A 53552-nucleotide genomic window follows, 5' to 3' on the forward strand; every position below is an offset into this window, starting at 1 on the left:
CGAGGTCGGCCACCGGCCCGCCGCCCGAGCCGCGGACCATCTCGGCGAACCCCGCCAGCATCGCCCGACCCAGCGGATCGATCTGGTCAGGGCCATAGCGCGGGGCAAACGTGTCGGCGACGGTGTCGTAGGACGTACGTACGGCGGCCAGGAAGGCGAGCTCGGACATGGCGGCGACGGTAGCGCCCGGCACCGACAGTGATCTTGTGGTCTCGCGCCCGTGCCGCTGTCGGACATGATCAAGGCGGGATTCGTGCTGTTCCAGCGACACGAATGCCGCCTTGATCAAGGAAAGGCCGGCCTGGCCCCGGGTGAGGCCGGCCGGCGATGCCGCGATGGCGGAGGATAGGGGATTCGAACCCCTGAGGGATTGCTCCCAACACGCTTTCCAAGCCCGTGACCAGGCATTTGTCTGTATCCAGAACCGTCCGACCTGCAGACGATGCGTAGCACCTGCCTGTGTTATGGACAGGGCTGAACGGCCCCGAATGAGACGAGAACTGAGACGGGAGCGGACGGCTCGTGGTCCACCTGGAGGCGGGATCGGCCTCATCAGTTAGACGCCCCCGGCCGGTGCTGGAACACCGGACCGGGGACTTGATCCCAACCTGACCTAACCAGGGAGAGACCCATGGTCACCGTATCGAAGCCGAAGAAGCGGGAGATCATCACCCGCGCTCCGTTCGTGCATCACGACATCGGAGAGATCGTCGCCTACCACGATGAGGAAGGCCCCACCATCGATGTGACGATCCGCCCGGAGGACAGCGATCAGTACGCACAGTTCGCCCTCACTGCGGCCGACGCGCACCAGCTGGCCGACGAGCTGCACCGCATCGCCGATGAGGCCCAGCGAGCCGGCTGGACCCCGACCATCCTGTCCGACGCACGGGCGTACCTGCCGGGCATGACGGATGAGCAGATCATCGATCGGCTGGACCGGCTGTACCGCCGGTGGGGCGGGCTCGTGATCGGGTTCCGCGGCCGGCTGGATCGTGCCGCCGGGCGTGCGCTCGCGGTCGAGGTGCACATCGAGACGCTGGAACGCTCGGTCAGCCTGGTCGAGGAGCACGCTGGGCGGCTGTCCGGGATCCCGGAGCTGGCGGACCGGCTGAACGAGCTGCGCTCGTCGCTGGAGGACGTGAGGCAGCTCTACATCGCGGAGCAGGAGCGCCAGCCGTGACCGGGGCGGTCGACCGTAACGCGGCGTGCTCGGTGAAGTGGTGCGACGAGACCGGAACGCACGCCGTTCACCGCAAGTACGTGGCATCGGTCCCTGGCGGGATTCGTGGCGGCGGCCTGGTCGGCGTGAACCTCGCGCAGCGTGTCCAACCGCGGGCGTCGGTGTGTGTCGAGCTGACCGTGACCACGCCGTGGGCGTCAACGGCCGGCTACCTGTTCGCGGCATCGTGCGCGCCGGAGATCGCGGCGGCGCTGACCGAGGCCGCCGAACGAGCGACCGAGCTGGGTGGAACGAAGCCTTGACCGGCGCGACTGAGGGCTAGCGGCTCCGCCGTGAGGTCCATTTGACGGTGGCTTGGCGATGACCGTGGGGCTGACGCGGAATACCGCCTGCCTACTAGAAGTTGTGAGGTATATTGATGGGTGCCTGGGTGATTCACGAACACCCTGACGTCGCCAAGTGGTTGGAGGGCCTGACTGGTACGACCGCGGTGACCGTCGCCGCGGCCCTTGACCGACTGGCCGAGGACGGGCCGGCGCTGGGACGACCGACGGTGGACAGCATCAAGGGCAGTCGGCATCACAACATGAAGGAGCTGCGTGCGCGCACGGTACGGATCTTGTTCGTGTTCGATCCACGGCGCGCCGCCATCCTCCTGGTGGCCGGCGACAAGCGAGGCGAGTGGGAACGCTGGTACAAGACGTCCATCCCGCTCGCGGACGACCGATACGACGAGTGGCTGACGTTGCTCGACGAGGGCAAGGCATAGGGGGCGAGATGACTCAGGAGATCGAGACCACGACCGACACCGCGCGCTGGCCGACGTGGGCGGAGACCCGCGCGAAGCTGAACGTCGACGAGGCCGCCGTAGCCCAGGCTCGTGCGGAGCTGGAGGCGGAGGAAGCCGCGTATCGGCTGACCGAGATCCGGCGCGAGCAGCACCGCACCCAGACCGAGGTCGCCCGCGACATGGGTGTCAGTCAAAAGCGGGTGAGCGAGATCGAACGCGGCGACCTGACCCGCACCGAGGTCGACACCATCAGCCGCTACGTCGCCGCGCTCGGCGGTCGGATCCGGATCGTCGCGGACTTCCCCGGCCACAGCATCACCGTGCGCTGATCTTCGCTCGTAGATCTGGCGATTGTCGGACATGTTTGCCTGGGGACGCCGCCCTGGGCGAAAATGGCACTGACCTGCAAGAACCTTCTCTGTGGCTCTCATCGGATCGTGGCCGTTCCGACCTTCGACGGCCCAGTGACCGCCTGATCTTGGCCGCGCGGCGCTGGGCTCGGGGCCCGTCGTGACGTGCTCCGCGGCATCCGCACCTATGCGCACGCTGGTGCGCTCGTCGACGGGCTGGTCCGTTGGCCGCTGTCGGTCGCTCAGTCCGACCGCTGCTGCGCGATGCCTGGACGATGCGCAACAACATCACCATCCACGACGGGAGCCATCGAACGGTGACCAGGCGGGGCCGCCGAGTGTCCGGCCACCAGGCTAGTCTCGCAGCGCGGCCAATGACTGGCCGGTCCTTGCAGTGGCGCATGTTGACGCTTGGGGGTTCAACAGATGGTCAAGTTGTTGGGTGACGATCCGGTGGACGGCACACCCGAGTTTCCCGACCTGCTTAGCCGGGAGCGTTATGCGAAGGAAATTGCAAATCTCTTGTGGCGCGTGCGGAAAGACAGCAATTCCAGCGTACTCGCATTGGTTGGCCCATGGGGGTCCGGAAAGACCAGCGTACTGGAAATGGTCGAACGGGAGCTGAGATCGTCTGCGAACGAAGGTAGATGGCTAACCGCTAACTTCAATCCGTGGATGTACAACAGCGTCGCGGCTCTTCAGATCGCGTTCTTCGGGGAGTTGCATGCTGCTCTACCAAAGGACGAGCAGTGGAAGACTGCAAAGGACCGACTGGGTGAGCTAGGTAAGAAGCTAGCGCCCCTTGCCTCGCTGATTCCCGGCATTGATGCATCTAGGGCTATAGACTTCGTCGCCGACACGTTGGCGGGCGATACAGGAATCGCTGAGACCAAGAGGCGAGCGGAAGAAGCACTCAGGTGTGCTAAGAGTCCGATGCTCGTAGTAGTAGATGATCTTGACCGTCTCACGCCAGATGAGCTCCTGTTCGTTTTTAAGCTGATTAGGCTCGTAGGACGCCTTCCGAACATCTACTATCTGCTCTCCTTTGACGAGCGTACGATGCTGGACGTCTTGAGCCGAACGGAGCTGGTTGGTGGTACCGGGACTAATTCCACGCCAAACAGAGCTCGAGACTATCTTGAAAAGATTGTTCAGATTCGCTTGGACTTACCCATATTTGGTGAGTACCAAGTGCTTGAAATGGTAAATCGGGCATTAGGATTTGTCATCGAGAGCAGCGGGGTTGCGCTTGATGAATCGGACTTGGAGCGCTTCCAGACAGCGTTCAGTAGGCATCTGCAAGAGCGCTTGAACACGCCCCGAGCGATCAACCGATACTTCGGCCAGGTCGACGCATTGTATGGATTAATAGGAAAGGAGGTCGACTTCGTCGACTTCATGTTGGTCACATGGCTGCGGACCACTGAGCCATTAGCCTACCAAATGTTGTCACGTCACAAGGATGAATTAACTGGCACAAGCGGCAAGCTGTACGTTAACAGTAAGCAGCAGACCCATGCTCAGGTGGTCGAGATTTGGAAAACGCGACTACGAGAATCTGACGTGGCTGAAAACCATGTGGACGGAGTGTTAGCAGTTCTGGCCGTGCTATTCGTTCCCGTCAAATCTGCCACAGACGGTATGGATTACGGCGAAAAATGGGCCAAGGAGATCGGGGAGCGGCGGGGCGTCGGAAGCGCTGACTATTTTGATCGATACTTCAGCTTTGGGGTGCCGGAAGGCGATGTGGCAGATTTGCAAGTCGAGGCGGCGTTGGCTGCGCTGTCGGTGGGCGAGATGGACGCGCCAGAAGTGTTATTTCTACGGAGTGCGCTGACGAATGAGACTGGGTTGGTATGTCGCAAGATTGCAAGCCTTGTTCAGGGCAATCCTGTTGCGCCAGCCGAGGCTATACTGACCTTGATGGCGGAATGCTACTCGAAGATCCCAATAGGCGGAGGTCAAGCCCAACTTTCGTCACGTCGGACCATTGATCTGTTTGCTGCCGATCTGCTTCCGCGCCTCGCTGCTGCGACGGTCCCCGTACTGCTTCCGCGGCTTGCGCATGTTCCGGAGGGGATCTACCTCGTCGCGAATATAGTTGCTCGTGCGTCAGTCGATGCGCGGTCTCGACCAGACCATGCGCCGATTCTCACCTGGATAAGCGAAGCACAGTATATTGTTAGTGGTTTAATTCAAGAGCGCCTCAATGTTGTGCATCGCGTTCGATTGGAATTAATTTCGGCCGAGGACTGGCAACTGGTTTGGACATGGCATCACATAGATCATGCGCGTTGGACAGTGTGGTACCGAAATCAACTTGCAGACGGCTGGTCTCTGATTGACCTAGTTGCCAAGCTCGTTCAGGAAGAGTGGCACTCTGGGAACCCGTCGCGCCACCTACTGGATATGGCGACCGTTGATTCGCTGCTTGGACTGGAATACGTTTTAGAGGTGTTGGGCGAAGAGCTCCTGCCCGCACAGGGTCCGTTTACGCTGCCTGCGTCGATCGAATCGTGGCAGGATCGACAGATCGTGGCCAAGGAGCTTTTGAGGCAACAGGTGGTTGCGCAGCGGCGACCGGCCTCGGGCGCATAGGGTGCGGCTCCCACACTTCGGCGTCGTCCTCGTGGCTGCCGCTCGTTGGCTCGAGCGGAGCGGGTCAAGGGTCGGCGCAGCCGATCACGTAGTGACGCCGCAGGCGCCCTTGACGCGTGAAGTGGAGGCCAAAGGATGGCCGCGATGAGGACGACGCCGACCTACGCTGACTGTGCGGACCTGGACGAACTGATGTGGGCCGCCCGCGTGGCCGCCGGCCGACAGGCCCGGAACGGCCGCCAGGCCGCACGCCCGGCCCTGAGGCCGGGCGGGCACGGCGCGCGAAGCGCGCCGCTTGATACCCAAGAGGTCTGTCCGGCAGTCCCGGGGAGACTCGGTGCGCTCCGTCGGCTGATGTGTGACACGCGTCCGCCACAGTGCGTACTTGTACGAAAGGCGCCCACTGGTTAGACGCGATGCGAGCTACGTGGCTTCCGCCAAAATCTGATCGAGATCAGCAAGGTCACTGCGGTCGACCATTATTCCTTCGAGAGGCAGCACCTTATATTCAGGATGCCAGTGGGAACCGTGAACTGGCGAGGAAGTGGCGCCCATCATCACCATGGTCACTGGTTCCGTCAAGTCGACCAGCGGAATACCGGCCCTCCAATTCTCAAAGCTTGCTTCCTGCTCTTCCGGCAGCTCGGGTCGGAGACACTGGCGCACGCAACGCGCCGTTCGATCGTGCAGCCACCAGCTCACGCGGCCGTCAGGCTGGATAAGTGCGAATACGACCGACCTAGCCTCGTCGGGCGCGTCAAATAACTCGGCTGCATCGCTTCTGGCGTGGGCGACAGCAATTTGGTAGCGGAGGAATGTTGCAGCCCAGTTTGGCTCGTTCGGGTCGGTCAGCAAATCACGAGTTCGCCGCGTGAGAAGACCGAGTTCTTCTAGTCGCGCAGTGCCCAATAGGCCAATCGCCGTTCTCGGCCATCGGCGGATGTTCTGTGGGGTGGCGAGCCGGTCGCTCACGAATGAAAAGACATCCTCCATTGCCCGAGCAGCGGCATTGGCCTCCTCGTGGCGCACGGTGTAGGCAGCATGAACTACTCGATGGCGCAACGCTGCGAGGTCCCTTCGCCATGTCGCCAGGGCGCCCGGGCGGTCCAGATTCCAGACACCGCCGAGCCGATTGTGATACTGACTTCTGATCCTCCATTCTAATCCGGAATCGAAAAGTGTGCCCACGTCGACTGGCGGCATGCGTTCCTCCCAGGCGAGGGAGATAAGAAGGTCATCAAGAAGCGTCTCTGTTGCCGTGCCTGCAAGGATGACGGCGGTCTCATATTCACCTTGCCGCCTTGCGAGTTGCCAAACCTGCTGCCGGAGATCGGCGAACCGCGAGAATACCCGATGGCTATCAATGGCTTGAAGGACGTGCTGGAACCGTTGCAGGTCCGCGGTCGACAAGTCGGGGTAGCGTGCTAACCGATAGATGTTGTCGTGTGGAACGAATATCTCCAGACCGTCCGGCCAAGCTGGATTCTCGGCTGTCACACCGCTGCGGTGTGCGAACGGTAGCATGACGGGCATCCTTTCGCGCGTCGCCAGCGCTGCTGGAAGTCCCGTTGTGGCACGATAGGCGCGCTGAACGAGCCGGATAGAATTAAGGCATTCGTCGAACGCTTCCGAGATAGCAGCTTCGTCGTCAATATCGGTTCTAAGCGGAGCGACGCACTCCACGACAGTTATCGGCACCGCTGGCCGCTCTCCATAGCTACCGTCATTTGTAGGGGCAAGAGTCGGAATTGCCCTTCGGGCCACATCGTTAATTGCCCGAAGGATGTCGATGGAAGCATCGGTCTCTTGGTGCCAAAATTTCAAGGAGACCCAATGGACCGTATCGCCGATATCAAGGTCTTGCCCACTGGCCGAGGCCGCGATCAGATCATCTATCATGGCGGCCTCTTCCAATCGTTGGACGAATCCGTCCGGAAAAGCGAGCGCATCCTCCAGCGGGATTAGAAAGTGGACGAGGTCGACGCGAGCATCCTGGGATGGCAACTCCTGCATGGGCCTGCTCCTCCACTCGTCCTAGCCCATGGGCGATTAGGCGGCCGATAAGCGAACGATCGGTCAGGTTGTGTCCGACGATGATGGCAGGATGAATGGGGTCCGGCAAGGGGCGATCATGGAAGGAACCTTAGTGAGCAGTCAACACATTCGAGTGCTAACGCCACCAGCCGTTGTGCACTTCTTCCTTCTGATGCCCGAGCGACTTGCGTTGCCTGACGGATGGGAGGAGACCATGGTGTCGTTCCTGCCGCCGGATCAGGCTGAGCACGTACCGCCGCCAGACGATGCTCCGCCAGCTGCACCGGGCCAGGTGATTGACCATACTGGAGATCGCGTATTTCAGTGCAGGCTCAGACACTATATCGGGGCTCATGTCTCACAGAGCGTGCGTGATCTGAAGGCAACCGCGCGAGTTGCCGAGCGTATCGGATTCCCCGGAGGCGCCGAGCGGATTCCAGAACATAGCAGGCCCAGAATCGACCCTCCCGAGACCGACGCGTCGGTAGTGCAGGTTTCGGTACCCTGTTCGCCAGGCGCCAACAGAGAAGAACTGTTAGCGGCACTCCAGATCGCGGTCCAATATGTACAGGATCTACAACGAAGCTACTATCACGCCGTCCAGGATCCAGTGTCTCTGGTGACCTTAGAGCGCTTGCCAGCGTTCGTGAGGTATGTGATCACCGAAACAAGTAGCTATCAGGCGCCGTCGGTTGATTCGCTTCATGGGAATGTCGTCGCTAACGGTGCTCTCGCTGTCAATCTTCATAGCCTTGTTGGACAGCCTGGGCGAGACTTCGAGGCGACTAGCGCTTCGATTGCCTCAGATTTTCGCATGCTCGACGAGGGCGATCAGTTCTTTTCGTTCTTGGAGTTTCGCCGTGAGGCGACCACTTCGCTGGAGATCCTAGGTGACTACCGTGGCGCGGTCGTCTGGTCAGCATGTGCAGCCGAGTCGTTGCTTGACGAGATCTTGCAGGCGATGCTCTGGGAAGAAAGTGTGAGACCGGAGGATGCAGTAGGCGAGTTCCTAGATCAGGCTGGAGGTATAACGGCCAGAGTAAAATCCAAATATGGCGCTAGGTTGGGTGGCGCATGGAACATCGGGGATAATGCTAGTGGCCCTATAGCGGACTGGTTCGCAAAGGTTGCCAATGTTAGAAATCGCGTGGTGCATGGGCGGTACGGCCCTTCGCGTGTAGACGCTGCGGACGCGCTCAGCGCACTCAACGGGCTCGTTACCTTCCTCTGCGACCGGTTCGCCGATCGGACGAGAGATTATCCACGGACGGCGTGGATGCTCCTCGGGGGCCGTGGGGGATTCGAACGACGCGGCCGGCGAGTGCCTAGGAGGATCGTGGAGTTGCTTGAGGATACTAGCGAGGTCCGATGGAGTGAAACGTTGTTTAGGTGGCGAGAGTCCAATGCTCGCTGCCGACGCGACGCCGAGGCTCGTAGGGTTCCGGATCTGACGCGGGCGCACCGTTATGTGGTGATGTGCCCAGGTGGCGGCGAGTATCTCTGCTTCCACGATCGTGTGACGGCCCAGGCCTCAAAGGCCGCGTTCTCGTTTGATCAAATGATTGACGGGCACCGTGAGTCATTTATGCAAGCGCTACCACTTATACGGTCAAGGATGCGCGACACACATCTCTCAACCGGCTTTCCGTCTAGTGTGTTTCCGAGCGCCGTGCCGACGACTGACTGGGTAGAGGAATATCGCCTAGTTCCTATGGCGGGCGTGATGGTAGACGGTAGCGATCTAGATGATGCTTGCTAATGTTCGATGTCTGTTTTGCTAGCTCGCGGGGAGGCTAGACGAGGCGCCTATCGAAACCGCGTTGGGCCAGACGGGTGAATCCGTCGCGAACGTCTTGAGGCATGTCTTGTGAAATGGCGAAGCCGCGCTCAGCGTAGAGGCTGATGCGCTGGGTGTCGCCAACAAGCATGTTGATGACGCGGTCATCGTCGGCGACAGTGGCGAGGTAGTCGCGGAGGCTCTGTGGCTGGGATGAGCAGATGACGTCGACGTCGGGCCATTGTTTGCGGCACGTGGCGTAGGCCCGGCGCTGTTGGTACGGCCGGCTGACGATAGTGACGGATCGTGGTCTGACGCCGTGCTCGGCGAGGAGCTGCCGGGTGAAGGTGATGTTCTCGGCGGTGTTGGTTGCGCGGGGCTCGATCAGGATCGCGCCGGCAGGCACGCCGAGTTCGGCGGCTCTGCGCGCGTAGTGGTTGGCTTCGCCGTCGGGGAAGAGGTCGACGGTCGTGGGCGCGTTAGCGCCAGTGAACACGATCAGCGGGAACATACCGCGGTGGTAGAGGTCGGCGGTGTGGTCGGCGACGCCGAGGTCGTGGCTGCCGAGGCCGATGCCGACGTCAGTGCGCCGCAGCTCGTGGTGGAGCTGGTGGTAGTCCCACAGGATCTGCGCGTCCTCCAGGACGTCATCAGGCAGTCTCGATCGATCAGCACCCATAGCTGCCAGCTACCCAACTAGTCGGGGATCTTGAATTTGTAGCTCCAGGAGAACCGTGACGCCGAGTGCACGCCGCGCGCGAACTCGACCACCTTGCCACTCTCGGTGGTGGTGATCCGCTGGAGGATCATGACCGGCTCGCCGGCCGGCAGCTCCAGCGTCTCGCGCTCGTCGGGCGTGGGCATGCGCGCGTAGAACGTCTCCGCGATCTCGTGCGGCTCCAGGCCCTGCATCGTCAGCACGGCGTACCCGCCCCCGCTACCGGCGGGTCCTGGCGTCGGATCGACGATAGGCGTCCCTTTGACGTCCTCGGGCCTGTAGTAGCTGGTGAGGGTATGCGTGGGGGTGCCGTCGTCCTTCACGAGTCGTGCTCGCTCGTAGACGGTCGACCCAACTGGCACGGATAGAGCGGTCGCGATCTCCTGGTCGGCTGGGACCTGCCGGACCGTCTGTGTCTGGTCGGTCCACTTCCACGGCCGGCCCGAGGCCTCGCGGTCGGCGGCGAACGCGACGAGGTCACCGAACTTCCACTTGCTCTTCGCGTACCGCTCGGCGCCGAGCCGTTGCATCGGTGGCCGGATACGAACCACCGTGCCCCGCCGGCGGACGGGCGTCACGAGCCCTTCGGCCGCTAGCAGCGAGACGGCGTTGCGGACCGTCTTCACGTTCACGCCGTGCTCGGTCGCAAGCTCGTCCTGTTTGGGCAGCGTAGAGCCCTCGGGGTACTCACCCCGCAAGATCGCCGCTCGGAGCACATCCGCCAGCTCGCGGTAGCCGGTGGCCATCGCATCACCTCCCGAGCCGATAACGGTACCTCTACTCATCGTCTGCGCGACACCGGGGCTATAGAGCTACCTCTATTGACATGTGCTGCGCCGGACTGTTCCATAGAGGTACCTCTATCGGTCAAGGGCGGTCCTGACCGCCCGAGCAAGCAAGGAGCAGGGCATGGCACTACAGCGAGGTCACCGGTTCCCGGTGGAGTTCGCCGAGGCGTTTCCGCGAGGTCTGGTTTTGATCGGTGAGATCGAACCGGACCTGGAGTACGTGTCGCAGGAGGATCGGGCGCGTGGCCGTGAGGCTCGGCAGCTGGTGGACGAGGTCACGAAGCTGCGGCAGTGGCGCGGGACCGTGACAGATCCGGACGAGCAGAAGGCGAAGCGGGCGTCGTTCGACGTCATCTTCACCGCCGAGGTGCAGCCGGCGCCGTTGCCGGACGAGGTGTTGCCGGGTATGCGCCCGATCGAGCTGGTCGGGCTGACGGCGTCGCCGAAGGTGATGGGGCAGGGCGAGTTCAAGTACCTCGGATACGAGTACCGCGCCACCGGTGTGAAGGCGCCCGGCACCGCTGAGACGGCGCGCCCGGCTGGACGGCCCGACGGCACGGCGCACGACGCGGTTAAGGCCAGCGAGAAGAAGGCCGGCTGAGCCATGGCTGACACGACAGTGAAGGCGCCGTCGGACGTCTATAGGGCGGCGGACTGGCTCGCGGCCCGGCATCCATAGGTTCGGCAGCTGGTCGAGCGGATCGCCGGCCGCATCGACGACCAGCCCGACTGGTTGGACGTCATCACCGCCACCGTCAACGAGCACCTGGCGCACTCAGCGGCCTGTGCAGAGTACGAAGACCGCTACCCGGCCCCGGACGACGACGCGGCGTTCTGGGAGTGGCAGGAACGCGGCCCGCAGGCCTCGCGTGAGGTGCAGGCGTTCGGTGTCATGTCCAGCGGTGAGAAGAACCTCGTCCGGCTGGTCGCCACGCTCGGCGGGCGGGTGGCCTGGTCGCCGCTGGATGTGTCGTTCGACCAACGCGGCGCCGCTGTGCTCGCGGACTGGCTCGCGATCGTGCACGCCCAGCTGCCCGCGTGGGTGTATCCGGTCGGCAGTGATGACGCGCTCGTCGAGCGGCTGGCCGCGGTGAGTCACGAGATCAACGGCGAAGGACTGACTGTCGTCTCGCGATGAGTCCCCACCGGGGACGGGTGACAGGCCTAGGAAACCAACCCCGTCCCCGGTGGCCCCAATCAACACCCCCGAACGGAGGGGATTGGTGTGTCCCAACCTACCTCGTGGCGACTCCCGCTCGCCGTATACGCGCTCGTCGCCGTCGTGTTGCTGGTCGCCGTGCCGTGGATGATCGCGTCCGTCGATGCCGAGCTGGACCGCACCTTCGAGCACGAAACGCCAGCGGTCGATCGGTGCGGTGAGCGGGCATGAACGGCGATCCGGTCCTGTTCGGCCTGCTGCCGCACGACGTCACCGCGGCGGCGTACCTGTTCCGCTGCCTGGTCTGCGGCCGCGCCCGCGCCCACGAGCCTGAGACGCCGTGCGACGGCTGCGCCAAACCCGCCCGCCGGCCCACGGGCACACCACGGCGACGAGCGAGGGCCGCGACGTGATCCCGGTGCTGGTGCGCTGCTCGCGCTGCCCGCGCCTGGTCAAGGTGGCTGAAGCGTGGTTCTACCCCGTCACCGGCGAACGGCTGTGCCCCAGCTGCCACGCGACCGCGCACGCCCGCCACGTGGCCATGACGACTTCCGCACCTCCGAGGTGATCTCCGATGCAACGAACCAACCTGACGACGCCTGAGCCAGGCGTCCTGAGCCCGGCCGGGTGGTGTGCGCGATGACCTGGCTGCTGAAGCTCGTGACCGGCGTGTGGCTGCTCCAGCTGGCGTGGCGGTTCAAGGGCATTCTGACCGTCGGGGTACTGGCGGTGTTCATGGTCGCCGCCTACGGGTGGGCCGGCCTGCTGCTTGTGCTGGCGGGTCCGCCGCTGCTCGCCGTCGTGTGGCGGTGGGTGCACCCGTGGTCGTACTGGCGGTTCGTCGGCTGGCTGATGGCCCGGCACCGCCTCCGGACGACCTATGAGCTGCGCTGGGCCGAGGTCATGCAGTCCTGCGGCCTGCACCGCCCGATCCCGGCCGTCCCCGCGAGTACGCGACACCTCGGCTCGTGCGGGTGAGCGAAAGCGCGGTCGGTGACGTCCTGCGGGTGCGGCTGCTCACCGGGCAGCAGCCGGGCGACTTCGAACGCCAGGCGCCCGAACTCGCCCACGCCCTCGGCTCGCCTCTGGTGCGGGTGACCTCGGCCGGTCCCGGCCTGGTCGAACTCACGCTGGTTGAACGCGACGTTCTGGCCGAACCGGTCGAGCTGGATGACGTCGAGCCGGTGACCGATCTCCGGGCGGTGCGGTTCGCGGTCGGTGAGGACGGGCAGTGGCGGACCCGCGACTACGCCAACATCGCCGCCGAAGTTGGCGGTGGCGTCCCGGGCTCCGGGAAGACAGCCGGCGAAACGAGCCTGGCGTGCGGGCTGATCCAGAACCCGGCCGTCCAATACGTCGTGATCGACGGCAAGGGCGGCGAGGACTGGTCCTGGATCGCCCCACGCGCCGCCGCCTACACCAACGAGGACGAAGACCTGAGCGCCGTCCTCGAGCTGGTCGAGTCCGTGCACCAGCTCATGCGCGCGAGGTTGAAGACGCAGAAGACCGTCCGTGGGCAGGCGAACTTCTGGAACCTCCCACTCGACCCGGCACACCCGGTGATCTTCCTCGTGGTCGACGAGGTCCAGACGTTCACCGACCAGAAGGCCATGGACAAGGACACCAAGACGGTCGCAGCCACGATCACGGCCCGGCTGTCGGCGCTGGTGAAGAAGGGCCGCTCGGCCGGGATCATCACGCGGCTACTGACGCAGAAGCCCACCTCGGATGCGATCCCGACCGCGATCCGCGACAACGCCTCCGTGCGCACCGCCTGGCGGGTGCTGTCCGACGACGCCGCCGAAGCCATCCTCGGACCCGTCGTCCGCGGCTCCGCCGTGACTCCGGTCGACATCCCCGTCGGCATGCCCGGTGTCGCCGTGGTCGCCACCGCCGGCGGACAGCTCGAACGCGTCCGGTTCCCCTACGTCGACGAGCACACCGCCGAACAAATCGCCAACCGCACCGCACACCTGCGCCGCGACCTGGCCGACCTCACCGGCCCCACAGCCGACGACGAGGCGCCTGCGGACGAGGCCGCGAGTGAGCAGGAGGCGACGGCATGACGGCCCTGCCCGACGACGCGACGATGCGCGAGCTCGCGGCCAGTGAGCGGGTCTGCGTGCGGCCGATCCTGCAACGGGTCACCGACACCCTCACCGGCACCGTGCGGACCGTCGTCCTGCCCTGTGGCGCCACCCGCGCGAAGGTGTGCCCCTCGTGCGCGGACGCTGCCCGCCGGCTGCGGATCCAGCAGTGCCGCGAAGGTTGGCACCTCGCCGACGACCCACCCAAGCCAGTACCGGAACCCGGCGAGGGTGCAGAGAACGACGCCGTCGACCAGGCCGACGAGGACGACGACGAGACCGGTCGTCGCGTGCGGTCGACCAGGCGGCGGCAAGACGCCCCCGATCTTCCGCGGCTGGCGGTGTCGGACACGACGGTCGGGCGCGTGTTCGAGGCACCGGACGGGAAGACGTATCGGCCGTCGATGTTCGTCACGCTGACCCTGCCGTCGTACGGGCGCGTCACTAGCGAGGGTGTGCCGGTTGACCCGGCCCGATATGACTACCGGCGGGCGGCGCTGGATGCGATGCACTTCCCGAAGCTGGTGGACCGGTTCTGGCAGAACCTCCGCCGCGCCACCGGCTACTCAGTGCAGTACTTCGCCACCGTCGAACCCCAACGCCGCCTCGCCCCGCACCTGCACGCCGCCATCCGCGGCGCCATCCCGCGCAAGCTCCTGCGTCAGGTGGTCGCGGCGACCTACCACCAGGTGTGGTGGCCACAGCTCGACGAACCCGTCTACACCGACGTGCTGCCGGTGTGGGACGAGCTGGCGCAGGCCTACGCCGACCCGACCACCGGTGCCGTCCTGCCGACATGGGACGAAGCGCTGGACGCCATCGACGACGACCCGTCCGCCGTGCCGGCACACGTGATCCGCGCCGGGTCGCAGGTCGACATCCAGGGCGTCATCGCGGGCACGCCGCTTGCGGACCGCGTCATCGGCTACCTGACGAAGTACCTCACGAAGTCGATCAGCGACCCACTCCACGACGACGCCGACGGCGAGGCACCCGTCTCGATGGCACGCAGAGCGCATATAGATCGGCTCGCCGAAGAGGTCCGTTGGCTGCCGTGCTCGCCGACGTGTGCGAACTGGCTCCGTTACGGCGTGCAGCCCAAGGACGCGAGAGGTGGCATGGAGCCTGGCCGCTGCGGGTCCAAGGCGCACGACCGGGACCACCTCGGCCTCGGCGGCCGGCGCGTCCTCGTGTCCCGCCGCTGGACCGGCAAGACCCTCGACGAGCACCGGGCCGACCGTGCCGCCGTCGTGAAAGCGGTCCTCGCCGAAGCGGGCGTGGAAATGGACGACCACGACGAGCTTTCGGCAACCGCCACCCGGCCCGACGGGCTGCCTCGGTTCGTGTGGACCACGACCAAGCCCGGCGACCTCGACGCACCGACCTACGCCCGGCTCATCGCACACGCCATCGCGCAGAAACACCGCTGGCGAACCCAGTACGAGGACGCGAAGACCCGCGCCGGACCTGCGGCGCTCGGTCTTTCGGCAACTGCAAGGCCTGCCGCTGCCCCGGCGGCGTGACATGGAAGGAACAGTCCGCATGAACGACGACGAGACGCTGATCGCCCTCCGATCAGCCGGTGACGTCCTGACCATCGAGGAAGCCGCACGCTATCTGCGTATCGGCCGGACCACGATGTATGCGCTGGTCATGAGTGGAGAGATCCGCTCCATCAAGATCGGGTACCTCCGTCGCGTGCCGGTCGAGTGCCTGCGCGAGTACGTCGCCGACCAGCTGCGCCAGGCTCAGGCCGCGGGACAGGTGGCGTGATGGCTACCCGCAGACCCAACGGCGCGTCGAGCATCTACCTGGGTAAGGACGGCGACTGGCATGGCCGGGTCACCGTCGGCATCAAGGACGACGGCTCGCCGGACCGTCGGCACGTGCAACGCAAGACCGAAGCCGAGGTCATCGCCGCGGTGCGCAAGCTCGAACGCGACCGCGACGCCGGAGCCGTCCGCAGGGCCGGCCAGCGATGGACGGTGGAGAGCTGGCTCATGCACTGGATCGAGAACATCGCCGTCCCGCCCGCGATCAGCGACTACACGCACGACGGATATCGCCGGGACATCAAGGTCCACCTCGTGCCCTGCGTCGGAAAGCACCGCCTCGAACGCTTGCAACCCGAGCACCTGGAGAAGCTGTACGCGGCCATGCAGAAGGAGAAGGGCCGTAGCGCGGGCACGGCTCACCACGTGCATCGGACGATCCGGGCAGCGTTGAACGAAGCCGTGCGGCGCAAGTACCTGACATCGAACCCGGCCACCCAGGCGAAGGCTCCGAACGTCCAAGAGATCGAGGTCGAGCCGTACGACGTCGACGAGGTCAAGCGGCTGCTGAAGGTGGCCGGCGAGCGGCGGAACAGTGCCCGATGGGCGATCGCGCTGGCGCTCGGCCTGCGTCAAGGCGAGGCGCTGGGGTTGAAATGGTCGCATCTCGACCTGGAGACCGGGACGCTTCGGGTCCGCCGTAGCCGGCTGCGGCCGAAGTTCGCCCACGGCTGCGACGGAACATGCGGACGGCAGAAGGCTGGCGACTGCCCGCAACGCATCCAGGTGAACCCCGACACCAAGGACACTAAATCCCGTGCCGGGCGCCGCGTCGTCGGACTACCGCCGCAGCTCGTCGCCCTGCTCGAAAAGCACCGTGAGGAACAGAACGCCGAGCGGGTGGCCGCAGGTGAGGCGTGGAAGGACGAGGGCTGGGTGTTCGCGAAGCCCAACGGGACCGCGCTCGCCCCGGCGACCGACTATCACGAGTGGAAGCGGCTCCTGAAGGCCGCCGGCGTCCGTGACGGTCGCCTGCACGATGCCCGGCATACGGCGTCGACCGTCCTGCTGATCCTCGGCGTGCCTGAGCGCACGGTCATGTCCATCATGGGATGGTCGTCGACAGCGATGGCGGCCCGATACCAGCACGTCACCGACCCGATCCGCCGCGCGGTCGCGCAGCAGGTCGACGGGCTGTTGTGGGCCGACCAGGACGACGACAAGAAGGCCGACGGCGAAGGCAAATGAGACGAGAACTGAGACGAGCGGCCCCACCGACCCGACCTCGCTTGAGGCCGGTCGGTGCGTCTGCCCTGGTGAGCGTGGCGGAGGATAGGGGATTCGAACCCCTGAGGGATTGCTCCCAACACGCTTTCCAAGCGTGCGCCCTAGGCCACTAGGCGAATCCTCCGCCGGAGAGGTTATCCGACGACGGGGTCCGCGTCGAAATCGGCCGGTCGTGGCCGGGTGTGGTTCGTCGCCTCGAAGCACGTACACTGGCAGCCGACCCCTCGCGTGGCGGTATCCCGCCCAACTCCCCCAGGGCCGGAAGGCAGCAAGGGTAAGCGGGCTCTGCCGGGTGCGCGAGGGGTCCTTTTGTGCCTCGTCGCGGGCCCGGTGCACGAGGTCCGGTGCTGAATGGGAATCTGTCGGTCCGGGCGGCTAGGGTTCGCAAGGTGTCGTCGTTAGCTCTTTACCGCACCTACCGCCCGGGCACCTTCGCCGACGTGGTGGGGCAGGAGCATGTCACGGTCCCGCTGATGCGGGCCTTGTCTAACGACCGCGTTCACCATGCCTATCTCTTCTCCGGTCCGCGCGGCTGTGGCAAGACGTCGTCGGCGCGCATCCTGGCCCGATCCCTCAACTGCGAGCAGGGGCCGACGGCTGAGCCGTGCGGCAGTTGCCAGTCCTGTCTGGACCTCGCGCCCAACGGCCCCGGCAACATCGACGTGGTCGAGCTCGACGCGGCCACCCACGGCCTGGTCGACGACGCCCGCGACCTGCGCGAGAAGGCGCATTTCGCGCCGGTGTCGTCGCGGTTCAAGATCTACATCATCGACGAGGCACACCAGCTCGGTCCGGGCGCGGCCAACGCGCTGCTCAAGCTGATCGAGGAGCCGCCGGCGCACCTGAAGTTCATCTTCGCCACCACCGCGCCGGACAAGATCATCGGGACCATCCGGTCCCGCACGCACCACTATCCGTTCCGGCTCATTCCCACCAAGACGCTGCAGCAGAACCTCGGCTGGATCTGCGAACAGGAGGGCGTGGCCATCGAGCCGGCGGCGCTCGCACTGGTGGCTCGGGCGGGCGCCGGGTCGGCCCGTGATTCCCAGTCCATCCTCGGCCAGCTCATCGCCGGCGCCGGCGATGACGGCGTCACCTACGAGCTCGCGGTCGCGCTGCTCGGGTTCACCGACGCGGCCATGCTCGACCAGGTGGTCGAGGCCGTCGCGGCGGGTGACGGCCGATCGGTGTTCGGTGCGCTCGACCGGGTCATGGACGCCGGTCACGATCCGCGCCGTTTCCTGACCGACCTGCTCGAGCGGTTCCGCGACCTCATCGTGCTGCGGGCCGCGCCCGACGCCGTCGCCGCGGGGCTGCTGGACATCCCGCCCGACCAAGCCGAGCGGATGGCCGCGCAGGCCACCCGGTTCGGCCCGAACGACCTCATCCGCCTGGCCGCCGTGGTCGACGAAGGCATCACGGCCATGAAAGGCGCCACCCCCACCCGGCTGCAGCTGGAACTGGTGTGCGCGCGGCTGCTGCTGCCCGGCGCGGACCATTCGGTCGACGGTGTCCAAGCTCGGCTGGATCGAGTCGAGCGCCGGCTCACCGGCGGCGAGCCGATCGCGACGGCCCAGCCCAGCGAGGTCGCGACACCTCCGGTCGCAGCGACGCCGCCGGCTGCAGCAGCGCCTCCGGTCGCCGCGCCGACGCCCGAGCCGGTCGCCCCGCCCACGCCCGAGCCGGTCGCCCGGCCGACGCCCGAGCCGGTCGCTCCGGCCGAGCCGCAGCCCTCAACCGGGGGCGGGCAGGAGGCGCCGTCCAGGCCGGCCGCGCCGGCGACCGTCCAACCGCCAGCCGCACCCGCTGCGTCCGCGCCGCCAGCTACGCCGGCACCGGCCGCGCCGCCGCAGCCCATCTCGGCCGCGGGCGCCTCCGGTGGGGTGGCAGACGTCCGGCGCATGTGGCCGGAGGTGCTGGTCCGCCTCAAGGAGATCAAGCGCACGCCGTGGAGCCTCATCTCGCAGGAGTCCATGGTGGCCGACGTCGCGGACGGCGTGCTGACTCTGGCGTTCCGGCAGCCGACGCTGCGCGACACGTTCGCCCGCCGCGAGGACTTCCAGGCGTGCCTGCAGCAGGCCATCAAGGACGTGTTGCTGCTCGACCTGCGCATCGAGGCCATCGTCGATCCCTCGGCCGACCCGTCGTCCAACACGCGTCAGCCGGGGGCGCCGGCGGCCAGCCCGGCCGGGCCGCCGCCCACGGCCGTCGCCGCGCCGCCGGCCGGCGACCAGCCCGCTCCCGGTCAGCCGGGGCAGCCCGCCGGTCCGAGCCAGCCTGGGCCGACTCCGCCGGCGGCTCCCGGTCCGTCCGCGAACAGCGATTCCCCGGCCGGCCCGGGCACGCCGGGTGAGCCCCCCGGTGGTCCTGGCACGCCAGGTGGCGCCGCGTCGTCCGGCCCGGTTGCCCACGGTTCCGAACCGCCGGTCAGCCGAGCCGCCGCGGCCAAGGAAGCCGCCCGGCGCAGTCAGGCCCGCGCTACCGAAGCCGCGGCCACCGCGCCGGGTCACGTCGCCGACGACGCCGACGCGGACCCGAACGACGATGATCTCCCCGACGACGGCGTCTCCCAGCGCGAGCTGCTCGAACGCACCCTCGGGGCGACCGTCATCGCCGAGATCGAAAACGAGTAGCCGCCGCAGCCGCCCACTGCTGCCGTCGGCACGCGCAGACCTGGGAATCTCCGTCGGTGCAGTGACGTAGGCTCGCTGGTGACATCAGCCGAGTGTCCGCGACACCACCCCTGCCACGCCGAGGAGGCACCGTGTTTCCGCCTGGATCCGAAGGCTTCGACATGGGCCAGCTGCTGCAACAGGCTCAGCGCATGCAGGAGCAGCTCATGTCCGCCCAACAGGACCTCACCGAGGCCGAGGCCACCGGCACGGCCGGTGGTGGCCTGGTCCGCGCGACTGTCACCGGCGCCGGTGAGCTGACCGACCTGCAGCTGGACCCGTCCGTCGTCGATCCCGAGGACGTCGAGACGCTCTCCGACCTCATCATCGCTGCCGTCCGCGACGCGCACGCGGAGATCCAGCGCACGGCGCAGGAGCAGCTCGGCTCCATCAACGCCGACGTCGCCGGTCTCCTCGGTGACGCCGGCGGCCAGGGCAACCCGCTGGCCGGCCTGTTCGGCGGTGCCGCCGGTGGGCCCGGTGGCTCCGGCGCTGCTGACGAGGCCGGCGCCATCCAGGGCTCCGTCGTCGACGATGACGACGACCGGCCCGGCAGCTCCGCGCCGTCCGGCCAGGGCACCTGAGCCAGAGGCGAATCCCATGTACGAAGGCGTCGTCCAGGACCTCATCGACGAGCTCGGGCGGTTACCGGGCGTCGGTCCGAAGAGCGCCCAGCGCATCGCGTTCCACCTGCTGGCCGCCGACGCCGACGACGTGCGCCGGTTGGTGTCGGCGCTCACCGAGGTCAAGGAGAAGGTCCGGTTCTGCACCGTCTGCGGCAACGTCGCGCAGCAGGAGCAGTGCCGCATCTGCCTCGACCAGCGGCGCGACCCGTCCATTCTGTGTGTGGTCGAGGAGCCGAAGGACGTGGTGGCCATCGAGCGGACGCGTGAGTTCCGCGGCCGCTACCACGTGCTCGGTGGCGCCATCAGCCCCATCGAGGGCGTTGGTCCGGACGACCTGCGGGTACGGGAGTTGATGACAAGGCTCGCCGACGACGCGGTCAAGGAGATCATCCTCGCCACCGACCCGAATCTCGAGGGCGAGGCGACGGCCACCTACCTGGCCCGGATGATCAAGCCGATGGGGTTGCGCGTGACGCGTCTAGCCAGTGGACTTCCGGTAGGTGGTGATCTCGAGTATGCCGATGAGGTCACCCTGGGTCGTGCGTTCGAGGGACGGAGACTTCTCGATGTCTAGTGCTGCTGCAACCCGGTCGGCCGCGGACCAGGCCGAGGAGTACGCCGATTTCGCTGCCGAGATCGCGGACCAGGTCGAGAGCTTCCTGCTCGCAGTCCGCGAGATCGCCCGCGGCAGCGACCCGGGCAGCACGCTTTCGCTCCTGCTCCTCGAGGTCAGCCAGCTGTGCCTGGCCGGCGGGCGGCTCGGCGCCATCAGCGACGTCGTCCCCGACGAGCGGTTCGAGCCCGACGCCGGCCCGGACGCCGACGTCGATGAGCTGCGGGAGCGCATCGCGGCGCTTCTCGACCCGGTCGACGGCTACGTCGAGGTGGTCGACCCCATCGACCCGGAGCGCGGCGCCACCGGCTTCCGGATCTCCGACGACCTCGCCAGCATCGCGCAGGACCTGCTGCACGGGATGTCGCACTACCGTGACGGCCGCGTCATCGAGGCGCTGTGGTGGTGGCAGTTCTCGTACCTGTCGTCGTGGGGTTCCACGGCGGGGGCCGCGCTGCGGGCGTTGCACTCGCTGATCGCGCACACCCGGCTCGACCACCACGACGAAGACATCGATATCACCCAGGAGACCCTGATCCCGGTCGAGGCCGAACTCTGAACATCCTGTCCCGCGATCCGGACGTCTCGGGGCACTGCGGTCCCGTCGCCTAGACTGCCATGGGCACGTTTCGGACCTGGGAGGAGTGTGCCGTGGGACTGGTCGTCCAGAAGTACGGCGGATCCTCCGTCGCCGACGCCGCCGCCATCAAGCGGGTAGCGCAGCGGATCGTGGCCACCACCAAGGAGGGGCACGAGGTCGTCGTGGTCGTGTCCGCCATGGGTGACACCACGGACGAGCTGCTCGATCTCGCCGAGCAGGTCTCGCCGCTGCCGGGCGGCCGCGAGCTCGACATGCTGCTGACGGCCGGCGAGCGCATGTCCATGGCGCTGCTGGCCATGGCCATCGGCGACCTCGGGCACGAGGCGCGCTCGTTCACCGGCAGCCAGGCCGGTGTCATCACCGACTCCGTGCACGGGCGGGCCCGCATCATCGACGTCACGCCCGGGCGTATCCGCCAGGCCCTCGACGGCGGTGCCATCGCCATCGTCGCCGGCTTCCAGGGCGTCAGCCAGGACAGCAAGGACATCACCACCCTGGGCCGCGGCGGCTCGGACACCACGGCGGTCGCGCTCGCCGCGGCGCTCGACGCCGACGTCTGCGAGATCTACACCGACGTCGACGGCATCTTCACCGCCGACCCCCGCATCGTCCCCACGGCGCGCCGCGTTCCGCACATCACGTACGAAGAGATGCTCGAGATGGCCGCGTGCGGTGCCAAGGTCCTGCACCTGCGCTGTGTCGAGTACGCCCGCCGGTACCGCATCCCGATTCATGTGCGTTCGAGTTTCTCGACGTTGACCGGCACCTGGGTGTCCCACCCGACCGAGGAAAGTGAGCAGGGCGACATGGAGCAGCCGATCATCTCCGGCGTCGCGCACGACCGCAGCGAGGCGAAGATCACCGTCGTGGGGGTCCCGGACAAGGTGGGCGAGGCCGCCACGATCTTCAGTTCCGTCGCCTCCGCGGACGTGAACATCGACATGATCGTGCAGAACGTCTCGGCGGTCGACACGAACCGCACCGACATCTCCTTCACGCTGCCGGCGTCCGACGGCCGCAAGGGCATGGAGGCGCTGACGGCCATCCAGGACACCGTCGGGTTCGAGTCGCTGCGCTACGACGACGGCATCGGCAAGGTGTCGCTCATCGGCGCCGGTATGCGCAGCCACCCTGGCGTGAGCGCGAAGTTCTTCAGCTCGCTCGCCGACGCGGGAGTCAACATCGAGATGATCTCCACGTCCGAGATCCGCATCTCCGTGGTGGTGCGCAGCGACGACATCGACACCGCGGTCGGCGCGATCCACCGGGCCTTCGACCTCGACGCCAGTCAGGTCGAGGCGGTCGTGTACGGGGGTACCGGGCGATGACCGACACCAGCCGCCCCACTCTCGCCGTCGTCGGCGCCACCGGTGCCGTCGGCACGGTCATGCGCGACATCCTCTCCACCCGGCAGGACGTCTGGGGCGAGATCCGGCTCATCGCGTCCGCGCGCTCGGCCGGTCGCCGGCTCACCGTTCGCGGTGAAGAGGTCGAGGTCCAGGCGCTGACCGCCGACGTCTTCGACGGCGTCGACGTCGCCATGTTCGACGTCCCCGACGAGGTGTCCGCCGAGTGGGCGCCGGTCGCCGTCGAGCGCGGCGCCGTCGTGGTCGACAACTCCGGCGCGTTCCGCATGGATCCGGATGTCCCGCTCGTGGTTCCCGAGGTCAACGCGCGGGCGGCACGGCAGCGGCCGCGCGGCATCATCGCCAACCCCAACTGCACCACCCTGACCATGATCGTGGTGCTGGGGGCACTGCACGCCGAGTTGGGGCTGACTGCCGTGCATGCCTCGTCGTACCAGGCCGCGTCCGGTGCCGGTCAGGCCGGCATCGACACGCTGCACGACCAGCTGAACAAGGTCGCCGGCAACCGCGAGCTCGGCACCCACCCGGGTGACGTGCGCCGCGTCGTCGGTTCCGAACTGGGTCCCTTCCCGGCGCCGCTCGCCCTGAACGTCGTCCCGTGGGCGGGGTCGCTGAAGAGCGACGGCTGGAGCTCGGAGGAGCTGAAGATCCGCAACGAGTCGCGGAAGATCCTCGACCTCCCCGACCTCAAGGTATCGGCCACCTGTGTGCGCGTCCCCGTGGTCACCACCCACTCGGTCACCATGCACGCGACGTTCGAGCGTGAGGTCAGCACCGAGCGGGCGTGCGAGATCCTGCGCGACGCTCCTGGCGTGGTTCTCTACGACGACCCGTCCCGCGGCGAGTTCCCCACGCCGGCCGACGTGGTCGGCACCGACCCGACGTGGGTCGGGCGCGTGCGCCGGGCACTCGACGACCCGCAGTCGCTGGAGCTGTTCGTGTGCGGCGACAACCTGCGCAAGGGCGCGGCGCTCAACACCGCGCAGATCGCCGAGCTGCTGGCCCCGGAGTTCACCACCGCCTGACCACGGTGATCACGAGCGAGTTCGAGAGAACTCCTCGGCGGTCTCCACCAGGTGCTTCGCTTGCGGAAGCGCTGCGGTCACTCGTTGCTGTCCGACGTGCAGGACGCCGTAGTGAGCGTCGTCCTTGACGGACAACAGCCGGCTGAGGTCCCGAGCCATCGTCTCGCCGATGCCGGTGACCTGCCGGAGCAAGTCGCTGGCTTGCCTGTGATCCTGACCACGTGAGCGCTGGCCCAGCGCGATGCAGCAAACGGCGTCGGAAGCGCCTCTTCCGGCCAGGACGGCGAGCGACGCGGCCACGTTCGGGGTGGCCAAGTCATCGTCCTGATCGCCCACGAGTTCAGCGACGTCGAGGAAAGCGCGTGCGTGTTCCAACCGGGCGGCGGCCTGTGCAGGGTCGCATCGTGCTGTCCGTCCACCCGGACGAGCGTTCATGTGCGCCTCCTCTTGACGTCGCGGAGCAGGTCTCGAAGCCCGCCGCCGGCGAGCGTGATGGAGTCGCGGATCCACTCGTCGACGAGTGGATCCGCGGCCGCCACATGCTCGGACAGCCGATCGATGTCGAGGTGGAAAGGCTGGCAACGGTTGCCGGTCCAGCTCTCGGTGCGGCGTTGGAGTTCGTCGATCTGCTCCAGCCAGGTTCGATCGTCATCAGCGACGTGGGCCGGCCGGACCACGAGGATGTCGATATCGGAGTCGGCGTCGCCATCGCCACGCGCGGTTGAACCGAAGAGCGAAGCATGCGTGGGCGGCGTGTGCCACGATTCGAACTCGGCCCGCAGCCGCTCTATGAAGGTCCGCCGGACCGACGCCAGGATTTCGACTGCCGGCCATGCGAGATGGTCACGGTTCGCCTCATAGAAGACCGCTGAACTACGCTCATCGGCCCGAACCACTCCTTGCCCGACGAGGCGTGCCAGGGCTAGGCGTATCCCATTGGGGGAGCCGATACCGGCCAGCTGCTGGACCTCACGCCCGGTGAGCGGACGAGTCGTGCGCGCCAGCACCATGAGCACGGGGCCGTCAAGGGTAGGGACGATCGAACGAATCGGAAGAGCAACGTCCATGGTGGCACCATTCTGCGCACGTGCTCAGTTTCATGACTACGTGTGCAGAATAGTGGCCATCGAAACGCCGCGCCACCCTCCCAGCAGCACGAGCTAGGAAAGCCGTGCTTTGACGGCGGCGGCGACCTTGCTGCCCTCGACGCGACCCAGGACCTTCGGCTGCACGATCTTCATGACCTTGCCCATGTCGCGCGGCGACTCCGCGCCGGCCTCGGCGATGGCAGCCGTCACGATCTCGTCCAGCTCGGCGTCGGTGAGTGGCTGAGGCAGGTAGTCGGCGATGACGGCGGCCTCGGCCTCCTCCTGCTCGGCGCTGTCGGGCCGGCCGCCGCTGCGGAACGCCTCGGCGGCTTCGCGGCGACGCTTCGTCTCGCGGGTGAGAACGGCGGTGACTTCGTCGTCGGTCAGCTCGCGTGCCTCGGAGCCGGCCACCTCCTCGGTGCCGATGGCGGCCAGCACCATCCGGAGGGTGGACTTGCGCACGTCGTCTTTGGCGCGCATGGCCGTGGTCAGGTCGGCTCGGAGTCGGTCCTTGAGTGCTGCCATGCGCCTAGTCTGCCGTGTTCGGTGGGCCGGCGGCACCGAGGCTGTCAGTGTCCGTGCGTTGTCGGCAGGCCCGGTGCTGGGGGACAGGGCGCGGACGGGGCGCTTGCCTCGCCCGCCGTCTCGGCCTCGCCGGCGGGCACCGGTGCGCCGGCCGGCTCCGTCGCCGGCGGTTCGGTCAGCGCCTGCGGGCGAATAGCCGCCGCCGCCACCACGCCGAGCACCAGCAGGCCCGCGCACACGAGCATCGCGATCCGGTAGGCGTCGGTGAGCTGGACAGGGTCGGCATACGCTTCGCCGGACAGCCCGGCGACGGCTGGCAGAGCGGCCACCGCGATCAGCCCGGCAGCGCGCGAGACGCCGTTGTTGACTCCGCTGGCGATTCCGGCCAGGTGTTGCGGTGCCGACGCCATCACTGTCGCCGTCAGCGTCGGCACCAGTATCGTCAGGCCGATGCCGAGCAGCGTCACGCCCGGCAGGACACCGGCCACGTACCCGTCGCCGGCGTCGACGGCGGACAGCAGCGCGATGCCGACGGCGCCGCATGCCGTGCCGACCACCAGCGGCGGCCGGACCCCGAACCGGGCGGCCAGGTCCGCGGAGCGGCCGGAGAACAGCAGCATCAGGATGGTGATGGGCAGTGTCGCGATGCCGGCTTCGAGTGGACTCCACTCCAACGACACCTGCAGCTGCATGATCAGGAAGAACATGACGCCGGACAGTCCCGCGTAGACGGCGAACGTCATGATGTTGATGCCGCTGAAGGTACGGTCGGCGAACAGCGACAGCGGCACCATCGGATGCGCCGCCACCCGCTCCCGGTACAGGAAGGCCGCCGCGGCCAGCACGGACGCCACCGCCATGGTGACGTTCGCTGCCGACGCGCCGGTTTCGGGCCAGCTGATCAGGGCGTACGTGCTGGCGCCGAGTGCCACCGCGCCCAGCACCGCGCCGGGGACGTCGAACCGTCCGCCGGCCTCCTCGTCCCGGCTCTCCGGTGCGCTGACGGTGATCAGCCACACCGTCACCACGGCCAGTGGCACGTTGATGCCGAACACCCAACGCCAGTCGAACTCCAGCAGCCAGCCGCCCAGCAGCGGCCCGATGACGCCGGACACCCCGGTCAGGCCGGCCCAGGCGCCGATGGCCCGGGGACGGTCGTCCGGGTGCATGGTGGTCTGCAGGATCGCGAGTGCGCCGGGGGTCAGCAGCGCCCCGCCGATGCCCTGCAGCGCCCGGGCGCCGATCAGTACCTCCGCGTTGGGCGCCAGCGCGCACAGCACCGACGCGACCGTGAACCACACGACGCCGACGGTGAAGATGCGCCGGCGGCCGAGCCGGTCGCCGAGCGCACCCCCGAGGAGGATCAGCGCGGCCAGCGTCAGCGTGTAGGCGTTGACGGTCCACTGCAGCGCGGCCAGGTTCGCGTCGAGCTCGCGGCCGATGGTCGGCAGGGCGACGTTGACCACGGTGCCGTCGAGGAAGGCCATCCCGGAGCCCAGAGCGGTCGCGGTCAGGAGCGCCCGGCCGCGCGGAGTGCTGAGGCGTAGGCCGTCGTCCATGAAGAAGGAGCGTAGCCGCCGAATCGGTCGACAAGGCAATGTCGGACTATGGGAGTCTGGAGGCATGGTCGTGAAACAGGTGGCGCTCGGAGCGGCCGTGGCAGCCGCCGCCGGGCTGGCCTACGCGGCCGGCTATGAAGTCAGGTCGTATCGGCTGCGGCGGTTCGACGTGCCGGTGCTGGCACCAGGCAGCCGGCCGCTACGGGTACTGCACGTGTCCGACCTGCACCTGATCCCTGGGCAACGCTCGAAGGCGGCGTGGGTACGGCGGCTGGCGGCACTCGAGCCGGACCTCGTCGTGAACACCGGCGACAACCTCGCCCACCCGGACGCGGTGCCGGCCGTGCTGGACGCGCTCGGTCCGCTGCTGGCCCTTCCGGGCGTCTTCGTGTTCGGGTCCAACGACTATTACCGGCCGCAGCCGAAGAACCCGGCCCGGTACCTGCGTTCCCTGGACGACATCCTCGACGAGAACGCCCGCGACCAAGCCGGCGCCGTCGACCTGCCGTGGAAGGAGCTGCGCGACGAGTTGCGCTCCGGCGGCTGGCTGGACCTCAACAACGCCCACGGGTCCCTGACGGTGGACGGCCGCCGGATCGCCTTCGCCGGCGTCGACGACCCGCACCTCGGCCGCGACCGGCTCGAGGACATCGCCGGACCGGCCGACTCCTCCGCCGATCTGACCGTCGGCGTCTCGCATGCGCCGTACCTGCGGGTGCTCGACCACTTCCGCGCCTACGGTTACCGGCTGCTGCTGGCTGGGCACACCCACGGTGGCCAGCTCTGCGTCCCCGGCTTCGGCGCACTGGTCACCAACTGCGACCTCGACCGCAAGCGCGTCAAGGGCGTGTCGCGGCACCCGGCGGTGGGCGGCGCCGACGCGGCGTGGCTGCACGTGTCCGCCGGATTGGGCACGTCACCGTACGCGCCCGTACGATTCGCCTGCCCGCCGGAGGCGACGTTGCTCACCCTCACCGGCTCCCGGTGACCGACCACTGAACCGGATTTCGATCCTGGGCCGGGCTCGGATATGCTGGCCCGGCAGATCGGGGTGTGGCGCAGCTTGGTAGCGCGCTTCGTTCGGGACGAAGAGGTCGCAGGTTCAAATCCTGTCACCCCGACCATTCATCATCGCCGTGCGCGAGCCCTCTCCGGAGGGCTCTTCTGCGTCTGAGGGGTCGTACCCGCCGGACCGGGTCGGCGGACCGCCAGCGCACCCGGCGTCTGGGCGCTGACCCCATACATCGGGTCCGGGTATCCCCACCTTCACGATGCCGGTGAGCACCCGTGTCATCGGGGCGGTTGATCGGCAGGGTGGAAGCATGCCCACGAACGTCGCGCCCTCGGCGTCCTCGACTCTCCCACCAGCCACGAGTCCGGTGGCTCGGCCTACCCGCGACCCGATCCTGGACGTGTTGCGCGTCTTCGGGATCGCGCTCGTGGTGCTCCAGCACTGGCTCATGCCGGTGCTGGCGTACGACGATTCGCAACTGCAGACGGGGAACGCGCTGAGCGCGCCCGGCGCCTGGATCGTCACCTGGGTGAGTCAGGTCATGCCGTTCGTCTTCATCGCTTCCGGTGCGGCCGCCGCGATCAGTTTGCGACGACGGACGGCCCGGCCCGACGGTGGTGGTGGCCGGGCCGCGGGGCAGACCGTGGCACCGTGGATCGCGGCGCGGCTGCAACGCCTTGCCCTGCCGGTGCTGGCGCTCGCGGCCGTGTGGATCGTCCTGCCGCACCTCATGCTCGTCGCAGGGCTGCCGTCGCAGCCGGTGGAGCTGGCCGGCGAGTTCGTCGGTGCGCTGCTCTGGTTCCTCATCGTGTTGGTGCTGATCTCCAGCCTCACCCCGGTCCTGGAGCGGATCGCGGATCGCTTCCGCGGTTGGGAACTCCTCGCCGCCGCGGCCGGGGCGCTGCTGGTCGATCTGGTCCGGTTCACCGGCTGGGAGCCGCTCGGCTACGTCAACGTGCTCATGGTCTGGGGTGCGGTGTACCAGATCGGTATCCACTACTCCCGCGGGCGGCTGACCTGGATGCGCGGCTGGCGGGCGTGGGCGGTTGCCGCCATGGCGTTCGGCGTGGTGGCGCTCGCCGTCGGTGCCGGGCCGTACCCGCCGAGCATGATCGGCATGCCGGGCGCCGAGGCGTCGAACATGAACCCGCCCGGAGCCGTGCTGCTGGCCCTGACAGCCGGGCAGCTCGGAATCGCCATGGCGCTGCGTCCGGCGATCGTGCGCTGGGCCCGCCAGCCGGTGGTGGACGCTCTCCTGCAGCGTGCCAACTCCTCGGCCATGACGCTGTACCTCTGGCACACGCCGGCGCTGGTGCTGGTCGCCGGTGTCGTCGTGCTCGGGCTCGGCGGGCACACGCCGGACCCGACCACGTGGGCCTGGTGGGAGCGGCTCCCGACCTGGCTGTTCCTGCTGGCGATGACGGTGTCCGTGCTGGTCAAGCGGGTGGCGCCGGTCGAGCGGATCGTGCTGCCGATGCGCGATGTGAGTGTTCGGCGGGTGACGGCAGCGACCGTGCTCGTGGCGGCGGGCCTGCTCGGGCTCACCGTGGTCGGTTTCGGGCCGTCCGTGACGTTCGCGCTGGTCGGTCCGGTGACCTCGACCGCGGCCATCGCCGCTGGTCTTCTCCTGCTCGTCAGGTGGCCCGCGGCAGGCATGGTTCAACGCCGTCGTGAGCTGGGAGGACGGTCGTCGTCCAGTCGCGGAGTGCGGACGAGCGCGAGAACGCTGAGTGCTGCCAACACGGCAGCCGTTCCCATCGCCAGCCGCATGCCGGTGATGGTGTAGCCGGGTAGGGCCCACAGCGTGGTCGCCAGGGCAGGGCCGAAGGCGATGCCGATCTGGCGGACCAAGCTCGTCGACGCCCCTGTGGTGCCCATCAGGTGGCGCGGTGCGTGGTTCATGGCCATCGTCTGGTTCGGCCCGGCGAGCAGACCGGCGCCCACTCCGATGACGGCCAGCCGCCAGCTCAGCTCGGCCATGCCCCATCCCTGCGCCAGCGGGACCATCAGGGTCACCCCGAGCGTGACCACCACGGCGCCAACACCGGTCACCCGGCGCGGCGTGAACCGGTCCGCGAGAGCGCCGCCGATCAGGCCGAAGGCCATCGTGGCGAGCGGGAACGCGAGCATGGTCAGGCCCACCTCGGCGGGCGTCGCGCCGGCCGCGCGTTGAAGGTGGAACGGGACGAGGAACGCGATGACCATGACCGCGGTCATCTCGGTCACGAGCACCAGATGAGGGCCCAGCATGCCCGGTGCTCGCAGCAGCTCTCGAACCGTCCCGCTGCTGGGATGCCGGTACCACAGCAGGACGAACGGAAGCGCCAACGGTGCCAGCACCAGCCAGCCGGGCCCGTACTCGGCCGTGAAGGTCAGCGACAGCATCAAGGCGACCGCGGCCGTCGCGAGCAGCGCGATCTCCCCCAGGAAGCCGCGGCCAGGGAGGCGCAGCGCCGAGCCGGACGGCAGCTGGGTGAGACCGATCGCGATCACGATCAGACCGACGGGCACGTTCAGGTAGAAGATCCACTGCCAACCGGCATGTTCGACGAGCAGCCCGCCGAGGACTGGACCGCTCACGCCGCCCAGCGGTCCGAGCGTCATCACGATTCCCATGGCGCGCCCGCGCTGATCGGGCCGTGATGTCACGGTGGTCAGCACCGGGATCAGCGCGAACAGCACCGCGGCGAAGGCGCCTTGGAGCACCCGTGCCGCGATCAGCCAGCCGATGCTCGGCGCCAGTCCCACGGCCATGCTGGTGAGGACGAAGCCCGCCACGGCGAAGACCAGCGCGTTCCGGTGGCCCACCCCGTTCAGCCACCGCCCGCTCGGCAGCGACAGGGCGATCATCGGAAGGACGTAGCCCAGGACGATCCACTGCGTGAGGCTGGTGCCGATGCCGAAGTCGTTCTCGATGGTCGGTAGCGCGACGTTGACCACCGTGGTGTCCAGCTGCGCCATGAAGACGGCGACGCCGGTGGCTGCGACCACGAGCCAGTTGGTTCGCCGCGGCGCCTGCGCATCGGGAACTGCCGGCTGAGCTGTCGTCATCACGACGCGTCCGCCGCCGCCAATCCGCCCAGTTCGGTGGCGAACCCCGCGCGCCACGACGCGTACCGCGGCTTCCAGTCGAGGGCGTTCTTGGCGCGGGTGTTGTCCGCTCCCCGCAGCTGGGACATGAAGGCGACGCCCCACGAACCGACCGCGAGCCGAGCGAGGAACGCGGGCGCGGTCTTGGGCTGGGGTGCGCCGATGAGCCTCGCCAGGAACGGGAGCCACTCGCTCATGCGGGCCGGCTCGTCGTCGACGACGTTCAGGACGCCGGCCTCGTCGCTGTCCAGGGCCGCGACGACGGCCGAGGCGATGTCGACGGTGTGCGAGAACGAGAACGTCGCCGCGCCACCGCTGACGAGGGGCATCTTGCCTGCTCTCACCTGACGAAGGAGCGACCCGTCCGGCGCATAGATAGTTCCCGGGCCGTACACGTGGCCGAGCCGCAGGACCAGCCCGCCGGCGTCCCGGGTCGACTGTTCCAGCTCGCGGAGGGCGGCCAGGACCGGGACGAATGGTTTCGGCGGCTTGCGCCACAACGGCGCGTCCTCGTTCGCAGGGCCATCCCCGTGGGGGTCGTACGCGTACGCGAGTCCTTGCGCGATCATCCGCTCGACGCCACCGGCGGCGGCGATCAGGTTGCGTGTGCCCTCGGTGCGGAGCCGGTTGGTCAGCGTGAACTGCTCGGCGAGCCGCTTCGGATCGATCTCCGGCGGAATCGCGGTCAGCATGTTCACGACCGCATCCGGAGCCGCCTCGTCGACGGCACGTTGGATCGACGAGCGGTCCAAGGCGTCGCCGACGACGATCCGGACACCCGCCAGGCCGGCATCCGCGCCCGGAGCGCTCCTGGCCAGGCCGACGACGTCGTGCCCGGCAGCGACCAGGGCAGGACACAACTGACGGCCGATCACCCCGGTGGCTCCCGCGACCAGAACGCGCATCATTCCTCCAAGCGATCGGCAGTCGGATACGCCGTTCACGCTCGCAGCGCGGGCCCGGTCACCACCAGTGCTCAGCGCACTGACTGACCGCGCGGACGCATCGGCCGGACATGCAATCCGCACCGTGCGCGGGACGGGTGCGACAGGGGTCCGGTGCGAATCGCGGTGCCTAGATCCAGCCGGCTTCCGTGGCGATCCGGATGGCGTCGACCCGGTTCCGCGCGCCGAGCTTCGTCACGGCGGCAGCGAGGTAGTTGCGCACCGTACCGTACGTGAGGTGCAGCCGCGCCGCGATCTCTCGCGGGTTCGCACCTTCCGAGGTCAGCCTCAGCACATCGGCTTCGCGCTCGGTCAAGGGGTTGTCGGCCACGTCCAAGGCCGCGTAGGCGAGCTGGGGATCGATCACCCGGCCGCCGGCCGCTATCGTCCGGATCGCGGCGACCAGATCCTGCGGCCGGGAGTCCTTCAACATGAAGCCCGCCACGTTGGCTCTGGCGCTGCGTCGCAGGTTGCCGGGCCGGCCGAGTCCGGTGAGGATCAGCGACCGGCACCCCGGCAGGAGGTCACGCAACTCGGCTGCCGCGTCCAGGCCGTCGCGCTCGGGTAGCTCGATGTCGATCACGGCGACATCGGGCCGATCCCGCAGGGCCGTCGGCACGATCGCATCGCCGGTCGCGACCGACGCGACGACTTCGATGTCGTCCTCGTAGCTGATCAAGTCGACCAGGGCCTCGCGGAGCAGGCGGACGTCCTCGGCCACCAGAACCCGAATCACAGAATGCCCCCAGCGTCAGTCAACTGAGCACGGTCATGTCACCCTACGTGGTCCGGGCTCTGCGATGATGACGCAACTGACCGTGAAGGTGATCGCCCGGGAAGGCGGTCGCGGCGCGCTGGCAACCCAGCCGGAGCCGACGCTGAGCTGGAACGGAGGCACCTGGTGACACGGCAACCGCGGTTCGCCTGGCTGGTGGCGTTCGGCGTCGTCGCGCTCCTGTTCGTGTCCCGGGTCATCTATCACCTGCAAGCACTCGACTACCACGCGAAATGGACGGCTGGCCTGGCCGCGTTCAGTGTCGCGGCGGTCGTCGCCCTGGCGATCAGCCTGGTGCTGCTCATCGTCCGGCGCGGGAACCCGGCGCTGCTCCTGGGCATCCAGGCTGTTGCGGTGTTTGCGCCCTACCTGGTGATCGGGCAGGGTTGGGCCCTTGCGGGCACGGTGCTGTGCGCGAGCATCCTGCTGGTGGTTCCACGGCGCACCTCCTGGGTGCTGTTCGCCGCCGTGGCCATCGGTGACGCCGGCCTCGCCGCCTCCCTCCACCCGTCCGCCCTGATGTTCGTGTACGTCGTGTTCGTCAACGTGGCCAACGGCTTCGCGATCTTCGCCATCGTCCGGATGGCTCAGCTCGTGCAGCAGACTCACGACGACGGGCAGCGGCTCGCCGACATCGAGGTCGAGGCGGAGCGGTTGCGTGCGGCCGACCGGCTCAGTGCCGACGTGGGCAGCCACCTGTCCGCCCTCACCAGACAGACCCGTGAGGTGCTCAGGTCGCCCACGCTCGGCGACGACCGCCTCACAGTCATTCGTGGGCTCGCCGACCGGGCAGCCACCGACGCGCGGACGATTGCCGACATCCACCGCAACCTCAGCGTGCACAGCTCGTCGCCCACGCGACAGCCACCTGCCGGCGTCGGGCTCCGCTTCGCCACCTGGGCACACCTGTTGATCGTGGCCAACTTCGTCGCCACCTCCGTCATCAACCTGTTCATGGGCGGGGGCGTTCCTGACCACCTGATGGTGGGGCTGGTCGTGGTCCTCGTAGCGGCGGCACTCCAGCTCGCCATCGGCACCCCTCGTGCCGGCGGTGCCGCGGTGCGCTGGTGGCCGATCGCCCTGGCTGTTCAGGTCAGCCTGCTCGTCGGCGCCACGGTTCTGGTGTTCCCCGGCGGTGCCATCTCGATCTTCCTGGTGCTCGCCGGCGGCACCGTGCTCGTGCGGATACCCGCTCCGTGGTCGTGGGCCGTGCTCGCGGTGAGCGTGGTCGCCTACTGCGCGTACTTCCAGCGCTATGAGGGCGCCTGGGGCGGAAGCTACATGGCCATCGGCGTTCCGTACTGGGCCGTCATCATCTACGCGTTGCACAACCTGCCCGTGATCACGCACCGCCTCCACGCCACTCGAGACGAACTGACTCGAGTCGCCGTCATCACCGAGCGGCTCCGGCTCGCGCGCGACATCCACGACCTACTCGGTTTCCATCTGTCGGCCATCAAGCTCAAGGTCGAGCTCGCCGTCAGAACCAAGGAGACCGATCCTGCCAAGGCTCGCGACCACCTCGCCGAGGCTCAGCGCAGCGCCGAACGAGCGCTCACCGAAGTCCGCACGTTCGCCAACGCGTTGGAGAACGTCACCTGCCGCGACGAGCTCATCGCTGCGCAGGCCATCCTCGAAGCCGGTGGAGCCGCCGTCGCCGTCAGGGCCGACGTCGGTTGTCTCCCGCAGAGCGTGGACAACGTGATCGGGATCGTCGTCCGTGAGGCGGCGACCAACATCATCAGGCACTCCACGCCTGGGACCTGCACGTTCGACATCTCAGGTGCCGGTGGGGAGGTAGCGGTGCGGATCACCAACGACGGCGTGGAGCGGCCGCGGCCGCCGGTCGACCGCAGCCCGCCCGCCGGCCTGGACAACCTCCAGGACCGTGTCGAAGCCCTCGGCGGGCGACTCACGGCCGTCACCGACCACGACACGTTCACCCTCACCGCGCAGCTCCCGGTGGAGCCTCCTGCTGCCCTGCCGATCGCGCCCGTTGGCGGTGCAGAATGCACGTCCAGCGATGCTGCAGTCACTGTGCGTGCGGCCGGTTGAGTGCCACCGTAGTGGCCTGATCGTCAGCGCATTCGTCGCTGAGCCCAATAGCAGGAGGCACCGGCATGACCTTCGAACCCACCGCTATCCAGAAGCTGAACGTCCAGGATGCGCCCGACTGGTTGCAGGTCGGTGAGCACCAGGCGTACGTCGGCTACATCGCCGACGAGGAGGAAGGGTCCAAGATCGGGCTGGCCTACATCCGCTTCCGCGCCGGAGTGAAGTTCGATTTCCTGTGGGCGTACGACGAGGTCGCCGTCGTGACCAAGGGCAGCTTGACGGTGCGGGTCGGAGACGAGGTCGTGACGGCGGGAGTCGGAGAGTCCGTCTACATGCCCGCTGGGGTGCGCGGCGCTTTCGACATCCGTGAGGACGTGGAGGCGTTCTGCGTTCACTATCCGACCGACGGTCAGGCCGGCCGTCAGTGGCAGGGACCCGAACGCCTGCCGTCGGAGACGGAGATCCGCCCGGTGTCGATCGACGACGTATGGCCGTGACACCTGGTCCGCTGAGGCGGGCGGTCGGTCGGATCCGCAATGTCATCCGCCCGAATGTCACGATCACGACGCCACCGGACGGCGTGCTGGTGGAGTACGACGTCCCGGTGGCCGTGCGGGATGGGACCGTGCTGCGGGTCAACGTCTACCGGCCGGAGGGCGGCGGCACGTACCCGGTCATGATGTCCGCTCACCCGTATGGGAAGGACTACCGGCCCAAGCCGACTCGCAACGGTTATCGGCCCTTTCCCAACCTCCGGATCCTTCCCCAGTCACAGCCGTTCTCCTTCTCGGCGTGGACCGGCTGGGAAGCGCCGGACCCGGCCTACTGGGTGCCGCGCGGCTACGTCGTCGTCAACGCCGACCTGCGCGGGTGGGGAACGTCCGAGGGCATCGGGACACTGCTCGGCGCCGGCGAGGGCGAGGACTACCACGACCTGATCGAGTGGGCGGCCGCGCAGCCCTGGTCGACGGGGCGCGTCGGCCTCAACGGCGTGTCGTACCTCGCACTGTCCCAGTGGGCCGCGGCGGCGACGCGCCCACCGCACTTGGCTGCGATCTGCCCGTGGGAGGGCTTCACGGACTTCTACCGGGACGTCGCCAGGCCGGGTGGGGTCCGCGAGAACGGCATGATGATCGTGTGGACCAAGGGAACCGCCCGCACCCGACCCGACAGCGCCGTCGACCTGCGTCAGCAGCAGCTCGCCAGGCCGCTGTACGACGAATGGTGGGCGGAGCGTGACCGGGAGATCGAGAAGATCGACGTCCCGGCGCTGGTCTGCGGCAGCTTCTCCGACCACAATCTGCACACCCGTGGCTCGTTCGAGGGGTTCCGGCGGATAGCTTCCCGGCAGAAGTGGTTGTACACGCACCGCGGCCCGAAATGGTCGGTCTTCTACAGCGGCGACGCTCTTGCCGAGCAGGCCCGGTTCTTCGATCATTTCCTCAAGGGCGAGGACAACGGCCAGGACGCGTTGCCCCCAGTCCGGCTGGAGGTGCGTGAGGACGCCGTCACCGTCACGTCGGTCCGGCGTGAGCAGCAGTGGCCGCCGGCGGGTACCGCATGGCAGCGATGGCACCTGGGACGAGACGGCAGCTTCAGCGACCAGCCCGCGTCGTCCCCGGCCACGTCGTCGTTCCACACCCGCCGCGGAAATCTCGTCTACCGCCGCCGGTTCCGGACAGACACCGAGATCGTGGGTCCGATGCGTCTCCAGCTCGCCGTCGAGGTCCAGGGTGGCGGCGACGTGAACGTCTTCGCCGCTGTCCGCAAGGTGCGCCGAGGCCGGCTCGTCGCCTTCGAGGCCGCCTACGGCTTCCGTGGACCGCTGGTGACCAACGGCATGCGCAAGGTCTCCCACCACATCCTCGATGCGGATGACCGGCCGCGTGACGACGTCGCCGAACCGCTCCGCCCCGGCCAGATCGTTCAGCTCGAGATCGAACTGTTGCCGTCAGCGACCCTGTTCCGGGCTGGTGAAGACCTCGAGCTGGTGATCCAGGGCCAGTGGTTCCACGCCCGGAACCCGTTCACCGGACAGTTTCCGTCCTACTACGAGAAGAGCCCGCGCGGGGTATGTACCGTGCACTTCGGGGCGGGCCACGACACCTACCTCGACGTCCCCGTACAAACAGGAGCTGCGGCATGGCCACCAGTTGGGCCTACATCTACGGGCAGCCGGGAGCCGACCCCGTCGCCGACCGAATCGTGATCGATCGTGGTGAGCACCGGACGACGCTCGTCCCGGTGCCCGACGAGTCCGCCGCCGCAGGGGTCGCGGTCGAGCTGGTCGACGACGGCGTTCAGCTCATCGAGCTGTGCGGTGGGTTCACGGTCCACGACGCCGCGCGCGTGATCGAAGCGGTGGACGGTCAAGTGCCGGTCGGTCACGTGACCTTCGGCCTGGAGTCGGTCACCGCCGCCGCCGCGTACAAGGCACAGTTCGACGCGCAGGACCCAGTTGACTGACTCGCGTAGGACGATCCCGCGCAGGTCAGCTCTTGATACGGGCGAGCACCCCACCGTGGACTTGTGACGCGCGTTCCTGCTCACCTGCGAAGGAGCTCACGACGATGAGCGCGCCAGTGAGCGCCGGAACAGCCCATTGGAGGACCGACAGCTGTCGTTGTGCCGCGGCGGTCTTGGGCGGGGTCGCCTCATCGGGATCAGTGCCCGACGACGCCGGGACGTCTGTGCGGTCTGAAGCTTTTTTGCCGACGGCTCGACTGTACGACGTCGCTGCCAGCGCGGCAGCCGTCAGGGCGGTCTTGGCGATCGCCATAGTCGCGACGCCTCGCTGCGCACGAAGCCGGCCCATGTTTCCGACCAGCTGACCGGTGCTACCGACCAGATGTACACCTATCGCCGCCGCGTTGACCGGAGTCCAGCGGTCCCAGCCGATGTTGGCGACGGCGCCGGTGCTCGATGCGTCACCGGCCGCGCCCGCAGCTGGGTTCAGCGCAATCGCGTTCGCGAGTGTCCCGCCGAACCAGGCGGCCAAGCCGAGATCGTGCATGGTCCGAGAGATCGTGTTGCGTGTCATGGATTGCCCCCTTACTCGAAGACTGAGGCGGTACCCATGCACGGATGGGTGACACCTTCTCGCGACAATCGCCGGTGACGGTCCGCGATCTGTACTCGCACAGCTTGGTACGGTGATGATGAGTGAGGCGCCGCGCGACCCGGCCGGGCCTGACGTGGACACCGGACCGAGGCCGCCTGAGCGCCCGAGGGTGTGGGGCCACATGAGTGCAAATGATCATCGCAACCGCGATCTTGCCCGCTTGCTGAGCGCCTTGCCCAATCTGCTGCTGAACACGCCTCGGGTCGAGACCTTCCTGGCGGAGCTGGCGGACCTGGCGGCGGTGATCATCGAGCCACCAGCCTCCTGCGGCATCATGACCCGGTACGAGGGCCAACTGCGCACCGTAGTCGCCAGCGACGAGCGCGCGACCGTGGTCGACGCTGAGCAGTACGGCGCGGGCCGAGGGCCTTGTCTGGAGGCGTTGCAGACCGGCAGCATCGTCGAGGTGCCGGACCAGATGTCGGATCCGAGGTGGCCCGGCTATCGCGAGCAGGCGATCGCCCAGGGAGTCCGGTCGTCGCTGAGCCTGCCGCTAATCGTCGATTCAGGCCCCGTCGGTGCCATGAACCTCTACGGCTTCGACCGGCCACAGTCGTTCGACCCCGACACCCGGCATCGCGCCGAGATCTTCGCCGCGCAGGCGTCCACCACACTGGCGCTCGCGCTGCGCCAGCTGGCTCAGGCCGAGCTGGCCGAACAACTGGAACAAGCGCTGTCGTCACGCACGGTCATCGACCAGGCCATCGGCATTCTCATGGCTGAGCAGCGCTGTTCCGCCGATGACGCATTCGCCGTCCTGCGCACGCACTCGCAGAACAACAACCGCAAGCTACGTGACGTGGCCGAGGCGCTGGTCACCAGGGTCTCGCGACGTCCGGCGCAGCCCGGCGCGTTGTTCCGCCGCCCTGGCGACGGTGGTACGAAGGCGGAGGAATAGGTTCATCCAAGCAAGGTGCTAAAATCACCACAACGGTTGGGACGTCAGCCGGCGGCAAGTCACGCCGCGAGTGGTTCGTCCGTCGGAGTCCCATATGGCTCACGCCCGCTCTTCTTCTCATCTCACGCTCGGTCCCCTGAGCCGTCCCGCCCCCACTCGCACCGAGCCGCCCGGCGGTGTCCTCGACCAGGCACTCGGCGTGCTGATTGGTCTTTTCGGCATGGATGCCGATGCGTGCCGAGCACTGCTCGACCACTGGGCACGCCGATACGGCACAGATGTCTACGAGGTCGCGGACACCCTGGTCCTCACGGTGTGCCAGGGCCGGCCCGGCAGTGATCTGACGCTCGCCCGGTGGCTCGAACAGCAGCTACGGCACACCCCGGAGGCGGCAAATCGGGACGCGTGGTGAGAGCGGGACGGTGTGGCGACGGCGGCCGTCACCAGCTGACCCCGGGTGTCATGGCGTGCCGGGTGCCGTCCGAGGTGGGGTGGCGTCGATCCAGGCGCGCACTGATTCGTCGTGCTGGCCGAGGGTGGGCGGCGGCTGGTGGTGGTCGCGGCCGCCGGCGTACGGGAGGTCGCCGAACCGTAATGCTGGGCCGGGCAGCTCGACTGGCCCGAGCACCGGATGGTGGACGGTGACGACGAGGCCCTGGGAGCGGGTCTGTTCCCATTCGAACACCTCGTCGACGGTGCGGACGCGGCCGGCCGGGATGCCCGCGTCGGCCAGCCGCTTCAGCCACTCGGCGGCCGGCCGGGCAGCCAGACGGGTCTCGATGTCGGCGGTCAGCTCGCCGCGGTGGCGTACCCGTTCGCGGTTGGTGACGTAGCGGGGATCGTCGGGGTCGATGCCGACGAGCCCGGCGAAGGTGCGCCAGCTGCTCTGGCTGCCGACCGCGATCTGGATGGTCGCGTCGGGCGCGGCGAAGCTCCCGTACGGGGCGATGGCCGGATGCGCGTTGCCCTCACCGGTGGGTACCTCGCCGGCCACGGTGGCGCGGGTGCCCTGGAAGGCCAGCGTGGCCGCCACCGAGGCCAGCAGCGACGTGCGCACCACCTGCCCGCGTCCGGTGTGGTGCCGCTCGGCGATGGCCGCGACCACGCCGAGCGCGCCGTGCAGGCCGGCCAGCAGGTCGGCGATGGGCACGCCTACCTTCGTCGGCTCGCCGGGTGGGCCGGTGACCGACATCAAGCCGGCCTCGCCCTGCGCGATCTGGTCGAACCCTGCCCGCTGCCCCTCGGGGCCGTCCGGCCCGAAGCCGGAGATCGACAGCACAACGAGCGACGGGTTGACCTGATGCAGCCGCTCGACCCCGAGACCGAGGCGGTCGAGCGTGCCGGGCCGGAAGTTCTCGATCAGCACGTCGGCCCTGGCGGCCAGCTCCTCGACGAACCGGCGGCCGTCGTCGGTCTTCAGGTCGGCGGTGACGGACTCCTTGTTGCGGTTGCAGCTGAGGAAATACGTCGAGATGGGGTCATCGGCCGGCCCCATGAACGGCGGGCCCCAGTGCCGGGAGTCGTCGCCGCGGCCGGGTACCTCGACCTTGATGACCCGGGCGCCGAGGTCTCCGAGCAGCATGCCGGCGTGCGGGCCGGCCAGCGCTCGACTGAGGTCGACGACGACGCAGCCGGCCAGCGGGCCGGCGGATGGGGCGTCCTGCGCTTCGGACAACGGCAGACCTCCGCTCATTCGGTGGAATCTACCGGCTTTCGCTCTGGTCGATGATGATGCGCAAGCCCGGCGGCGCCAGCTCGCGCAGACGGTTGTCGGCCATGGCGCTGAGCATCCGACGGACAGTGCTGGTGGTCAATCCCGTATCGCGAGAGATCTCGGCGATGCTGGCCACCGAAACAGCGCAGCATGGTGACTGTCCGCGGTCCACGGCCCGGGCCGGGCCTCGCGCGTCGGTTCCCCTTGCCTTCCCCGCCGGCACTTCCTGGTCAGCGGCCACGCCCAGGTGATGCCGTCGCTGCCCGGCGACATCGTCGACCGGGTACGTCTGGCGCCGTGCCGAGCGCCGTCAGCGACGACGTCGTCGAATCCAGCGTCTGTGGCGGCCGAACCTGGTCAATCCGTTCGTCGACCAGCTGCGGGTGACCCGAGCGGGTGGAGCGTCGATGGTAGCCCGCGTCGGTTTCCGCCAGGCCGTTCCTGTCGTCGAGGTCGCGCCAGTGACCTCACGCCAGACGACATCGGCGCCGGGCGTTGCGGGCGTGGCGAGGCGCTGATCAGAACGGTGGCGTGTCGTCCGGATCGGGTGGCTGGCCGGCGCGGTCGCTCTGGTCGCCGGCGGTGTCATGGTGGTCGGCGTCGTGGGGTGGTTTTGCGGTCGGGCTGGTGGGGCCAACTGGTTCGGGTGGTTTCCGGTAGGTGTGTCCGGTGGGGCTGGTCCACACGGTGGTGCCGTCGGGTTGCTGCTGCACGCGCCAACGGCCGCGGTGTTTGAGCAGGTGATGGGTCCGGCACAGTGGCTGGCAGTTGCAGGCGGTGGTGGGGCCGCCGGCGGCGTGGGCGACGACGTGGTCGATGTCGCAACGTGTCGCGGGCTGGTGGCAGCCGGGGGTGCGGCAGGTTCGGTCGCGCAGCACGACATGGTCGATTAACGCCTGGGTGGGCCGGTAGCGGGTGTGGCCGTGGTCGACGTACCGGCCGCTGGCCGGGTCGGTGCCGACCCACTGCCAGATCCCGGCGGCGGCCAGATGCCTGCCTATGTGGGCCGGGATGGGGCCGTAGCCGTCCAGGTGCGCGGGCTCGTCGCTGAGCCCGGCCAGTGACCGGAACGCGAACGTCACCTGCACCGCCACCGCCCGCCCCTGCGCCGACGCGAGCGGAATCGCCACCCGCTCCCCCAACAACCGTCCGGCCCCGCCCGGCGGTGGCGGTCCGGTCGTGCCCGGCGGGGTGGTCTCGGCGGGCTGCCCGGCTACCGCCTCGGCATCGAGCCCCGGAAGACCGAACCCCACCCCGGCCGTGGCGGGGTGGCAGTTGCAGGGGCAGCCGGGCCGATGCAGGAACGCGGGCGCGACCGGCTGCGGGACCGGGTTCGGGTTCGGGTTTGGACCGGGGCCGATGTGTTGGGTGTCCAGGGCGGCCCAGGCCAGCGCCGCGAGCGCGTCCGCGCGACACTGCGCCACCGTACGAACCGGCTGGCGTCCGGCGGCACGGTCACCACGCTTCAGGGTGCCGGCCGCGGCGTCCAGGACCGTCTTCACCGCCATCGCGTCCTCCGCCGGCAAGAACGCCTCCAGATACGCCATCGCATCCGCCGCCGCAGTGACGGTGACCTCACGCCGCTGCCTGGCCTCGCGACACCGCTGCTGCACCGGCACCGGGGCAAGCTCGTGCAGCAACTGCACGATCCGCTGCCGCAGCGCCACCGAGTCCAGCATCGGCGCCACCGGCAGCACCGCCGCCTCCACCCGCCGCCGCACCTGCTCGTCCTGTCCACCCAGCTCGCCGGTGATCACCCGCGCGCGACGCTCATCAATCACCCCGCCCGCCAGCGCCTGCTGGGTGGCGGGAAAGTCCTGCACCAATTGCACCGCGTGCCCGACCAGGTTCTCCGCCTGCCGAGTCGTGGACACCGTGCGCGCGGCCACCTCCACCGCGGTGTTCGTGACCGGATTCACCGACCGGTACTGCGGTTGAGACCTTCCTTCCCGGCGTAGCCGAACATCAGCCATTCGAGATCGACCCCACATGCCTCAGCCAGTAGCCGGAGGTCGCGACGCCGCGGGGTCGTGACGCCGTTCACCCAGTTGCCGATGCTCGACTTGCTTACCTCGATGCGTTCGGCCAGCTCCCGATAGTCGTAGCCAGCGATCCGCATCGCCTTGCGGATGCGGTCAGCCAGATCGAACTCGGGGACGACCGCCGGCGCCTTCTGCGTCGGCCGCGTCTGCATCTCCGTCATGCGCTCCATCATGTCCAAGCTAGGACGAGTTGGCAACCCTGGCTTGACGACGAAACTTGGACATGGCCAAGATTGGCCCATGGCAACCACGACCCCGGAGCTGATCGACGCCGCCGAAGCGGCCGAGATTCTGCACATGTCCCGCCGGCACGTCAGCCGACTCGCCGCCGCCGGGCACCTGACCCCGGCCGCCAAGGGCCGCGGCGTCCGCGGGCTGCGGCTGTTCGACCGCGCCGACGTCATCGCGCTCAAGGCGAAGCTCGCCGCGAAGGCCGCCGACTGATGGCCGGGCGGGCGGACCACACCCCGCACCCGAAGGCTCACGAGTGGATGAAACCGGGCGCCGGCTTGCAGGACTCCGGCCGCGGCTACGGCGGCGGTGGCGGCTCGTCGAGGAAGGGCGGCGGTGGCCTCTTCGGCTGCTTCACCGTCATCGTCCCGGCCGGGCTGCTGCTGCTCACCTTCGGAGTCCAGGTCGGCATGGCCGTGGTGCCCGCATGACGGCCGCCATCGAGCCCCCCGCGGGACCGGAGGACGCCCCCCGTCCCGGTCCCGCGGGGCTGGACCCGGAGCACTTCCGTGGCTGAGACGGCGCTCGTGATCAACGAGACGTCCGGCGCGCTGACGTGGGTGTGCGCGGAGAACGACCCGCTCGACCCCGGCGCCATCTGTGGGCGCGACATCGAACACCGCCCGTGCCCGATGCACGGCACCAGCAACTGACCGGAGGCGTGATGCTGTACCTGCTCATCCTCGGCGTCGCCATCCTCGTGGCGTTCGTCGCCGGCGCCGCGTACGTCGAGCACCACCCCACCGAGTGGACCGACCCCCGCAGTCCCGGACTCTCCGACGCCGCCACCGCACGAGCCGACGACTGCACCGTGACCGGTTCATGCGAGCCCGGCGACCACACCCACACCTACCCGTGCCAGGTGGCCTGGTGACCGCGGCCACCCTCACCCGCACCGGCCTCGTGTGCCACACCTGCCACCGGCCCATGCGCCGCCGCGGCACCACCGCCGCCGACCACCCCGGCACCGTCCTCGCCGAGACGAACACCCGGTGCCGCAGCTGCTACGAGCGCTCCCGCCGGCGCCGCAACGGCATGCCGGACCTGCACGCACGGCGCCGCGCCGTCGTCGAGGACGTCGAATGGCTCACCGACCCCGCCAACTTCGTCGACCGGCCCGACCGCATCGCCGCCCGCCTCGGCTACGACTCCGTATGGAACCTGCTCATCACCCTCCGCCGCGCCGGCCGCGACGACCTCGCACAGCGGCTACTGGAACGCCGCGAGCACATCGGACGCGAGGCCGTCGCATGAGTCTCACCGTCCTGTCGCTGTTCTCCGGGATCGGAGGACTCGAGCTCGGTCTTGAGTGGGCCGGCATGACCACGGTCGGACAGGTGGAGATCGACCCGTACTGCCAGCGCGTGCTGGCCCGACACTGGCCGGAGGTCCCGCGCCATGACGATGTCCGAACCGCCCCGGAATGGTGGCTCGGAGCACCCAGGCCAGTTGTCGATGTGGTCGCCGGCGGATACCCGTGCCAGCCGTTCAGCGATGCCGGCCGGCGGCGCGGTGTCGCTGACGAGCGGTGGGGCTGGCCGTGGTTCGAAGCAGTGGTTCGCGCAGTACGACCCCGATACGTCGTCGTGGAGAACGTCCCAGCTCTCGCTGACGACACCGAAGCCTTTGGATGGATGCTCGGTGACCTGGCCGCGCTCGGGTTCGATGCGGAATGGGACGTGCTATCCGCGTGCGCCGTGGGTGCCCCACACACACGTGAACGGCTGTTCCTGGTGGCCTACGCCGACAGCCTCCATGGGTCGGCGGGGATGGGGGGTGGGCAAGAACAGCAGCTCGCCCGGCTCGCGGGGTGGACATCAGCGGGCATCCGTGGCGGTTCTCAGGCGGGTGCATGGGGTGATCGCGTCGACTGGGCGGTGGAGACCGCCGGTCTTGATGATCGAAATGCTAATGGGACTACCGCCCGGATGGCTGTCACTGCCGGCGGCAACGCCGTCGTCCCCCAGGTCGCAGAGCTGATCGGACGCCTGATCACGGCCCACGACGAGGAGATGGCCGCATGAGCCCGGCGACGCTCGGCGTGCCGACACCTGACGGCCGCTGCGAGAGCTGCGGCGCGCCCGTCCGCTGGGCCGTCACCGCCGCGAACCGGCGGCCGATACCGCTCGACCCCGAGCCCGTCGAGCCTCGCACCCGTGGAGCGCTGGTGCTGATCGGTGAGACCGCCTACGGCCGCCGTGACGCCGCTGCCCGCCTGATGGCGATGTTCGCGGAGTCCGAGGCCGACGCCGACCACCGCGCCATGACCGACTACGCGTGGCACGTCGCGCACTTCGCCACGTGCCCGAAAGCCCACCACCACCGGAGGAACCGATGACCACCAAAGACCAGCTCCGCGGAACGCCATGGCACGACGTCGACCACCCCGACGAGCACGTCGCCGCCGAGGGTGCCGCGCACCTGCTGACCCGGACTGCGCACCTGATGCGCCAGCACGCCGCCGCCGCCGACAGCGACGTAGGCGGGCCGTACTGGTTCGCCGACCAGGCACAGAACGGCCGCTGCTCGATCATCGTCGAGCACGAGGGCTGCTACGTCATCGGTTCCGCCCCCGAGCCCGTCGCGCAGCACGCCGCCCGCTGGGACCCGCACACCGCGGCGACGGCCGCCGCGATGCTCGAAGCCTCGGCCCGGATCATCCGCATGGACGGCCGGATCGGTGACCACGCGCCCGCGGTCGACCTGGCCCGCGCCTACATGCGCTCGTACGGGGAGCCGGTCCGATGACGCGGCTGAACGCATCTCTCCCGAAGGGCGACGGGAACGGTCTCGGGTCGCTCGAGCTGGCGCTGACGTCCGAGCCGCACCGCGTGCACGTCGTGCTCATGCTGATCGACTGCAAGAAGATCACCACCGACGCCGACACCGGCGACATCGAGGCAACGGCCCGTATCCGCCGTATCGAGCCGATCCCGGCCGAGGACCGCGACCTGGCGGGGAAGATGCTGCGGCGTGCGTTCGAGCGCCGAACCGGCAAGACGGTGCTGCCGTTCGACCTTGAGCAGGACGTGATCGAGGCGTTCGGCGAGCACCCGGCCCGCGGTGACGAGGACCAGCCATGAGGCGGGCCGCCCGCTGGCTGGCCGTGCAGGCCGGCACCTGCGTGATGATCGGCTTCGGCTGCATGTTCGCCACGTTCGCCACGCTGGCGCAGCTCGCCCAGGGGCAGGCATGAGGACCGGCCGGGCGAAGGCTGATCTGTGGGTGCAGCTGCGCCGGCACCCGATGTACACCTACAGCGCCGAGGTGGTGAAGGTCACGAAGCGGCGCCCGATCAAGCCGGAGCCTGGCGCCGTCGTCGTGCGCGTCGCCGTGGACGTCCCGCTGGCGCTGTTCAGCCTCGAAGCGACCGCCACGGTGACCTTGCCCGAGGACGACCGCCCATGACCGCGAGCAGGGTGGTGTGCCGCGGCTGCTCGATGTGCACGCCCGGCCCGGACTCGGACGCCGTCCTGGCCGCCTCACGGGCCGCTGTGGCCGCGCACGGCCCCGCGGGAGACGTGTGCGTGCTGTGCCGTGCCGCGCCCGGCACGCTCCGCGTACGGGGCAGCAGTGACCGCGTGTGCGGCCTGTGCGCCGACGTGCTCGCGGTGCCGCTCGTGTCGCCGGATGACGGGTGACGAGCTGATGCGTCCTGTCCTGCTGTCGATGTTGGGGGTTCTCTGTGGCGTGGGTCCGCGGTGGAGACACCGCGCTGACGCATCCGGTCGTGGTGCGCGGTATGACGGTGGCCGGCGCGGACTCGCGCACGTGGCGCGAGCTGCTGGGCACCGCGCACCTGCTCGCCTCCGTGGCGGGCGCGCATCTCACCGATGGGGTGATCGAGGCCGGGCACCTGATGATGGTGTGCGGCGCCGACATGCCCACCGTGGCCGCGCAGATGGTGGAGGCCGGCTACCTCACCCCCGACGAGATCGACGGCCGGCAGGTGTGGCGGCTGATCAACGACCCCGAGCTGATACACATACGCTCTCGCGCCGAGGTCGAGTGGGACCGCGCCCGCAAGCGGGACGCGTCGAACGCGGACGTCACCTTGCGCGTGGTCCTCCGCGACGGCTCGGCGTGCCGGTACTGCGGCCGGACCGTGTCGTGGAAAGACCGCCGCGGCACCCGCGCCGCCACCTATGACCACCGCATCCCCGGCAAGCCGGCGAAGATTGCGGATGACCTGTTCGTGGCCTGCAAGGGCTGCAACTCATCGCGCAAGGACGACCCGACAGGCGCGTGGGACCGAGAGCACCCGCGCCTGCCGGCACCCGACAAGCCCTACTACTGCGACCACGCCCGTGCACGCCTCGCGGCGGCCGGCATCACCGTCGACCCCGCCAGCGCGCCACCAGAGACCGGCTCAGGCCCCACCGGCACGAACGCACCCGCCACGGCGGGCCGCGGGCACCGGGACGAGCGGCCAGCGGACCTGGCGGACCTGGATGAGGGTCCGGAAGCCAGCTTCCCCGGGACGGGTCGGGACGGGTCGGGTCAGGCCGTGTCGGGTGCCGCTGCTCGCCGCAGGGCTCGACGTCGCCGTACCCGAGCACCAGACCGACCCCGCGAGAGGGGGACCAGTGGACCTGGAGGACATCGCACTGACCGAGGCCATCAGGGGTGAACGCATCCTGCCCGACGTCGGCGAAACGCACTCGTGCGGATGCCCCTCGTGCAAGCCGCGGTGTCGAGTGCTCACCGACGAGACGCTGATGTCTCGGTGCGCGCACCCGGCCGTGCTCATCGTCGGCCCGGTGCAGATGTGCGTCATGCACGTCGCCGGCACCGTCGCCGGGCTGCGGCTGATCGGCGCGCTCGACGCCCCTGACGTGTCGAACACGCTTCCTACACTGTGACCAGGCCACGAGCTGATCACTGTGCAACGTGACCAGCCATCGGCCAGAAGAGAGGACACATGGCCTACCTGGTGAAGAACCCGCCGCGGGTCCGGCAGTTCCGGCCGCGCCGCGCCGGCCTGTGGGGCGTCATCGGCGTGCACACCGCCGAGTCGTTCCCCGACGAGACCGGCCCGGACACCGGCGCCGAGAACGTGGCCCGGTTCATCCGTGACCGCACGACCCCAGGCTGCTACCACCGCCTCAGCGACAGCGACTCCCGGATCGAGCTGGTGCCGTTCGAGCTGGCCACGTTCCACATCGGCACGCACGGCCTGAACGACCGCACCATCGGCATCTCCGCCGCGACGCAGGCCGCGAAGTGGCGCAGCCTCGACCCCGACTACGTCACGGCCATGGTGCAGAACATGGCCCGCGACGCCGCCGACGCCGCCCGCTGGCTCAAAACCGAGCACGGGATCACGGTGCCGGCCCGCCGGATCACGCTCGCCCAGGCACTCAACGGCCAGCACGGGTTCCTGGCTCACGGCGACGCCGACCCCGGCCGGCGCACCGACCCCGGGGAGCACTTCCCCTGGCCGCTGTTCCTGTCCACCTACGCCGCGCTCATGCGTGGCGACACCACCACCGACGACGAATGGAGCGAAATGGCCAGCCGCGAAGAGGTCGAACAGGCCTCGTACGAAGGGACGATGCGGGCGCTCGCCGACGCCGCCGCCGGCAACGGGCTCACCGTCCTGCACGAACGCCTACAGGCCGAGGTCGAACAGGGGGTGGCGCGCCAGTTCGTCATCCTGATCGACGAGGCCGCCAACCGCAGCACCGCCCGAGGTCGAGCCCTGTCCAACGACCTGTGGGCCATCACCCGCGGGGAGCGTGGCGAATGAGGGCCGCGCTGCGCAGGACCCGCAAGGCGGTCGGTGCGCTGCTCGGTGGCGTCACCGGCGCCGCCGTGATCGCCGTGGCCGACGCGTTCGACGCCGACGTGGAACCGACCCTGGCCGGTGCCATCGCCGTGATCCTCGCGGCGGCCGGGACGTGGCTCGCGCCACCAAACGAGCCGGCCGAGGGCTGACCGATGGCTGCCGGATGGTCCGGACGCACGGTCACGCGTGCGCGCCGGGCCATCCGCGCCAAGGGACAGCACCAGGCGTGCTGGCGATGCGGCCGACCGCTCGACCTCGACCGCGAGAAGTGGCACGTCGGCCACATCGTCGACCGCCGGCTTGGCGGCACGAACGCACCGAGCAACACGGCGGCCGAGTGCCCGCCCTGCAACCTCAAGGCCGGCGGCCGGCTCGGCGGCAAGATCGCCGCAGCCAACCGCCGCGCACCCATCCAGCGAACCGAGAGGACCCGTCGATGGTGAGCGACCCGAACACGGCGAACGACAACGGGCCCGCGCCGAAGATCGTCGGGCTGTCGAACACCGGGCCGACACCGATGTGTGTGCACGTCGATGGCCACGAGCACCCGGCCCCGCTCGACAGCTTCGGCACGGCCATGCTCGACCCCGAGTGCGCCGCCGGCCCGGACATCGAGCCGTGACCACCACCGCCGCCCGGCCGCGTACTCACCACGTCACGGTCAGCGTCGGCACCCGGCCAACTGCCGAGGTGCGCTGCTCGTGCGGCTGGCACACCGAGACCACCAAGGACAAGGCGCTGCCGTACGGCGCCGCCCACCTGAGAGAGGCATGATCATGCACCCAAGCACCGTGGCGATCCTCCAGTACTTCGCCTACGACCACCTGCCGGCCTACTTGCAGGGGGTGTCGCGTCCGTTCGCCGAGCTAGCCGCGGACATGGCTGACCGCCTCGACGGGCCGGAGCTGACCGTCTGTCTGCGGAAGCTGTTGGAAGCGAAGGACTGCGCCGTCCGCGCTGCTCTCGCCGGACCATGATCGTTTTTGAGACGGCCGATAACCCCAACACGCAGTCCGCTCCCTTTTTCTATCGGGGCTGGTCAGGGGCCTGATGAGGCACGATTGCGCCGAGTGCGGCCGTGACTTCGAGGGCCGATCTGACGCCCTGTATTGCACGACCTCTTGCCGCTCGCGGGCCAGTAGGAAACGCCGTCAGAGCCGTGCAAAGGCGTTCCCACCTGCGGATATGCGGAAGGGTCGGCCGAGTTCGCCCCGAATGGAGGCCGGAGCGAAGCTGCTCGGCGTCGAGCTGCATGATCACCAGCTTGAGCTGGGCGAGCTGCTGGACGCCGGCCACGAGACGACGGCGATTCAGTGGCCGCGGCGGGCGGGCAAGACCACGAGCATATGGGCGTGGCTGCTCGGCAGGTGTGCGACCGAGGATGACACGCTGATTCTGACGACGGCGCAGTCCGGGTTCAAGGCTCGCGACCGGTTCATGTCGATCATGCGGATGTTGGACCGGGCGAAGGCGCCCGGGCGCCCACGGGTGTATCAGGGCGCCGGGCACGAGGCGTTCGAGTTCGCGAACCACTCGCGGTTGTGGGTGGTCGCGCCGAAGGCTGACACCGCGCTCGGTGACGCCGCGAACGTGATCTACGTGGACGAGGCGCAGGCGCTCGCCCCGGACGCGTCGCTGGACTTCGAGCAGGCCGCGATGCCGCTGCTGGACACCGTCGAGGATGGCCAGGTGGTGCTGTCCGGCACGCCGGGGAAGGTCCGGGCGGGCTGGTACTGGAACGCGCTACAGACCGGGCTGGGCGAGCGGACCGGCGTCGTCGTCGGCAGCTACGCACCCGGGCACGCGGTGTCGGTGTACGCCGCGCAGCCGGGCGACAAGTGGGACGACGAGCGGGTGTGGCGTCGAATACACCCCGGCATCGGGCGGCTTACCACCATCGAGAAGATCCGTGCCCGGCACACGAAGTTCGCCAAGGAGCCGCTGCGGTTCGCGATGGAGTACCTGGGCGTGTGGCCGGGCACCGACCAGCGCCGCGCCATCGACGCCGACGAGTGGGCCGCCGCCGGCGACGACTTCGCCGAGAAGCCGGACAGGTTCGGCCTCGCCTACGACGTGGACCCGCTGGGCGTCCAGGCGTCACTGGTGGCCGCCTGGCGCGACGATGACGGCCTGGCGCACATCGAGTTGCTGATGCACGGCGAGCCCCGCCAGATCGGCAAGGAGGCGCTACGCGTGGCCCGGGAACACCGGGTGCCCATCGGGTACGACAACCTCGGGCAGAACCTCGACGTAGCCGAAGGGCTGAACCGAGCCAAGCCGAAGCCGAAGATGATGCCGCTCGCGCTGCGAGACATCGTCGCCGCCCAGTCCGGGCTGATGGCTGAACTGCGGATCACCGAGAAGCACCCCGCCGTGACGCTGCAACACCCGGACCAGCCCGTCCTGAACGCCGCGGTCGAGTCGGCCGCGTGGCGCACGGTCGGCGACTCCGGGCAGCTGTTCGGCCGGCGCGTGTCGACCGGCGACATCACAGCCATCGTCGCGGCGGCGAACGCGCTGCTCGTGTTCGACCGGATGCCGAAGCGAACGTCCATTCGGATCGTGACGCGGGCGAGCTGATCCACGTATGCAGAGATGTCAAATGCTCTCTATAGCATTTGCCTCGTGGGTGTCATCAGCGCGTGGCGGGACATGCTCTCGCGGCCGAAGCCGGGCTTGCCGTTGGCGTCGCCGTGGTCGACGTCCACACTTCAGACCGCGGTACTGGCGGACATCTTCGGCAAGGAGAACTTGCCCGTCACCCGCGAGATGTGCATGTCCATCCCGGCGGTGTCCAAGGCTCGGGCGCTCGTCGCCGGGAAGCTGGCTCGCCAGCCCCTTAAGGCATACCGCGGTGATGCCGAACTGCCGGCCCGGTCGCAGCCGTCGTGGCTGTATCGGACCAACGGCGACGTGCCGCCGCAGATGCGGATGCTGTGGACCATCGATGACCTGTTCTTCGGTGGGTGGTCGCTGTGGGGTGTGGAGCGCGGCACGGCCCGCGACGACCAGCGATACGGCCCGATCCTCGACGCCTACCGGGTGCCGTACGAGTGGTGGGAGTTCGACCCGGACGGGAAGATTCTCGTCAATGGAGGCGAGGTCACCGAGGACTCGGTGATCCTGTTTGCCGGCCCGTTCGAGGGCCTGATCGAGGCGGCGGCCGACACGATCCGCGGCGCCCGGAACCTTGAGCGGGCGTGGGCGAAGCGGGTCAACAACCCGATCCCCGCGACCGAGCTGCACCAGACTACCGACGACGTCATGGAAGACGAAGAGATCGACGAGCTCGTCGACACCTGGATCGGCATGCTGAATAAGGGCGGCGGCGTCGCCTACACGCCGCCGTCCATCGACGTGCGAACGCACGGTGAGACTGTGCTCGACCTGTTCATCGAGGGCCGCAACGCTGTCACGCTCGATGTCGGGCGGCACACCAACGTCGGCGCGCAGATGCTCGACGCATCCATGGCGACCAGCTCATTGCAATACGTGACCGCGGTCGACGGCCGCAACTCGTTCATCGACGACACCCTCGACTACTGGGCGATGCCCATCGAGGCGCGCCTGTCGATGGACGACGTCGTACCCCGCGGACAGCGGATCGCGTTCGACCTGTCCCACCTCACCCGGCTCCCACAACCGTCGACCGGACCAGCAACGGAGGACTGATCCCATGAACGCACGCAAGTCGACCAAGGACACCGAGGCGGCGGACGTCGAGCCGGCCGAGACCGAGACGGCGCAGGCCGAGACGCCCGGCGCCGCCACCAACGAGGCAACCGGCGAGGTGGTCCGCATCGTCCCGAAGCCGCACGGCCTGGAAGCCGTGTACGTCCGCGGGGCGGACGGCAGCACCACCCGAATCGTGCGCAAGCGGTCCGCCGACACGGACGAGCCCGCAACGGAGGACTGACCGATGGCGAAGACCACCGCGTTGCAGGCGCTCGGCACGCTGCTGGAGGCGTCCGCCGATGACCGCACGCTGACCTACCGGCTTCTGCCGTACGGCGAGCAGGGCCGCACCAACCTCGGGCGCGTGACAGCTGGCCCGGGTGTCGTGCGCATCCCGGGTGACCCGTCCGAGCTGGTGGCCAACCTGGAGCACGACCGCAAGCGGCCGGTCGCCCGGGCCACCTCGATCACCGAGGATGACGGCGGCCTGACTGCCACGTTCCGTATCGCCGCGACGACGGCCGGTAACGACTTGCTCGCCGAGGCGGCCGAGGGTCTGCGCACAGGCATCTCCGTTGAGCTGTCCGACCCGGTCATCCGCAACGGCAAGCTGCTGTCCGCCGAGCTGGCCGGCGCCGGGTTCGTCGCCTCTCCGGCGTTCCCGTCCGCACAGCTGGTCGCGGCCGACGCCGGCGAGCTGCCCGACGAGATCGCGCCGGACTCGCAGTCGCACAGCGTCAGTGAGGACGTCATCGAGGTGGACGGAAAGAAGTACCGCCGCATCACCGAGTCCAGCTACGAGACTCGCACCGAGCCCGTCGCGGGCAACGACGACGACCCGCCGGACGGCGGGGACGAAGACACCGAGGACGACGCGTCCGAGGAAGACCAGGAGGACCAGCAGATGACCGCTTCCACCGCCAAGAAGGCAGCGTCCGCGCCGGCGACGCTCCGCGGCGCCGCTGCCAAGGGCGGCGGCCGCGGTACCACGCTGCTCGCCGCCGACGCCGGCCCCCGCGACCTGTTCCGACTGTTGGCCGAGGCCGGCAAGACGCAGGACAGTGAGCTGATCGCCGAGCTCGTCGACATCACGCAGTCCGGCGCCATCGGCAACACTGAGGTGCCCCAGTATGTCGGCGAGCTGTGGGATGGCCGCGCAGCCGAGCGGCGCATCATCCCGCTGTTCAACCACGCCGACCTCACCAGCTACAAGGTGCACGGCTGGCGCTGGGTGAACAAGCCGCAGGTCGCGCCGTACGCCGGCGACAAGGCCGACGTTCCGAGCAACGCCGTGTCCACCGAGCAGGTGACGATCTCAGCCGAGCGGATCGCCGGCGCCCACGACATCGACCGCAAGTACCGAGACTTCGGGGATGAGGCGTTCTGGCAGTCGTACCTGGCGGCCATGACCGAGTCCTACGCCGTCCAGTCCGACGCCGCCGTTCTGGCCGACGCGCTCGCGGCGGCCACTGCGGTCACCGTAGGTGATCCGGTGACCGGTGTACCCGCGGTCTGGATCAAGATCGTGGACGGCGTCCTGTCTGTGTTGCAGGCCACCAACGCGATGCCCAGCTTTTCGGTACTGGCG

66 protein-coding genes, 2 tRNA genes, 1 other RNA gene and 1 pseudogene (2 of these 70 cut by a window edge) are annotated in these 53552 nt (G+C 68.5%); 53 read left to right on the forward strand and 17 right to left on the reverse strand.

Translation table 11 applies throughout. The features are described from left to right. Nucleotides 1-169, reverse strand: partial view of a class I SAM-dependent methyltransferase gene (locus JIAGA_RS0101075; RefSeq protein WP_026874246.1) — the beginning only. 485 nt of this gene lie to the left of the window's left edge; 169 of the gene's 654 nt are visible here — the first part of the coding sequence; its start codon is at nucleotides 167-169; its stop codon lies beyond the left edge, outside the window. A gap of 462 nt (nucleotides 170-631) precedes the next feature. Between JIAGA_RS0101075 and JIAGA_RS0101080 the strand changes: the two genes are divergently transcribed. The 5 genes from JIAGA_RS0101080 (at nucleotide 632) to JIAGA_RS33575 (ending at nucleotide 4921) form a co-directional block, all read left to right on the forward strand. Then, nucleotides 632-1183, forward strand: a complete 552-nt coding sequence (locus tag JIAGA_RS0101080; protein WP_026874247.1) for a hypothetical protein — start codon at nucleotides 632-634, stop codon at nucleotides 1181-1183. Continuing rightward, a complete protein-coding gene (locus JIAGA_RS0101085; protein WP_026874248.1) occupies nucleotides 1180-1485 on the forward strand; it encodes a hypothetical protein in 306 nt (101 codons plus the stop codon). The genes JIAGA_RS0101080 and JIAGA_RS0101085 overlap by 4 nt, the downstream gene beginning before the upstream one ends. A 116-nt stretch (nucleotides 1486-1601) precedes the next feature. Beyond that, nucleotides 1602-1952 carry a type II toxin-antitoxin system RelE/ParE family toxin gene (locus JIAGA_RS0101090; RefSeq protein ID WP_084469382.1) on the forward strand — a complete coding sequence of 117 codons (351 nt, stop codon included), beginning with the start codon at nucleotides 1602-1604 and terminating at the stop codon, nucleotides 1950-1952. Nucleotides 1953-1960: 8 nt separating this feature from the next. Beyond that, nucleotides 1961-2302 (forward strand): helix-turn-helix domain-containing protein, encoded by a 342-nt coding sequence (locus tag JIAGA_RS0101095; RefSeq protein WP_035811937.1) that lies wholly within the window; start codon nucleotides 1961-1963, stop codon nucleotides 2300-2302. A gap of 447 nt (nucleotides 2303-2749) precedes the next feature. Beyond that, a complete protein-coding gene (locus JIAGA_RS33575) occupies nucleotides 2750-4921 on the forward strand; it encodes a KAP family P-loop NTPase fold protein (RefSeq protein WP_084469383.1) in 2172 nt (723 codons plus the stop codon). A 423-nt stretch (nucleotides 4922-5344) separates the two neighbouring features. On the opposite strand, the gene JIAGA_RS34180 is transcribed toward JIAGA_RS33575, so the two are convergent. The 3 genes from JIAGA_RS34180 to JIAGA_RS0101110 form a co-directional block, all read right to left on the reverse strand. Next, nucleotides 5345-6934, reverse strand: coding sequence for a hypothetical protein (locus JIAGA_RS34180; RefSeq protein ID WP_157552496.1), 1590 nt, complete (start codon nucleotides 6932-6934; stop codon nucleotides 5345-5347). Between the two features lie 1814 nt (nucleotides 6935-8748). After that, a complete protein-coding gene (locus JIAGA_RS0101105; RefSeq protein WP_026874251.1) occupies nucleotides 8749-9411 on the reverse strand; it encodes a YdcF family protein in 663 nt (220 codons plus the stop codon). Between the two features lie 17 nt (nucleotides 9412-9428). Then, nucleotides 9429-10196: a GntR family transcriptional regulator gene (locus JIAGA_RS0101110; RefSeq protein WP_026874252.1), complete on the reverse strand. Its 768-nt coding sequence runs from the start codon at nucleotides 10194-10196 to the stop codon at nucleotides 9429-9431. A gap of 163 nt (nucleotides 10197-10359) precedes the next feature. On the opposite strand from JIAGA_RS0101110, the gene JIAGA_RS0101115 reads away from it, so the two are divergent. The 9 genes from JIAGA_RS0101115 to JIAGA_RS0101160 all read left to right on the forward strand — a co-directional run bounded on the left by JIAGA_RS0101115 (nucleotide 10360) and on the right by JIAGA_RS0101160 (nucleotide 16504). After that, nucleotides 10360-10839 carry a hypothetical protein gene (locus tag JIAGA_RS0101115; protein ID WP_026874253.1) on the forward strand — a complete coding sequence of 160 codons (480 nt, stop codon included), beginning with the start codon at nucleotides 10360-10362 and terminating at the stop codon, nucleotides 10837-10839. 132 nt (nucleotides 10840-10971) lie between these two features. Beyond that, nucleotides 10972-11376, forward strand: coding sequence for a hypothetical protein (locus tag JIAGA_RS0101120; RefSeq protein WP_026874254.1), 405 nt, complete (start codon nucleotides 10972-10974; stop codon nucleotides 11374-11376). An 87-nt stretch (nucleotides 11377-11463) separates the two neighbouring features. Then, nucleotides 11464-11628, forward strand: a complete 165-nt coding sequence (locus tag JIAGA_RS34185; RefSeq protein WP_157552499.1) for a hypothetical protein — start codon at nucleotides 11464-11466, stop codon at nucleotides 11626-11628. After that, complete coding sequence (locus JIAGA_RS0101130; RefSeq protein WP_026874255.1) at nucleotides 11625-11810, forward strand: hypothetical protein; 186 nt, start codon at nucleotides 11625-11627, stop codon at nucleotides 11808-11810. The genes JIAGA_RS34185 and JIAGA_RS0101130 overlap by 4 nt, the downstream gene beginning before the upstream one ends. Before the next feature lie 226 nt (nucleotides 11811-12036). After that, nucleotides 12037-12375 (forward strand): hypothetical protein, encoded by a 339-nt coding sequence (locus JIAGA_RS0101140; protein ID WP_157552502.1) that lies wholly within the window; start codon nucleotides 12037-12039, stop codon nucleotides 12373-12375. Beyond that, a complete protein-coding gene (locus JIAGA_RS32630; RefSeq protein WP_157552504.1) occupies nucleotides 12372-13463 on the forward strand; it encodes a hypothetical protein in 1092 nt (363 codons plus the stop codon). Before JIAGA_RS0101140 ends, JIAGA_RS32630 begins: the two co-directional genes overlap by 4 nt. After that, on the forward strand, nucleotides 13460-15007 hold the full coding sequence (locus JIAGA_RS26745) for a replication initiator (RefSeq protein WP_051425528.1): 1548 nt from the start codon (nucleotides 13460-13462) through the stop codon (nucleotides 15005-15007). Before JIAGA_RS32630 ends, JIAGA_RS26745 begins: the two co-directional genes overlap by 4 nt. 19 nt (nucleotides 15008-15026) lie before the next feature. Further along, entirely contained in the window at nucleotides 15027-15257 is a 231-nt protein-coding gene (locus JIAGA_RS0101155) for a helix-turn-helix domain-containing protein (RefSeq protein WP_051425529.1), read from the forward strand. Next, a complete protein-coding gene (locus tag JIAGA_RS0101160) occupies nucleotides 15257-16504 on the forward strand; it encodes a tyrosine-type recombinase/integrase (protein WP_026874259.1) in 1248 nt (415 codons plus the stop codon). The genes JIAGA_RS0101155 and JIAGA_RS0101160 overlap by 1 nt, the downstream gene beginning before the upstream one ends. A gap of 75 nt (nucleotides 16505-16579) precedes the next feature. Here JIAGA_RS0101160 and JIAGA_RS0101165 read toward each other — a convergent pair. Continuing rightward, nucleotides 16580-16667, reverse strand: a tRNA-Ser gene (locus JIAGA_RS0101165). Nucleotides 16668-16758: 91 nt separating this feature from the next. On the opposite strand from JIAGA_RS0101165, the gene ffs reads away from it, so the two are divergent. The 7 genes from ffs (at nucleotide 16759) to JIAGA_RS0101195 (ending at nucleotide 23447) form a co-directional block, all read left to right on the forward strand. Further along, nucleotides 16759-16855: signal recognition particle sRNA small type (gene ffs, locus JIAGA_RS33580), an RNA gene on the forward strand. A 77-nt stretch (nucleotides 16856-16932) separates the two neighbouring features. After that, nucleotides 16933-19176 carry a DNA polymerase III subunit gamma and tau gene (locus JIAGA_RS0101170; protein WP_026874260.1) on the forward strand — a complete coding sequence of 748 codons (2244 nt, stop codon included), beginning with the start codon at nucleotides 16933-16935 and terminating at the stop codon, nucleotides 19174-19176. 131 nt (nucleotides 19177-19307) lie between these two features. Next, entirely contained in the window at nucleotides 19308-19799 is a 492-nt protein-coding gene (locus JIAGA_RS26750; RefSeq protein WP_169738792.1) for a YbaB/EbfC family nucleoid-associated protein, read from the forward strand. Between the two features lie 16 nt (nucleotides 19800-19815). Then, nucleotides 19816-20415, forward strand: coding sequence for a recombination mediator RecR (gene recR / locus JIAGA_RS0101180; protein ID WP_026874261.1), 600 nt, complete (start codon nucleotides 19816-19818; stop codon nucleotides 20413-20415). Then, nucleotides 20408-21013 (forward strand): DUF5063 domain-containing protein, encoded by a 606-nt coding sequence (locus JIAGA_RS26755; RefSeq protein ID WP_084469385.1) that lies wholly within the window; start codon nucleotides 20408-20410, stop codon nucleotides 21011-21013. The genes recR and JIAGA_RS26755 overlap by 8 nt, the downstream gene beginning before the upstream one ends. 92 nt (nucleotides 21014-21105) lie before the next feature. Then, entirely contained in the window at nucleotides 21106-22383 is a 1278-nt protein-coding gene (locus tag JIAGA_RS0101190) for an aspartate kinase (protein ID WP_026874262.1), read from the forward strand. Continuing rightward, nucleotides 22380-23447, forward strand: a complete 1068-nt coding sequence (locus JIAGA_RS0101195) for an aspartate-semialdehyde dehydrogenase (RefSeq protein WP_026874263.1) — start codon at nucleotides 22380-22382, stop codon at nucleotides 23445-23447. The genes JIAGA_RS0101190 and JIAGA_RS0101195 overlap by 4 nt, the downstream gene beginning before the upstream one ends. A gap of 9 nt (nucleotides 23448-23456) precedes the next feature. On the opposite strand, the gene JIAGA_RS32635 is transcribed toward JIAGA_RS0101195, so the two are convergent. The 4 genes from JIAGA_RS32635 to JIAGA_RS26765 form a co-directional block, all read right to left on the reverse strand. After that, nucleotides 23457-23783 carry a hypothetical protein gene (locus tag JIAGA_RS32635; protein WP_157552507.1) on the reverse strand — a complete coding sequence of 109 codons (327 nt, stop codon included), beginning with the start codon at nucleotides 23781-23783 and terminating at the stop codon, nucleotides 23457-23459. 95 nt (nucleotides 23784-23878) lie between these two features. Next, nucleotides 23879-24457 carry a nucleotidyltransferase domain-containing protein gene (locus tag JIAGA_RS0101205; RefSeq protein WP_245597244.1) on the reverse strand — a complete coding sequence of 193 codons (579 nt, stop codon included), beginning with the start codon at nucleotides 24455-24457 and terminating at the stop codon, nucleotides 23879-23881. Between the two features lie 150 nt (nucleotides 24458-24607). Next, a complete protein-coding gene (locus JIAGA_RS0101210) occupies nucleotides 24608-25060 on the reverse strand; it encodes a GatB/YqeY domain-containing protein (protein WP_026874265.1) in 453 nt (150 codons plus the stop codon). A gap of 44 nt (nucleotides 25061-25104) precedes the next feature. After that, entirely contained in the window at nucleotides 25105-26619 is a 1515-nt protein-coding gene (locus JIAGA_RS26765) for an MFS transporter (protein ID WP_051425533.1), read from the reverse strand. Nucleotides 26620-26683: 64 nt separating this feature from the next. On the opposite strand from JIAGA_RS26765, the gene JIAGA_RS0101220 reads away from it, so the two are divergent. From JIAGA_RS0101220 to JIAGA_RS35465, 3 genes are all read left to right on the forward strand, one after another. Beyond that, the gene (locus JIAGA_RS0101220; RefSeq protein ID WP_035811941.1) at nucleotides 26684-27607 is read left to right on the forward strand and encodes a metallophosphoesterase; all 924 of its coding nucleotides are present in this window, start codon (nucleotides 26684-26686) and stop codon (nucleotides 27605-27607) included. A 59-nt stretch (nucleotides 27608-27666) separates the two neighbouring features. Next, nucleotides 27667-27743 (forward strand) — tRNA-Pro (locus JIAGA_RS0101225). Nucleotides 27744-27941: 198 nt separating this feature from the next. Then, nucleotides 27942-29417, forward strand: a complete 1476-nt coding sequence (locus tag JIAGA_RS35465; RefSeq protein WP_169738794.1) for an acyltransferase family protein — start codon at nucleotides 27942-27944, stop codon at nucleotides 29415-29417. Here the strand turns inward: JIAGA_RS35465 and JIAGA_RS35470 are convergent. From JIAGA_RS35470 to JIAGA_RS0101245, 3 genes and pseudogenes are all read right to left on the reverse strand, one after another. Next, nucleotides 29369-30682: pseudogene (locus JIAGA_RS35470) on the reverse strand (MFS transporter); the annotation flags it as partial. The gene JIAGA_RS35465 and the pseudogene JIAGA_RS35470 sit on opposite strands and share 49 nt — an antisense overlap. Then, entirely contained in the window at nucleotides 30682-31626 is a 945-nt protein-coding gene (locus tag JIAGA_RS0101240; RefSeq protein WP_026874268.1) for an NAD-dependent epimerase/dehydratase family protein, read from the reverse strand. The gene JIAGA_RS0101240 and the pseudogene JIAGA_RS35470, both read right to left, overlap by 1 nt. Before the next feature lie 169 nt (nucleotides 31627-31795). Then, a complete protein-coding gene (locus JIAGA_RS0101245; RefSeq protein ID WP_026874269.1) occupies nucleotides 31796-32401 on the reverse strand; it encodes a response regulator transcription factor in 606 nt (201 codons plus the stop codon). A gap of 165 nt (nucleotides 32402-32566) precedes the next feature. Between JIAGA_RS0101245 and JIAGA_RS32645 the strand changes: the two genes are divergently transcribed. The 4 genes from JIAGA_RS32645 (at nucleotide 32567) to JIAGA_RS26790 (ending at nucleotide 36961) form a co-directional block, all read left to right on the forward strand. Then, nucleotides 32567-34495 (forward strand): sensor histidine kinase, encoded by a 1929-nt coding sequence (locus tag JIAGA_RS32645; protein ID WP_051425536.1) that lies wholly within the window; start codon nucleotides 32567-32569, stop codon nucleotides 34493-34495. Nucleotides 34496-34560: 65 nt separating this feature from the next. Beyond that, a complete protein-coding gene (locus tag JIAGA_RS26780) occupies nucleotides 34561-34992 on the forward strand; it encodes a cupin domain-containing protein (RefSeq protein ID WP_051425537.1) in 432 nt (143 codons plus the stop codon). After that, entirely contained in the window at nucleotides 34983-36704 is a 1722-nt protein-coding gene (locus tag JIAGA_RS26785) for a CocE/NonD family hydrolase (RefSeq protein WP_084469387.1), read from the forward strand. Before JIAGA_RS26780 ends, JIAGA_RS26785 begins: the two co-directional genes overlap by 10 nt. Beyond that, nucleotides 36638-36961, forward strand: coding sequence for a DUF6506 family protein (locus JIAGA_RS26790; RefSeq protein ID WP_035811944.1), 324 nt, complete (start codon nucleotides 36638-36640; stop codon nucleotides 36959-36961). Before JIAGA_RS26785 ends, JIAGA_RS26790 begins: the two co-directional genes overlap by 67 nt. A 25-nt stretch (nucleotides 36962-36986) precedes the next feature. Here JIAGA_RS26790 and JIAGA_RS26795 read toward each other — a convergent pair whose 3' ends face one another. Then, nucleotides 36987-37493: a hypothetical protein gene (locus tag JIAGA_RS26795; protein ID WP_211239460.1), complete on the reverse strand. Its 507-nt coding sequence runs from the start codon at nucleotides 37491-37493 to the stop codon at nucleotides 36987-36989. A gap of 196 nt (nucleotides 37494-37689) precedes the next feature. On the opposite strand from JIAGA_RS26795, the gene JIAGA_RS26800 reads away from it, so the two are divergent. Together JIAGA_RS26800 and JIAGA_RS0101285 are read left to right on the forward strand one after the other, a co-directional pair. Beyond that, on the forward strand, nucleotides 37690-38514 hold the full coding sequence (locus JIAGA_RS26800; protein WP_169738795.1) for a GAF and ANTAR domain-containing protein: 825 nt from the start codon (nucleotides 37690-37692) through the stop codon (nucleotides 38512-38514). A gap of 94 nt (nucleotides 38515-38608) precedes the next feature. Beyond that, a complete protein-coding gene (locus tag JIAGA_RS0101285) occupies nucleotides 38609-38926 on the forward strand; it encodes a hypothetical protein (protein WP_157552514.1) in 318 nt (105 codons plus the stop codon). Between the two features lie 48 nt (nucleotides 38927-38974). Here JIAGA_RS0101285 and JIAGA_RS26805 read toward each other — a convergent pair whose 3' ends face one another. The 4 genes from JIAGA_RS26805 to JIAGA_RS26815 form a co-directional block, all read right to left on the reverse strand. Then, a complete protein-coding gene (locus JIAGA_RS26805; RefSeq protein ID WP_051425539.1) occupies nucleotides 38975-40207 on the reverse strand; it encodes a CaiB/BaiF CoA transferase family protein in 1233 nt (410 codons plus the stop codon). A gap of 10 nt (nucleotides 40208-40217) precedes the next feature. Continuing rightward, nucleotides 40218-40364, reverse strand: coding sequence for a helix-turn-helix domain-containing protein (locus tag JIAGA_RS34855; RefSeq protein ID WP_169738796.1), 147 nt, complete (start codon nucleotides 40362-40364; stop codon nucleotides 40218-40220). Between the two features lie 382 nt (nucleotides 40365-40746). After that, nucleotides 40747-42147 carry an HNH endonuclease signature motif containing protein gene (locus tag JIAGA_RS32650; protein WP_026874271.1) on the reverse strand — a complete coding sequence of 467 codons (1401 nt, stop codon included), beginning with the start codon at nucleotides 42145-42147 and terminating at the stop codon, nucleotides 40747-40749. Beyond that, nucleotides 42144-42431, reverse strand: a complete 288-nt coding sequence (locus JIAGA_RS26815; RefSeq protein WP_035811947.1) for a helix-turn-helix domain-containing protein — start codon at nucleotides 42429-42431, stop codon at nucleotides 42144-42146. Before JIAGA_RS26815 ends, JIAGA_RS32650 begins: the two co-directional genes overlap by 4 nt. A 79-nt stretch (nucleotides 42432-42510) precedes the next feature. Here JIAGA_RS26815 and JIAGA_RS34860 point away from each other — a divergent pair, with 79 nt between their 5' ends. The 23 genes from JIAGA_RS34860 to JIAGA_RS0101425 form a co-directional block, all read left to right on the forward strand. After that, nucleotides 42511-42714, forward strand: coding sequence for a helix-turn-helix domain-containing protein (locus tag JIAGA_RS34860; RefSeq protein WP_026874272.1), 204 nt, complete (start codon nucleotides 42511-42513; stop codon nucleotides 42712-42714). Continuing rightward, on the forward strand, nucleotides 42714-42932 hold the full coding sequence (locus tag JIAGA_RS0101315) for a hypothetical protein (protein ID WP_026874273.1): 219 nt from the start codon (nucleotides 42714-42716) through the stop codon (nucleotides 42930-42932). The genes JIAGA_RS34860 and JIAGA_RS0101315 overlap by 1 nt, the downstream gene beginning before the upstream one ends. 78 nt (nucleotides 42933-43010) lie before the next feature. Beyond that, complete coding sequence (locus tag JIAGA_RS34195) at nucleotides 43011-43154, forward strand: hypothetical protein (RefSeq protein ID WP_157552520.1); 144 nt, start codon at nucleotides 43011-43013, stop codon at nucleotides 43152-43154. Nucleotides 43155-43165: 11 nt separating this feature from the next. Next, complete coding sequence (locus JIAGA_RS0101325; protein ID WP_157552523.1) at nucleotides 43166-43375, forward strand: hypothetical protein; 210 nt, start codon at nucleotides 43166-43168, stop codon at nucleotides 43373-43375. Next, nucleotides 43372-43755: a hypothetical protein gene (locus tag JIAGA_RS0101330; RefSeq protein ID WP_026874275.1), complete on the forward strand. Its 384-nt coding sequence runs from the start codon at nucleotides 43372-43374 to the stop codon at nucleotides 43753-43755. Before JIAGA_RS0101325 ends, JIAGA_RS0101330 begins: the two co-directional genes overlap by 4 nt. Further along, nucleotides 43752-44525: a DNA cytosine methyltransferase gene (locus JIAGA_RS0101335; RefSeq protein ID WP_026874276.1), complete on the forward strand. Its 774-nt coding sequence runs from the start codon at nucleotides 43752-43754 to the stop codon at nucleotides 44523-44525. The genes JIAGA_RS0101330 and JIAGA_RS0101335 overlap by 4 nt, the downstream gene beginning before the upstream one ends. After that, nucleotides 44522-44839 carry a hypothetical protein gene (locus tag JIAGA_RS0101340; RefSeq protein ID WP_026874277.1) on the forward strand — a complete coding sequence of 106 codons (318 nt, stop codon included), beginning with the start codon at nucleotides 44522-44524 and terminating at the stop codon, nucleotides 44837-44839. Before JIAGA_RS0101335 ends, JIAGA_RS0101340 begins: the two co-directional genes overlap by 4 nt. Continuing rightward, complete coding sequence (locus JIAGA_RS0101345; protein ID WP_026874278.1) at nucleotides 44836-45249, forward strand: hypothetical protein; 414 nt, start codon at nucleotides 44836-44838, stop codon at nucleotides 45247-45249. The genes JIAGA_RS0101340 and JIAGA_RS0101345 overlap by 4 nt, the downstream gene beginning before the upstream one ends. Next, entirely contained in the window at nucleotides 45246-45584 is a 339-nt protein-coding gene (locus JIAGA_RS32655) for a hypothetical protein (protein WP_051425540.1), read from the forward strand. The genes JIAGA_RS0101345 and JIAGA_RS32655 overlap by 4 nt, the downstream gene beginning before the upstream one ends. Before the next feature lie 109 nt (nucleotides 45585-45693). Further along, the gene (locus JIAGA_RS0101360; protein ID WP_026874279.1) at nucleotides 45694-45909 is read left to right on the forward strand and encodes a hypothetical protein; all 216 of its coding nucleotides are present in this window, start codon (nucleotides 45694-45696) and stop codon (nucleotides 45907-45909) included. After that, nucleotides 45906-46142: a hypothetical protein gene (locus JIAGA_RS0101365; RefSeq protein ID WP_026874280.1), complete on the forward strand. Its 237-nt coding sequence runs from the start codon at nucleotides 45906-45908 to the stop codon at nucleotides 46140-46142. Before JIAGA_RS0101360 ends, JIAGA_RS0101365 begins: the two co-directional genes overlap by 4 nt. A 44-nt stretch (nucleotides 46143-46186) precedes the next feature. Continuing rightward, complete coding sequence (locus tag JIAGA_RS26825) at nucleotides 46187-47131, forward strand: HNH endonuclease (protein WP_051425541.1); 945 nt, start codon at nucleotides 46187-46189, stop codon at nucleotides 47129-47131. Between the two features lie 67 nt (nucleotides 47132-47198). Then, a complete protein-coding gene (locus tag JIAGA_RS34200; protein ID WP_157552526.1) occupies nucleotides 47199-47363 on the forward strand; it encodes a hypothetical protein in 165 nt (54 codons plus the stop codon). A 59-nt stretch (nucleotides 47364-47422) separates the two neighbouring features. Beyond that, nucleotides 47423-48250, forward strand: coding sequence for an N-acetylmuramoyl-L-alanine amidase (locus JIAGA_RS0101380; RefSeq protein ID WP_026874281.1), 828 nt, complete (start codon nucleotides 47423-47425; stop codon nucleotides 48248-48250). Then, nucleotides 48247-48438, forward strand: a complete 192-nt coding sequence (locus JIAGA_RS0101385; protein ID WP_026874282.1) for a hypothetical protein — start codon at nucleotides 48247-48249, stop codon at nucleotides 48436-48438. The genes JIAGA_RS0101380 and JIAGA_RS0101385 overlap by 4 nt, the downstream gene beginning before the upstream one ends. Before the next feature lie 3 nt (nucleotides 48439-48441). After that, the gene (locus JIAGA_RS36305; RefSeq protein WP_026874283.1) at nucleotides 48442-48732 is read left to right on the forward strand and encodes an HNH endonuclease; all 291 of its coding nucleotides are present in this window, start codon (nucleotides 48442-48444) and stop codon (nucleotides 48730-48732) included. Continuing rightward, entirely contained in the window at nucleotides 48726-48911 is a 186-nt protein-coding gene (locus JIAGA_RS0101395; protein WP_026874284.1) for a hypothetical protein, read from the forward strand. The genes JIAGA_RS36305 and JIAGA_RS0101395 overlap by 7 nt, the downstream gene beginning before the upstream one ends. After that, nucleotides 48908-49063, forward strand: a complete 156-nt coding sequence (locus tag JIAGA_RS34205; RefSeq protein WP_157552529.1) for a hypothetical protein — start codon at nucleotides 48908-48910, stop codon at nucleotides 49061-49063. Before JIAGA_RS0101395 ends, JIAGA_RS34205 begins: the two co-directional genes overlap by 4 nt. Before the next feature lie 2 nt (nucleotides 49064-49065). Next, the gene (locus JIAGA_RS0101405; protein WP_211239461.1) at nucleotides 49066-49266 is read left to right on the forward strand and encodes a hypothetical protein; all 201 of its coding nucleotides are present in this window, start codon (nucleotides 49066-49068) and stop codon (nucleotides 49264-49266) included. Between the two features lie 238 nt (nucleotides 49267-49504). Beyond that, nucleotides 49505-50869 carry a terminase large subunit gene (locus tag JIAGA_RS0101410; RefSeq protein ID WP_026874286.1) on the forward strand — a complete coding sequence of 455 codons (1365 nt, stop codon included), beginning with the start codon at nucleotides 49505-49507 and terminating at the stop codon, nucleotides 50867-50869. 45 nt (nucleotides 50870-50914) lie between these two features. Next, nucleotides 50915-51961 (forward strand): phage portal protein, encoded by a 1047-nt coding sequence (locus JIAGA_RS26830; protein ID WP_051425542.1) that lies wholly within the window; start codon nucleotides 50915-50917, stop codon nucleotides 51959-51961. A 4-nt stretch (nucleotides 51962-51965) separates the two neighbouring features. Continuing rightward, entirely contained in the window at nucleotides 51966-52205 is a 240-nt protein-coding gene (locus JIAGA_RS0101420; protein ID WP_026874287.1) for a hypothetical protein, read from the forward strand. 3 nt (nucleotides 52206-52208) lie between these two features. Then, nucleotides 52209-53552: the 5' portion of a phage major capsid protein gene (locus JIAGA_RS0101425; protein WP_026874288.1), read on the forward strand. The gene runs 321 nt beyond the window's last position; the window shows 1344 of its 1665 coding nt (coding positions 1-1344); the start codon lies at nucleotides 52209-52211; its stop codon lies beyond the right edge, outside the window.

It is taken from the genome of Jiangella gansuensis DSM 44835, from assembly GCF_000515395.1.
GTDB lineage: Bacteria > Actinomycetota > Actinomycetes > Jiangellales > Jiangellaceae > Jiangella > Jiangella gansuensis.

Bases quoted from the DNA above. Each gene is read 5' to 3' on its own strand.
- JIAGA_RS0101080 (WP_026874247.1), top strand. From the start codon at position 632: ATGGTCACCGTATCGAAGCCGAAGAAGCGGGAGATCATCACCCGCGCT.
- JIAGA_RS0101090 (WP_084469382.1), top strand. From the start codon at position 1,602: ATGGGTGCCTGGGTGATTCACGAACACCCTGACGTCGCCAAGTGGTTG.
- JIAGA_RS0101095 (WP_035811937.1), top strand. From the start codon at position 1,961: ATGACTCAGGAGATCGAGACCACGACCGACACCGCGCGCTGGCCGACG.
- JIAGA_RS33575 (WP_084469383.1), top strand. From the start codon at position 2,750: ATGGTCAAGTTGTTGGGTGACGATCCGGTGGACGGCACACCCGAGTTT.
- JIAGA_RS34180 (WP_157552496.1), bottom strand. From the start codon at position 6,934: ATGCAGGAGTTGCCATCCCAGGATGCTCGCGTCGACCTCGTCCACTTT.
- JIAGA_RS0101105 (WP_026874251.1), bottom strand. From the start codon at position 9,411: ATGGGTGCTGATCGATCGAGACTGCCTGATGACGTCCTGGAGGACGCG.
- JIAGA_RS0101110 (WP_026874252.1), bottom strand. From the start codon at position 10,196: ATGGCCACCGGCTACCGCGAGCTGGCGGATGTGCTCCGAGCGGCGATC.
- JIAGA_RS0101115 (WP_026874253.1), top strand. From the start codon at position 10,360: ATGGCACTACAGCGAGGTCACCGGTTCCCGGTGGAGTTCGCCGAGGCG.
- JIAGA_RS0101130 (WP_026874255.1), top strand. From the start codon at position 11,625: ATGAACGGCGATCCGGTCCTGTTCGGCCTGCTGCCGCACGACGTCACC.
- JIAGA_RS0101140 (WP_157552502.1), top strand. From the start codon at position 12,037: ATGACCTGGCTGCTGAAGCTCGTGACCGGCGTGTGGCTGCTCCAGCTG.
- JIAGA_RS26745 (WP_051425528.1), top strand. From the start codon at position 13,460: ATGACGGCCCTGCCCGACGACGCGACGATGCGCGAGCTCGCGGCCAGT.
- JIAGA_RS0101155 (WP_051425529.1), top strand. From the start codon at position 15,027: ATGAACGACGACGAGACGCTGATCGCCCTCCGATCAGCCGGTGACGTC.
- JIAGA_RS0101160 (WP_026874259.1), top strand. From the start codon at position 15,257: ATGGCTACCCGCAGACCCAACGGCGCGTCGAGCATCTACCTGGGTAAG.
- recR (WP_026874261.1), top strand. From the start codon at position 19,816: ATGTACGAAGGCGTCGTCCAGGACCTCATCGACGAGCTCGGGCGGTTA.
- JIAGA_RS26755 (WP_084469385.1), top strand. From the start codon at position 20,408: ATGTCTAGTGCTGCTGCAACCCGGTCGGCCGCGGACCAGGCCGAGGAG.
- JIAGA_RS0101195 (WP_026874263.1), top strand. From the start codon at position 22,380: ATGACCGACACCAGCCGCCCCACTCTCGCCGTCGTCGGCGCCACCGGT.
- JIAGA_RS0101205 (WP_245597244.1), bottom strand. From the start codon at position 24,457: ATGGTGCTGGCGCGCACGACTCGTCCGCTCACCGGGCGTGAGGTCCAG.
- JIAGA_RS0101210 (WP_026874265.1), bottom strand. From the start codon at position 25,060: ATGGCAGCACTCAAGGACCGACTCCGAGCCGACCTGACCACGGCCATG.
- JIAGA_RS26765 (WP_051425533.1), bottom strand. From the start codon at position 26,619: ATGGACGACGGCCTACGCCTCAGCACTCCGCGCGGCCGGGCGCTCCTG.
- JIAGA_RS0101220 (WP_035811941.1), top strand. From the start codon at position 26,684: ATGGTCGTGAAACAGGTGGCGCTCGGAGCGGCCGTGGCAGCCGCCGCC.
- JIAGA_RS35465 (WP_169738794.1), top strand. From the start codon at position 27,942: ATGCCCACGAACGTCGCGCCCTCGGCGTCCTCGACTCTCCCACCAGCC.
- JIAGA_RS0101240 (WP_026874268.1), bottom strand. From the start codon at position 31,626: ATGCGCGTTCTGGTCGCGGGAGCCACCGGGGTGATCGGCCGTCAGTTG.
- JIAGA_RS26780 (WP_051425537.1), top strand. From the start codon at position 34,561: ATGACCTTCGAACCCACCGCTATCCAGAAGCTGAACGTCCAGGATGCG.
- JIAGA_RS26785 (WP_084469387.1), top strand. From the start codon at position 34,983: ATGGCCGTGACACCTGGTCCGCTGAGGCGGGCGGTCGGTCGGATCCGC.
- JIAGA_RS26790 (WP_035811944.1), top strand. From the start codon at position 36,638: ATGGCCACCAGTTGGGCCTACATCTACGGGCAGCCGGGAGCCGACCCC.
- JIAGA_RS0101285 (WP_157552514.1), top strand. From the start codon at position 38,609: ATGGCTCACGCCCGCTCTTCTTCTCATCTCACGCTCGGTCCCCTGAGC.
- JIAGA_RS26805 (WP_051425539.1), bottom strand. From the start codon at position 40,207: ATGAGCGGAGGTCTGCCGTTGTCCGAAGCGCAGGACGCCCCATCCGCC.
- JIAGA_RS26815 (WP_035811947.1), bottom strand. From the start codon at position 42,431: ATGACGGAGATGCAGACGCGGCCGACGCAGAAGGCGCCGGCGGTCGTC.
- JIAGA_RS34860 (WP_026874272.1), top strand. From the start codon at position 42,511: ATGGCAACCACGACCCCGGAGCTGATCGACGCCGCCGAAGCGGCCGAG.
- JIAGA_RS0101315 (WP_026874273.1), top strand. From the start codon at position 42,714: ATGGCCGGGCGGGCGGACCACACCCCGCACCCGAAGGCTCACGAGTGG.
- JIAGA_RS0101325 (WP_157552523.1), top strand. From the start codon at position 43,166: ATGCTGTACCTGCTCATCCTCGGCGTCGCCATCCTCGTGGCGTTCGTC.
- JIAGA_RS0101335 (WP_026874276.1), top strand. From the start codon at position 43,752: ATGAGTCTCACCGTCCTGTCGCTGTTCTCCGGGATCGGAGGACTCGAG.
- JIAGA_RS0101340 (WP_026874277.1), top strand. From the start codon at position 44,522: ATGAGCCCGGCGACGCTCGGCGTGCCGACACCTGACGGCCGCTGCGAG.
- JIAGA_RS0101345 (WP_026874278.1), top strand. From the start codon at position 44,836: ATGACCACCAAAGACCAGCTCCGCGGAACGCCATGGCACGACGTCGAC.
- JIAGA_RS32655 (WP_051425540.1), top strand. From the start codon at position 45,246: ATGACGCGGCTGAACGCATCTCTCCCGAAGGGCGACGGGAACGGTCTC.
- JIAGA_RS0101360 (WP_026874279.1), top strand. From the start codon at position 45,694: ATGAGGACCGGCCGGGCGAAGGCTGATCTGTGGGTGCAGCTGCGCCGG.
- JIAGA_RS0101365 (WP_026874280.1), top strand. From the start codon at position 45,906: ATGACCGCGAGCAGGGTGGTGTGCCGCGGCTGCTCGATGTGCACGCCC.
- JIAGA_RS0101380 (WP_026874281.1), top strand. From the start codon at position 47,423: ATGGCCTACCTGGTGAAGAACCCGCCGCGGGTCCGGCAGTTCCGGCCG.
- JIAGA_RS0101385 (WP_026874282.1), top strand. From the start codon at position 48,247: ATGAGGGCCGCGCTGCGCAGGACCCGCAAGGCGGTCGGTGCGCTGCTC.
- JIAGA_RS36305 (WP_026874283.1), top strand. From the start codon at position 48,442: ATGGCTGCCGGATGGTCCGGACGCACGGTCACGCGTGCGCGCCGGGCC.
- JIAGA_RS0101395 (WP_026874284.1), top strand. From the start codon at position 48,726: ATGGTGAGCGACCCGAACACGGCGAACGACAACGGGCCCGCGCCGAAG.
- JIAGA_RS0101405 (WP_211239461.1), top strand. From the start codon at position 49,066: ATGCACCCAAGCACCGTGGCGATCCTCCAGTACTTCGCCTACGACCAC.
- JIAGA_RS0101410 (WP_026874286.1), top strand. From the start codon at position 49,505: ATGGAGGCCGGAGCGAAGCTGCTCGGCGTCGAGCTGCATGATCACCAG.
- JIAGA_RS0101420 (WP_026874287.1), top strand. From the start codon at position 51,966: ATGAACGCACGCAAGTCGACCAAGGACACCGAGGCGGCGGACGTCGAG.